The organism is Streptomyces sp. NPDC048496 (genome assembly GCF_043200055.1).
In the GTDB taxonomy this organism is placed as follows: domain Bacteria; phylum Actinomycetota; class Actinomycetes; order Streptomycetales; family Streptomycetaceae; genus Streptomyces.
On record NZ_JBICXB010000003.1, the window covers coordinates 1 to 56,548 of the forward strand.

Sequence of the window (56,548 nt, forward strand, 5' to 3'; positions counted from 1 at the left end):
GGAAGCCCACGTCATCGATGGCGTACGCCTCGGGTGAGATGTGCGCCGCAGCCCACCGGGCCAGCCGTTCCCGGACCTTGGAGTAGTCCCAGGTGGAGGAGGAGACGAACTGCTGGAGCTGCTGGTGGTCCACGCCCAGGCGCTCGGCCATCGGCTGCATCGACTTGCGCTTGCCGTCCAGCATCAGCCCGCGCAGGTACAGCTCGCCCTTGGCCCGCTGGTCCCGACGCGCCAACGAGCCCAGCATCTCCGCCGCGAACGCCTCCAGACGCGGCCGGACCTCTTCCATCTCCTCAGGTGTCACACCTGAAAGAAGATCACAACCCTACCCCTGGCTGAACATCCGGGGTACCTAACAAAGCCCTACTAGAGTGCTGCACGGAATCGGGGCACAGCCGGGCCGGTGCGGGCTCGCAGGTGGGCCCGTCTCCCGGCCGTCGCGCTTGTCAGGCCGGCTTCGCCAGCCAGTCGTCGATCCCGGAGAGCAGCCGCCCCCGTACGTCGGACGGCGCCGCCGACCCCCGTACCGACTGCCGCGCCAGCTCCGCCAGCTCCTCGTCCGTGAACGCGTGATGGCGGCGTGCGAGTTCGTACTGCGCGGCCAGTCGGGAGCCGAAGAGCAGCGGGTCGTCCGCGCCGAGCGCCATCGGCACCCCGGCCTCGAACAGAGTGCGCAAGGGTACGCCCGACGGCTTCTCGTAGACGCCCAGTGCCACGTTCGACGCGGGACACACCTCGCAGGTCACCCCGCGCTCCGCCAGTCTGCGCAGCAGCAGCGGGTCCTCGGCGGCCCGTACGCCGTGGCCGATCCGGGCCGCGTCGAGGTCGTCCACGCAGTCCCGCACGCTCGACGGGCCGGCCAGCTCCCCGCCGTGCGGGGCCGCCAGCAGGCCGCCCTCCCTGGCGATGGCGAAGGCCCGGTCGAAGTCGCGCGCCATCCCGCGCCGCTCGTCGTTGGAGAGCCCGAAGCCGACGACGCCCCGGTCCGCGTAGCGCACCGCGAGCCGTGCCAGCGTCCGCGCGTCCAGCGGGTGCTTCATCCGGTTCGCGGCGATCACCACCCGCATCCCGAGCCCGGTCTCGCGGGCGGCGGCGTCCACCGCGTCCAGAATGATCTCGATCGCCGGGATCAGCCCGCCGAGCAGCGGGGCGTACGAGGTGGGGTCGACCTGGATCTCCAGCCAGCCGGAGCCGTCTGCGACGTCCTCCTGGGCCGCCTCGCGCACCAGCCGCTGGATGTCCTCGGGCGCCCGCAGACAGGACCGGGCGATGTCGTAGAGCCGCTGGAAGCGGAACCAGCCGCGCTCGTCGGTGGCCCGCAGCTGGGGCGGTTCGCCGCCGGTCAGTGCCTCCGGCAGGCGTACGCCGTGCTTGTCGGCGAGTTCGAGCAGTGTCGTGGGCCGCATCGACCCGGTGAAATGCAGGTGCAGGTGAGCCTTGGGCAGCAGGTGAAGGTTGCGAACGGCGTCCATTCACCCTCCGTAACTGTTACGCTCCGACCTGTGCCGCTAGGGCGCCGGGCAGGGCTTGTCCGTCATGAGGCCGCACAGTAGGCCAAGTGAGAAGCCCCCTGCTGAAGGGGGAGGAGTCACTCCAAGATCCTGCCGTAAAAATCTCGGACCAGGCAGCCCGTTTCACCGAACGAGTGTTGCCTGAACGCACAAACGGGTCTCCGGATTTCACCGGAGACCCGTTCGCGTGTCCGAAGCCGATCAGGCCTTGGCCTCGCCCAGCAGCTTCTGGAGCCGCGACACGCCCTCGACGAGGTCCTCGTCGCCCAGCGCGTACGACAGCCGCAGGTAGCCCGGAGTGCCGAAGGCCTCGCCCGGAACGACCGCGACCTCGGCCTCGTCCAGGATCAGTGCCGCCAGCTCGACCGAGGTGGCCGGGCGCTTGCCGCGGATCTCCTTGCCGAGCAGCGCCTTCACCGACGGGTAGGCGTAGAACGCGCCCTCGGGCTCCGGGCACAGCACGCCGTCGATCTCGTTCAGCATCCGCACGATGGTCTGCCGACGGCGGTCGAAGGCGGTCCGCATCTCGGCGACCGCGTCCAGGTTCCCGGAGACGGCGGCCAGCGCGGCGACCTGAGCGACGTTGGAGACGTTGGACGTGGCGTGCGACTGCAGGTTGGTCGCGGCCTTGACGACGTCCTTCGGGGCGATGAGCCAGCCCACGCGCCAGCCGGTCATCGCGTACGTCTTGGCGACACCGTTGACCACGATGCACTTGTCGCGCAGGGCGGGCACGAGCGCCGGCAGCGAGGTGAACTTCGCGGTGCCGTAGACCAGGTGCTCGTAGATCTCGTCGGTCAGCACCCACAGGCCGTGCTCGACGGCCCACTCGCCGATCGCCTTGGCGTCCGCCTCGCTGTACACCGCACCGGTCGGGTTCGACGGGGAGACGAACAGGACGACCTTCGTACGCTCGGTGCGCGCCGCCTCCAGCTGCTCGACGGAGACCCGGTAGCCGGTGGTCTCGTCGGCCACGACCTCCACCGGGACACCGCCGGCGAGGCGGATCGACTCGGGGTAGGTGGTCCAGTACGGCGCCGGGACGATGACCTCGTCGCCCGGATCGAGGATCGCGGCGAACGCCTCGTAGATGGCCTGCTTGCCGCCGTTGGTCACCAGGATCTGGGAGGCGTCGACCTCGTAACCGGAGTCGCGCAGCGTCTTCTCCGCAAGGGCGGCCTTGAGCTCGGGGAGCCCGCCGGCGGGGGTGTAGCGGTGGTACTTCGGGTTGCGGCAGGCCTCGACCGCGGCGTCGACGATGTAGCCGGGGGTCGGGAAGTCGGGCTCGCCGGCACCGAAGCCGATCACCGGACGGCCGGCGGCCTTGAGGGCCTTGGCCTTGGCGTCGACGGCGAGGGTGGCGGATTCGGAGATGGCACCGATGCGGGCGGAGACCCGGCGCTCGGAGGGGGGAGTTGCAGCGCTCATGGGCCCCATCGTCCCAGACCCCGATCCCTGTCGGCGCACGGGTTTCAGGGACCGGACAGGACTCGGACAGCATGTGGACAACATGCGGCCACGAGCTGTCGGGAGCTGTCTGTTCGACGCCGGGCCGCTGAGCACGTACACTCACCTGTCGTTGGCCTTCACCAGCCACACCGTTGCTGCACCCGGGGTACCGGGAAAGATGCGGTAGGTTGGTGGAAACCACAAAGGGTCGTAGCTCAATTGGTAGAGCACTGGTCTCCAAAACCAGCGGTTGGGGGTTCAAGTCCCTCCGGCCCTGCTACACACTCCTTCGCCAGGATGTGTGCGCATGTACGTACTTCAATGCACCGCCGTGCGGCTCCACCGGGCGCGGCACGGCCATGACCCGGAATCAGGTGAGTAGCGTGACGGACGCCGTGGGCTCCATCGACATGCCTGATGCTGAGGATGAAGTACCCGAGTCGAAGAAGAAGACTCGGAAGGGCGGCAAGCGCGGCAAGAAGGGCCCCCTGGGCCGTCTCGCGCTGTTCTACCGCCAGATCGTCGCCGAGTTGCGCAAGGTTGTCTGGCCGACTCGCAACCAGCTCACGACGTACACGTCCGTGGTGATTGTCTTCGTCGTCGTCATGATCGGTCTTGTTACCGTGATTGACTTCGGATTCCAGCGGGTCATCAAGTACGTCTTCGGCTGATCCCGCGGAGGGCGCCCCAGGGCGCCCCTTTCGCATGTTCCACCCATTTGTATCCAGGAAGAAGCAGCCACCGTGTCTGACCCGAACCTGAACGACGCCGTCGACTCGACGGCGGGCGACGTCGAGTCCGCCGAGGACGAGTTCGAGATCGTCGAGGCGGCGGACGCTGTGGAGCCGGACCAGGCCGAAGCCGGCGACGCCGCCGCGGGCGAGCCCGCCGAGCAAGCCGCCCTGCACGTCGAGGACGACGAGGACGAGACCGGCTCCGACGACGAGACCGACTCCGAGGACGAGGACAGCGCGTCCGAGGGCGACGAGGAGGCCGAGGAAGAGGCCGAGCCGGCCGCTCCCGTCGACGCCGTCACCGCGCTCCGTGACGAGCTCCGCGGTCTCCCCGGCGAGTGGTACGTCATCCACACGTACGCCGGTTACGAGAAGCGCGTGAAGGCCAACCTGGAGCAGCGCGCCGTCTCGCTCAACGTCGAGGACTTCATCTACCAGGCCGAGGTGCCCGAGGAAGAGATCGTCCAGATCAAGAACGGCGAGCGGAAGAACGTCCGTCAGAACAAGCTCCCGGGTTACGTCCTGGTGCGCATGGACCTGACGAACGAGTCCTGGGGCGTCGTCCGCAACACGCCCGGCGTCACCGGCTTCGTGGGCAACGCCTACGACCCGTACCCGCTGACCCTGGACGAGATCGTCAAGATGCTCGCCCCGGAGGCCGAGGAGAAGGCCGCCCGCGAGGCCGCAGAGGCCGAGGGCAAGCCGGTTCCGTCCCGCAAGGTCGAGGTCCAGGTGCTGGACTTCGAGGTGGGCGACTCGGTCACCGTCACCGACGGCCCGTTCGCGACGCTGCAGGCGACCATCAACGAGATCAACGCCGATTCGAAGAAGGTCAAGGGTCTCGTCGAGATCTTCGGCCGCGAGACCCCGGTCGAGCTCAGCTTCGACCAGATCCAGAAGAACTAGTCCCCCTCCCGGCAGGCTTTGCCCCGTCGCGGCAGAGCTTGCCGGTCACGGCACCAGCGGTTTCCGCCGACTCCTGGACACATGCCTTCCGAGCAGGTCAGAGAGGCTTCGCAGCTTCTCTGACCTGCTCGGTTTTTGGTCGCGCAGCTATACCCGTTATCGTTGTGCGGTATGCCTGCATCCGGATGACCGGATGACGGCGAAAAACTCTCACTAGGACCCGGAGAGAGCAATGCCTCCCAAGAAGAAGAAGGTCACGGGGCTTATCAAGCTCCAGATCAACGCCGGTGCGGCCAACCCGGCCCCGCCGGTCGGCCCCGCGCTCGGCCAGCACGGCGTCAACATCATGGAGTTCTGCAAGGCCTACAACGCCGCGACCGAGTCGCAGCGTGGCATGGTCGTGCCGGTGGAGATCACGGTCTACGAGGACCGTTCCTTCACCTTCGTGACGAAGACCCCGCCGGCCGCCAAGCTCATCCTCAAGGCCGCGGGTGTGGACAAGGGCTCCGGCGAGCCGCACAAGACCAAGGTCGCGAAGCTCACGAGCGCCCAGGTCCGCGAGATCGCCACGGTCAAGCTGCCCGACCTGAACGCCAACGACCTGGACGCCGCGTCGAAGATCATCGCCGGCACCGCCCGTTCGATGGGCATCACGGTCGAGGGCTGATCAGCCCCCGTAGTCCTTCAGTGGCAGGGCCAAGCGCTGGCCCGTACCACGCCTCCACACCTGAAACCACAGGAGCAGAAGTGAAGCGCAGCAAGAACCTCCGCGCTGCGGACGCCAAGGTCGACCGGGAGCGGAACTACGCCCCCCTCGAGGCCGTCCGTCTCGCCAAGGAAACCGCCACCACCAAGTTCGACGGCACCGTCGAGGTCGCGTTCTGCCTGGGTGTAGACCCGCGCAAGGCCGACCAGATGGTCCGTGGCACCGTGAACCTCCCGCACGGCACCGGCAAGACCGCCCGGGTCCTGGTCTTCGCGACCGGTGACCGTGCTGCGGCCGCGGAAGCCGCGGGCGCCGACATCGTCGGCGCCGACGAGCTCATCGACGAGGTGGCGAAGGGCCGTCTGGACTTCGACGCCGTCGTCGCCACTCCGGACCTCATGGGCAAGGTCGGCCGCCTCGGCCGTGTGCTCGGTCCGCGTGGTCTGATGCCGAACCCGAAGACCGGTACGGTCACCCCCGATGTCGCGAAGGCTGTCAACGACATCAAGGGCGGCAAGATCGAGTTCCGCGTCGACAAGCACTCGAACCTGCACTTCATCATCGGCAAGGTCTCCTTCGATGACACGAAGCTGGTCGAGAACTACGCCGCGGCGCTGGAGGAGATCCTCCGTCTGAAGCCGTCCGCCGCCAAGGGCCGCTACATCAAGAAGGCCACCCTGGCCACCACGATGGGCCCCGGCATCCCGCTGGACGCCAACCGCACCCGTAACCTCCTCGTCGAGGAGGACCCGGCCGCCGTCTGAGCCTCCGCGCTCGTACGAAAGCCGTGTCACGTGTGACATTGACGGGCCCCGCAACCTTTCGAGGTGCGGGGCCCGTCCTCGTGTCCGCCAGGACGACGTACGGGGCGCCGCCACGCACTACTCCGGGACGGCCGACGTCGACGGGGCGACCGCGAAGAACTCCCGGCTCGACGCCGATACGGCACCCAAGTCACGGTCGAGGGGCCTCCTGCCGCCGACACGGTGGACTTCCAGAAGCTCGTGGAGCAGCAGCAGGGCAGCACTACGGGCGCGTCTTAAACCTCCCGCACCGCCCGAACCGGGACGGATTTGCTCGGCACGACCCCGGTCGCGTACTCTCCTCCAGAAGCCAAAGACCGCTGGTCGTTGCTGCGCTCTCGCAAGAGGGGGTAGTGACCGAAGGATCCGTTGAGTGCGGACGACCTGCGCAGGTGACTGTGGAAAGCTCCCGGACTCCGTCCGGTCGAGCTGCGCCCTGGCACCTGTGCCGGGGCGTTTCGTCTTTCCCGGCCCCTTCTGAGCGGTCCTCATCACCCGGAAGGAGGCCGACGCTCATGGCAAGGCCCGACAAGGCTGCCGCGGTAGCCGAGCTCGCGGACCAGTTCCGCAGCTCGAACGCCGCTGTGCTGACCGAGTACCGGGGTCTCACCGTGGCACAGCTCAAGCAGCTGCGCCGTTCGCTCGGTGAGAACGCCCAGTACGCCGTGGTGAAGAACACGCTGACCAAGATTGCGGCCAACGAGGCCGGGATCGACACGCTGGACGACCTGTTCGCAGGCCCGACGGCGGTTGCCTTCGTCACCGGTGACCCGGTGGAGTCGGCGAAGGGTCTTCGTGACTTCGCCAAGGACAACCCGAACCTCATCATCAAGGGCGGTGTCCTTGACGGTAAGGCGCTGTCCGCAGATGAGATCAAGAAGCTTGCGGACCTCGAGTCCCGCGAGGTTCTGCTCGCCAAGGTGGCCGGTGGGATCAAGGCGTCGATGGCCAAGGCCGCGGCGACTTTCCAGGCCCCTCTGTCGGAGTTCGTCCGCACCGCGGACGCCCTTCGCGCCAAGGTCGAGCAGGGCGGTGCCGGTACGCCGGCTCCCGCCGACGCCGAGGTGGCGGAGTAACACTCCGCCCCACGGCTCGCAGCGGGCCCGTACGCCCGCCTTCATATACACCCGGCACCTGCCGACTTAGTGGAAGGACGCCATCATGGCGAAGCTGTCCCAGGACGAGCTGCTCGAGCAGTTCGAGACCCTGACCCTCATCGAGCTCTCCGAGTTCGTCAAGGCGTTCGAGGAGAAGTTCGACGTCAAGGCTGCCGCTCCGGTCGCCATTGCCGCCGCCGGTGGCGCTGCCGCCGCCGCCGAGGCCGTCGAGGAGCAGGACGAGTTCGACGTCATCCTCACCGGCGCCGGCGAGAAGAAGATCCAGGTCATCAAGGTCGTGCGTGAGCTGACCTCCCTGGGTCTGAAGGAGGCCAAGGACCTCGTCGACGGCACCCCGAAGCCGGTCCTCGAGAAGGTCGCGAAGGAGGCCGCCGAGAAGGCTGCCGAGTCCCTCAAGGCCGCTGGCGCCTCGGTCGAGGTCAAGTGACCCTGCGAGTCTTCTGACTCGTCTGGACTGCTCGTGCCGCACGGCACGGACGTCACATCGCGAAGGGCGACCACCCGAACGGGTGGTCGCCCTTCGGCGTACCCGAGGCGGTTGCCTTGCTCTTCCGCGGTTGACGAGTATGGTGATCTTCGCCGTACGCCTCTCGGGGCCGTCGGCCGATGCCGAGGGGCGGCGGGTGACGGTCTCGGGGGGCTCTGTCCTGGCAGGGGGGCCTTGACGAACCGCACGCGGCGCGCAATTCTCAGGACGCGTCGTCACATCGATCCGAATCCGAGGCATGGATCGATGACGAAGAGGGCAGTAAAGAAGAGCGCATCCCGCGCGAGGGCGATTCATAGGTGTTGAGAACAGCTGTTGCGAGCTACGAGGGTCTCTGAGAACCCGGACTGGACATCAGTGTGCCGTTTGGCTACACTGACCCTTTGCGCTGCCTGTTAGCTGCCTCCTGCCCGTCACCAGGGGCATGCCCACGCTTGAGCACCGATGGCCGATCCTCCCTGACCTGGGATTTCTGTCTCCGTGTCCAACTTGGGACCGGTACGCGCGTAGTGAGTCCGAGCCCTCGGAAGGACCCCCTCTTGGCCGCCTCGCGCAACGCCTCGACCGCGAATACGAACAACGGTGCCAGCACCGCCCCGCTGCGCATCTCTTTTGCAAAGATCAAGGAGCCCCTCGAGGTTCCGAACCTCCTCGCGCTGCAGACCGAGAGCTTTGACTGGCTCCTCGGCAATGCCGCCTGGAAGGCTCGCGTCGAGGCTGCTCTGGACAGTGGACAAGACGTCCCCACCAAGTCCGGCCTGGAGGAAATCTTCGAGGAGATTTCACCGATCGAGGACTTCTCCGGGTCGATGTCGCTTACGTTCCGCGACCACCGCTTCGAGCCCCCGAAGAACTCGATCGACGAGTGCAAGGAGCGCGACTTCACGTTCGCCGCCCCGCTCTTCGTCACGGCCGAGTTCACCAACAACGAGACCGGCGAGATCAAGTCCCAGACGGTCTTCATGGGCGACTTCCCGCTCATGACCAACAAGGGCACCTTCGTCATCAACGGCACCGAGCGTGTCGTCGTGTCGCAGCTCGTCCGCTCGCCGGGTGTCTACTTCGACTCCTCCATCGACAAGACGTCCGACAAGGACATCTTCTCCGCCAAGATCATCCCGTCCCGGGGTGCCTGGCTCGAGATGGAGATCGACAAGCGCGACATGGTCGGTGTCCGCATCGACCGCAAGCGCAAGCAGTCCGTGACCGTTCTCCTGAAGGCCCTCGGTTGGACCACCGAGCAGATCCTCGAGGAGTTCGGCGAGTACGAGTCCATGCGCGCCACCCTGGAGAAGGACCACACCCAGGGCCAGGACGACGCGCTGCTCGACATCTACCGCAAGCTGCGCCCGGGCGAGCCGCCCACCCGCGAGGCTGCTCAGACGCTGCTCGAGAACCTCTACTTCAACCCGAAGCGCTACGACCTCGCGAAGGTCGGACGCTACAAGGTGAACAAGAAGCTCGGCGCCGATGAGCCGCTGGACGCCGGGGTGCTCACCACCGACGACGTCATCGCGACCATCAAGTACCTGGTCAAGCTGCACGCCGGGGAGACCGAGACGGTCGGCGAGTCCGGCCGGACGATCGTCGTCGAGACCGACGACATCGACCACTTCGGCAACCGTCGTCTGCGCAACGTCGGCGAGCTCATCCAGAACCAGGTCCGTACGGGTCTCGCCCGTATGGAGCGCGTCGTGCGTGAGCGTATGACCACCCAGGACGTCGAGGCGATCACGCCGCAGACCCTGATCAACATCCGGCCGGTCGTCGCCTCCATCAAGGAGTTCTTCGGCACCAGCCAGCTGTCTCAGTTCATGGACCAGAACAACCCGCTGTCGGGTCTCACCCACAAGCGCCGTCTGTCGGCACTTGGCCCGGGTGGTCTCTCCCGTGAGCGGGCCGGCTTCGAGGTCCGTGACGTGCACCCGTCCCACTACGGACGCATGTGCCCGATCGAGACCCCTGAAGGCCCGAACATCGGTCTGATCGGTTCGCTCGCCTCGTACGGACGTGTCAACGCGTTCGGCTTCATCGAGACGCCGTACCGCAAGGTCGTCGACGGTCAGGTCACCGACGAGGTCGACTACATCACCGCCGACGAGGAAGACCGCTTCGTGATCGCCCAGGCGAACGCGACGCTCTCCGAGGATCTGCGCTTCGTCGAGCCCCGCGTCCTGGTCCGCCGTCGTGGCGGAGAGGTCGACTACGTGCCCGGCACGGACGTCGACTACATGGACGTCTCGCCGCGCCAGATGGTGTCCGTCGCCACCGCGATGATCCCCTTCCTGGAGCACGACGACGCCAACCGTGCACTCATGGGCGCGAACATGATGCGGCAGGCGGTGCCGCTGATCAAGTCGGAGGCCCCGCTCGTCGGCACCGGCATGGAGTACCGCTGCGCCACCGATGCCGGTGACGTCCTGAAGGCCGAGAAGGACGGTGTCGTCCAGGAGGTCTCCGCGGACTACATCACCGTCACCAACGACGACGGCACGTACACCACGTACCGCATCGCCAAGTTCTCGCGCTCCAACCAGGGCACCTCGGTCAACCAGAAGGTCGTCGTCTCCGAGGGCGACCGGGTCATCGAGGGCCAGGTCCTCGCCGACGGGCCGGCCACCGAGAACGGTGAGATGGCGCTCGGCAAGAACCTGCTCGTGGCGTTCATGCCGTGGGAGGGTCACAACTACGAGGACGCGATCATCCTGTCGCAGCGCCTCGTGCAGGACGACGTCCTCTCCTCGATCCACATCGAGGAGCACGAGGTCGACGCCCGTGACACCAAGCTCGGCCCGGAGGAGATCACCCGGGACATCCCGAACGTCTCGGAAGAGGTCCTCGCCGACCTCGACGAGCGCGGCATCATCCGTATCGGTGCCGAGGTCGTCGCCGGTGACATCCTCGTCGGCAAGGTCACGCCCAAGGGTGAGACCGAGCTGACCCCCGAGGAGCGCCTGCTCCGCGCGATCTTCGGTGAGAAGGCGCGCGAGGTGCGCGACACCTCGCTGAAGGTGCCGCACGGTGAGATCGGCAAGGTCATCGGCGTCCGCGTCTTCGACCGCGAAGAGGGCGACGAGCTGCCGCCGGGCGTGAACCAGCTGGTCCGCGTCTACGTCGCGCAGAAGCGCAAGATCACCGATGGTGACAAGCTCGCCGGCCGTCACGGCAACAAGGGCGTCATCTCGAAGATCCTCCCGATCGAGGACATGCCGTTCCTGGAGGACGGCACCCCGGTCGACATCATCCTCAACCCGCTGGGTGTCCCGTCCCGAATGAACCCGGGACAGGTCCTGGAGATCCACCTCGGCTGGCTCGCCAGCCGCGGCTGGGACGTCTCCGGCCTCGGTGACGAGTGGGCCAAGCGCCTGCAGGCCATCGGCGCCGACCAGGTCGCCCCCGGCACCAACGTCGCCACGCCCGTCTTCGACGGTGCGCGCGAGGACGAGATCTCCGGTCTCTTCGAGGCCACGATCCCGAACCGCGACGGCGACCGCCTGGTCCAGCCCTCCGGCAAGGCCAAGCTGTTCGACGGCCGCTCCGGTGAGCCGTTCCCGGACCCGGTTTCGGTCGGGTACATGTACATCCTCAAGCTCCACCACCTCGTCGACGACAAGCTGCACGCTCGCTCGACGGGTCCGTACTCCATGATCACCCAGCAGCCGCTGGGTGGTAAGGCTCAGTTCGGTGGACAGCGCTTCGGTGAGATGGAGGTGTGGGCGCTGGAGGCATATGGCGCCGCTTACGCCCTCCAGGAGCTGCTGACGATCAAGTCCGACGACGTGACCGGCCGCGTGAAGGTCTACGAGGCCATCGTCAAGGGCGAGAACATCCCCGAGCCGGGCATTCCCGAGTCCTTCAAGGTGCTCATCAAGGAAATGCAGTCGCTCTGCCTCAACGTGGAGGTGCTCTCCTCGGACGGCATGTCCATCGAGATGCGCGACACGGATGAGGACGTCTTCCGCGCGGCGGAGGAGCTCGGTATCGACCTGTCCCGGCGCGAGCCGAGCAGCGTCGAAGAGGTCTGACGGGCTGGTCGGCCGCCCCGCTCAGGGGCGGCCGGCTCTCCCCGGACCCGTTCAGACCATTGATTGAGACTCGACCCCGAAAGAGGGATTGACGACAAGTGCTCGACGTCAACTTCTTCGACGAGCTGCGGATCGGCCTTGCCACCGCGGACGACATCCGGACCTGGTCGCACGGCGAAGTGAAGAAGCCGGAGACCATCAACTACCGCACGCTCAAGCCCGAAAAGGACGGACTCTTCTGCGAGAAGATCTTCGGTCCGACCCGGGACTGGGAGTGCTACTGCGGCAAGTACAAGCGTGTCCGCTTCAAGGGCATCATCTGTGAGCGTTGTGGCGTGGAGGTCACGCGCGCCAAGGTGCGTCGTGAGCGCATGGGCCACATCGAGCTTGCCGCTCCCGTCACTCACATCTGGTACTTCAAGGGCGTCCCGTCGCGCCTCGGCTACCTGCTCGATCTCGCGCCGAAGGACCTCGAAAAGGTCATCTACTTCGCCGCGTACATGATCACGTTCGTGGACGAGGAGCGCCGTACGCGTGACCTGCCCTCGCTGGAGGCGCACGTCTCCGTCGAGCGTCAGCAGGTCGAGAACCGTCGCGACTCCGACCTGGAGGCCCGCGCCAAGAAGCTCGAGACCGACCTGGCCGAGCTCGAGGCCGAGGGTGCCAAGGCCGACGTACGCCGCAAGGTGCGCGAAGGTGCAGAGCGTGAGATGAAGCAGCTGCGCGACCGTGCGCAGCGCGAGATCGACCGTCTCGACGAGGTGTGGAACCGCTTCAAGAACCTCAAGGTCCAGGACCTCGAGGGCGACGAGCTGCTCTACCGCGAGCTGCGTGACCGCTTCGGCACGTACTTCGACGGCTCCATGGGTGCCGCTGCCCTGCAGAAGCGCCTGGAGTCCTTCGACCTCGACGAGGAGGCCGAGCGCCTCCGCGAGATCATCCGTACCGGCAAGGGCCAGAAGAAGACCCGTGCGCTCAAGCGCCTCAAGGTCGTCTCCGCGTTCCTGCAGACCAGCAACAGCCCCAAGGGCATGGTGCTCGACTGCGTGCCGGTCATCCCGCCGGACCTGCGTCCGATGGTGCAGCTGGACGGTGGCCGCTTCGCGACCTCCGACCTGAACGACCTGTACCGCCGTGTGATCAACCGCAACAACCGCCTCAAGCGTCTCCTTGACCTCGGTGCCCCCGAGATCATCGTGAACAACGAGAAGCGGATGCTGCAGGAGGCCGTCGACGCGCTGTTCGACAACGGCCGCCGCGGTCGCCCGGTCACCGGCCCGGGCAACCGCCCGCTGAAGTCCCTGAGCGACATGCTCAAGGGCAAGCAGGGTCGTTTCCGTCAGAACCTTCTCGGTAAGCGTGTGGACTACTCCGCGCGTTCCGTGATCGTCGTCGGTCCGCAGCTGAAGCTGCACCAGTGCGGTCTGCCGAAGGCGATGGCGCTGGAGCTCTTCAAGCCGTTCGTGATGAAGCGCCTGGTCGACCTGAACCACGCGCAGAACATCAAGTCGGCCAAGCGCATGGTCGAGCGCGGCCGCACCGTGGTGTACGACGTCCTCGAAGAGGTCATCGCCGAGCACCCGGTGCTGCTGAACCGTGCACCGACCCTGCACCGCCTCGGCATCCAGGCCTTCGAGCCGCAGCTGGTCGAGGGCAAGGCCATCCAGATCCACCCGCTCGTCTGCACCGCGTTCAACGCGGACTTCGACGGTGACCAGATGGCCGTGCACCTGCCGCTCTCCGCGGAGGCGCAGGCCGAGGCCCGCATCCTGATGCTGTCCTCGAACAACATCCTGAAGCCGGCCGACGGTCGTCCCGTCACCATGCCGACCCAGGACATGGTGCTGGGCCTGTTCTTCCTCACCACGGACGAGGAGGAGCGCAAGGTCATCGGCCAGGGCCGTTCCTTCGGTTCCACGGCCGAGGCGATCATGGCCTTCGACGCCGGCGAGCTGTCGCTCCAGGCGCAGGTCGACATCCGCTTCCCGGTGGGCACCATCCCGCCGCGTGGCTGGGTGCCGCCGGTCGCCGAGGAGGGCGAGCAGGAGTACCAGCAGGGCGACACGTTCCGGCTGCGTACGTCCCTGGGCCGCGCGCTCTTCAACGAGCTGCTGCCCGAGGACTACCCGTTCGTCGACTACTCGGTGGGCAAGAAGCAGCTCTCCGAGATCGTCAACGACCTGGCCGAGCGCTACCCCAAGGTCATCGTGGCGGCGACGCTCGACAACCTGAAGGCGGCCGGTTTCCACTGGGCGACCCGCTCGGGTGTCACCGTGGCCATCTCCGACGTCGTCGTGCCCGAGGCCAAGAAGGCCATCGTCGCGGGTTACGAGGCTCAGGACGAGAAGGTCCAGAAGCAGTACGAGCGCGGTCTGATCACCAAGGACGAGCGCACGCAGGAGCTCATCGCGATCTGGACCAAGGCGACCAACGAGGTTGCCGAGGCGATGAACGCGAACTTCCCGCGGACGAACCCCATCTTCATGATGGTTGACTCGGGTGCCCGAGGAAACATGATGCAGATGCGTCAGATCGCCGGTATGCGTGGTCTGGTGTCCAACGCCAAGAACGAGACCATCCCGCGTCCGATCAAGGCGTCCTTCCGTGAGGGCCTCACCGTTCTGGAGTACTTCATCTCCACGCACGGTGCCCGTAAGGGTCTGGCGGACACCGCCCTGCGTACCGCCGACTCGGGTTACCTGACCCGTCGTCTGGTGGACGTCTCGCAGGACGTGATCATCCGCGAGGAGGACTGCGGCACCGACCGTGGCCTCAAGCTGAAGATCGCCGTCAAGGGTGCGGACGGTGTGCTCCGCAAGACGGAGGACGTCGAGACCTCGGTCTACGCCCGCATGCTCGCCGAGGACGTCGTCGTCGACGGCAAGGTCATCGCGCCTGCCAACGTCGACCTCGGTGACGTCCTGATCGACGCCCTGGTGGGCGCCGGCGTCGAGGAGGTCAAGACCCGTTCGGTCCTGACCTGTGAGTCCGCGGTCGGCACCTGTGCCTTCTGCTACGGACGCTCGCTCGCCACCGGCAAGCTGGTCGACATCGGCGAGGCGGTCGGCATCATCGCCGCCCAGTCCATCGGTGAGCCCGGTACCCAGCTGACGATGCGTACCTTCCACACCGGTGGTGTGGCCGGTGACGACATCACCCAGGGTCTGCCCCGTGTCGTCGAGCTCTTCGAAGCCCGTACGCCCAAGGGTGTCGCCCCGATCTCGGAGGCGGCCGGCCGCATCCGTATCGAGGAGACCGAGAAGACCAAGAAGATCGTCGTCACCCCGGACGACGGCAGCGAAGAGACGCCGTTCCCGATCTCGAAGCGTGCCCGTCTGCTCGTGGGCGAGGGCGACCACGTCGAGGTGGGCCAGAAGCTCACCGTGGGTGCCACCAACCCGCACGACGTGCTGCGCATCCTCGGTCAGCGCGCGGTCCAGGTCCACCTGGTCGGCGAAGTCCAGAAGGTGTACAACTCGCAGGGCGTGTCGATCCACGACAAGCACATCGAGATCATCATCCGGCAGATGCTGCGCCGCGTGACGATCATCGAGTCCGGTGACGCGGAGCTGCTGCCGGGCGAGCTGGTCGAGCGGTCGAAGTTCGAGACCGAGAACCGTCGTGTGGTCACCGAGGGCGGTCACCCCGCCTCCGGCCGTCCGCAGCTGATGGGTATCACCAAGGCCTCGCTCGCCACCGAGTCGTGGCTCTCGGCGGCGTCCTTCCAGGAGACGACCAGGGTTCTGACCGACGCGGCGATCAACGCCAAGTCGGACTCCCTGATCGGCCTCAAGGAGAACGTCATCATCGGTAAGCTCATCCCGGCCGGTACGGGCCTGGCCCGCTACCGCAACATCCGGGTCGAGCCGACCGAGGAGGCCAAGGCAGCGATGTACTCGGCCGTCGGCTACGACGACATCGACTACTCGCCGTTCGGCACGGGCTCCGGCCAGGCCGTTCCGCTGGAGGACTACGACTACGGTCCGTACAACCAGTAAGCGAGTCGTTCGAAGGTCTGAACGACTGAAGGGCGGTCACCCCGTTGCGTACGGGGTGACCGCCCTTCGGCGCGCGCGGGGTCGGCGTCCGGGCTGTGGAAAGGGCCGCAGGCGGTGCGGCCGGGTCGGGTAGCCGGGGTAGCCGGAGAGCAGCCGGGCCGGGGTGTCCGGGGCGGCGGATACGGCACCCCGCGCCGTCGGCCGGGCGGGCTGTGGCCCGGAATGCCGCGGCTCGCCGGACCGCGGCGGGGCAGTGTGTCCTGTCCCGCCGGCCCCGTGCACGGTCCCGCGCCCGGGCGTCCAGCGGCAGCTGTGGCGGCGCGGAGTCCTGTTGGACCACTCGGGAAGCCGCTGGTTCGGAACGTTGCTCAGCGCCCGCAGGGCGAGCTTCTTCGGCCCCTCCCGCTCGTGGCTCTCCGCCGCTGCCGAGCAACGGGCCGGCCGGGTCCGTCTGGGCCTGGATCATGCGAGGTTGGTTCTTGCGCATGCTGTCCAGGGCGAGGCGGGAGTTTATGGGTGGTCAGCGAGGGGGGAGTGCCCCTCGGCGCGCCCCGCCGGCCGGTGGGACGAGAGGCTGATGAAAGTGACCGGGGCATGTGCGGGGAACGACCGGTTTGCACCAGGTGGTGAACGGGACGCAACGCTCTGTCCTGCGTGTCCCGGCGGATAGCATTTGTTTTGACCGGAGTCCGTGAGGTAGGTACGCTCAGACCTTGTGCCTGGGGTGTGCCTGGGCTCGTGTGCGTGTCCTCAACCGCACGGCGAGTTCGTCAGTGGCCACCGCGATCTGTGCCCCTTCTGCCCTCGGGCGGGAGTCCACAGCATTCGACACACCCGACCGCGTGGGTCGGTGACGTTCCAGGTTAGTTTCACGAACGGCACACAGAAACCGGAGAAGTAGTGCCTACGATCCAGCAGCTGGTCCGGAAGGGCCGGCAGGACAAGGTCGAGAAGAACAAGACGCCCGCGCTTGAGGGTTCGCCCCAGCGCCGCGGCGTCTGCACGCGTGTGTTCACGACCACCCCGAAGAAGCCGAACTCGGCCCTCCGTAAGGTCGCGCGTGTGCGTCTGACCTCCGGCATCGAGGTCACGGCCTACATCCCGGGTGAGGGACACAACCTGCAGGAGCACTCCATTGTGCTCGTGCGTGGTGGCCGTGTGAAGGACCTGCCGGGTGTTCGCTACAAGATCATCCGCGGCTCCCTTGACACCCAGGGTGTCAAGAACCGCAAGCAGGCCCGCAGCCGCTACGGCGCCAAGAAGGAGAAGTAAGAATGCCTCGTAAGGGCCCCGCCCCGAAGCGCCCGGTCATCATCGACCCGGTCTACGGTTCTCCTCTTGTCACCTCGCTGATCAACAAGATCCTGCTCAACGGCAAGCGTTCCACTGCCGAGCGGATCGTGTACGGCGCCATGGAAGGCCTCCGCGAGAAGACCGGCAACGACCCGGTCATCACGCTGAAGCGCGCGCTTGAGAACGTCAAGCCCTCGCTCGAGGTCAAGTCCCGCCGTGTCGGTGGCGCCACCTACCAGGTGCCGATCGAGGTCAAGCCCGGTCGCGCCGCCACCCTCGCGCTGCGCTGGGTCGTGGGTTACTCCCGCGCCCGCCGCGAGAAGACGATGACCGAGCGCCTCATGAACGAGCTGCTCGACGCCTCCAACGGTCTTGGCGCTGCTGTCAAGAAGCGCGAGGACACCCACAAGATGGCCGAGTCCAACAAGGCCTTCGCGCACTACCGCTGGTAGTCGCTACCCACATCGAGACCGAGAGAAGATTGAGCCTTATGGCCACCACTTCGCTTGACCTGGCCAAGGTCCGCAACATTGGGATCATGGCCCACATCGACGCGGGCAAGACGACCACCACTGAGCGGATCCTCTTCTACACCGGTGTTTCTTACAAGATCGGTGAAGTCCACGACGGCGCAGCCACGATGGACTGGATGGAGCAGGAGCAGGAGCGCGGCATCACGATCACGTCCGCCGCGACGACCTGCCACTGGCCGCTCAATGATGTTGACCACACCATCAACATCATCGACACCCCGGGTCACGTCGACTTCACCGTCGAGGTGGAGCGTTCGCTCCGCGTCCTCGACGGCGCTGTCACCGTGTTCGACGGTGTGGCGGGCGTCGAGCCGCAGTCCGAGACCGTCTGGCGTCAGGCGGACCGCTACGGCGTGCCGCGTATCTGCTTCGTCAACAAGCTCGACCGTACGGGTGCCGAGTTCCACCGCTGCGTCGACATGATCGTCGACCGCCTCGGTGCGGTCCCGCTCGTCATGCAGCTCCCCATCGGCGCCGAGGCCGACTTCAAGGGCATCGTCGACCTCGTGTCGATGAAGGCCTTTGTGTGGCCGGAAGAGGCCGCCAAGGGCGAGATGTACGACACCGTCGACATCCCGGACACCCACATCGAGGCAGCTCAGGAGTGGCGCGGCAAGCTGCTCGAGGCCGTCTCCGAGAACGACGACCAGATGATGGAGCTGTACCTGGAGGGCGTCGAGCCCACCGAGGAGCAGCTGCACGAGGCGATCCGTCGGATCACCCTCGCATCGAAGGGCGGCGCGGGCTCCGTCACCGTCACCCCGGTGTTCTGTGGCACGGCGTTCAAGAACAAGGGCGTCCAGCCCCTGCTCGACGCGGTCGTCCGCTACCTGCCTTCCCCCCTGGACGTCGAGGCCATCGAGGGCCACGACGTCAAGGACCCCGAGGTTGTCGTCAAGCGCATGCCCTCGGACGACGAGCCGTTCTCCGGCCTGGCGTTCAAGATCGCGAGCGACCCGCACCTCGGCAAGCTCACCTTCGTCCGGATCTACTCCGGTCGCCTCGAGGCCGGCACCGCGGTGCTGAACTCGGTCAAGGGCAAGAAGGAGCGCATCGGCAAGATCTACCGTATGCACGCGAACAAGCGTGAGGAGATCGCGTCGGTGGGCGCCGGTGACATCATCGCCGTCATGGGCCTGAAGCAGACCACCACCGGTGAGACGCTGTGTGACGACAAGAACCCGGTGATCCTGGAGTCCATGGACTTCCCGGCGCCGGTCATTCAGGTCGCCATCGAGCCCAAGTCCAAGGGTGACCAGGAGAAGCTGGGTGTCGCCATCCAGCGCCTCTCCGAGGAGGACCCGTCCTTCCAGGTGCACTCCGACGAGGAGACCGGCCAGACCATCATCGGTGGTATGGGCGAGCTTCACCTCGAGGTGCTCGTCGACCGCATGAAGCGCGAGTTCCGCGTCGAGGCGAACGTCGGCAAGCCGCAGGTCGCGTACCGCGAGACGATCCGCAAGGCCGTCGAGCGCATCGACTACACGCACAAGAAGCAGACTGGTGGTACCGGCCAGTTCGCGAAGGTGCAGATCGCCCTTGAGCCCATCGAGGGTGGCGACGCGTCCTACGAGTTCGTCAACAAGGTCACCGGTGGCCGCATCCCCCGTGAGTACATCCCCTCGGTGGACGCGGGTGCTCAGGAAGCCATGCAGTTCGGCATCCTGGCCGGTTACGAGATGGTCGGCGTCCGCGTCACCCTTCTCGACGGTGGTTACCACGAGGTCGACTCCTCCGAGCTCGCCTTCAAGATCGCCGGTTCGCAGGCGTTCAAGGAGGGTGCCCGCAAGGCGTCCCCCGTGCTCCTCGAGCCGATGATGGCCGTCGAGGTCACCACGCCCGAGGACTACATGGGCGATGTGATCGGCGACCTCAACTCCCGCCGTGGCCAGATCCAGGCCATGGAGGAGCGCAGCGGCGCTCGCGTCGTGAAGGGCCTCGTGCCCCTCTCGGAGATGTTCGGCTATGTCGGAGACCTCCGCAGCAAGACCTCGGGTCGCGCAAGCTACTCGATGCAGTTCGACTCCTACGCCGAGGTTCCGCGGAACGTCGCCGAGGAGATCATCGCGAAGGCCAAGGGCGAGTAACTCTCCCGAGCTCACGCTTTAGGCTTGTCACCGGAGCCTGATGGGGGCATTCGTCGCAGAGCGCAAGCAATGCGGTGAATGCCCCTGGCCCCGGCATCCCAGCAAAGATCACCTGGCGCCGATGAAGCAAGGCGTACAGAACCACTCCACAGGAGGACCCAGTGGCGAAGGCGAAGTTCGAGCGGACTAAGCCGCACGTCAACATCGGCACCATCGGTCACATCGACCACGGTAAGACGACCCTCACGGCCGCCATTACCAAGGTGCTGCACGACGCGTACCCGGACCTGAACGAGGCCTCGGCCTTCGACCAGATCGACAAGGCTCCTGAGGAGCGCCAGCGCGGTATCACGATCTCGATCGCGCACGTCGAGTACCAGACGGAGTCGCGTCACTACGCGCACGTCGACTGCCCGGGTCACGCGGACTACATCAAGAACATGATCACGGGTGCCGCGCAGATGGACGGCGCCATCCTCGTGGTCGCCGCCACCGACGGCCCGATGCCGCAGACCAAGGAGCACGTGCTCCTGGCCCGCCAGGTCGGCGTTCCGTACATCGTCGTCGCCCTGAACAAGGCCGACATGGTGGACGACGAGGAGATCCTGGAGCTCGTCGAGCTCGAGGTCCGTGAGCTCCTCTCCGAGTACGAGTTCCCGGGCGACGACCTGCCGGTCGTCAAGGTCTCGGCGCTCAAGGCTCTTGAGGGCGACAAGGAGTGGGGCCAGACCGTCCTCGACCTGATGAAGGCCGTCGACGAGTCGATCCCGCAGCCCGAGCGCGACGTCGACAAGCCGTTCCTGATGCCGATCGAGGACGTCTTCACGATCACCGGTCGTGGCACCGTCGTCACCGGTCGTATCGAGCGTGGTGTCCTGAAGGTCAACGAGACCGTCGACATCGTCGGTATCAAGCAGGAGAAGACCACCACCACGGTCACCGGCATCGAGATGTTCCGCAAGCTGCTCGACGAGGGCCAGGCCGGTGAGAACGTCGGTCTGCTCCTCCGTGGCATCAAGCGCGAGGACGTCGAGCGCGGCCAGGTCATCATCAAGCCCGGTTCGGTCACGCCGCACACCGAGTTCGAGGCCCAGGCCTACATCCTGTCGAAGGACGAGGGTGGCCGCCACACCCCGTTCTTCAACAACTACCGCCCGCAGTTCTACTTCCGTACCACGGACGTGACGGGCGTTGTGACCCTTCCCGAGGGCACCGAGATGGTCATGCCGGGCGACAACACCGTCATGAACGTCGTGCTGATCCAGCCGGTCGCCATGGAAGAGGGCCTGAAGTTCGCCATCCGTGAGGGTGGCCGGACCGTGGGCGCCGGCCAGGTCACCAAGATCGTCAAGTAATTACCTGACTGTCTGACCTGGTAGCTCCGCACAGAGCACCAAGAAGGGCCCCGGCCCGCCGCGCAAGCGGTGGACCGGGGCCCTTCGGCGTGTGACGACGCCGCGTGGACCCCGAGTCAGCCCACGGCGTCCCGCTGCGGTGCGGGGCCTCGGGGCGTGTCCGGGCGCCGGGTCCGGCCCACGGTCCGGCTGCCGCTCGGCAGTGGCAGCCGGACCAGCAGACGGAAGTGTCCCGGGGACGGCCGCTCGGTGGTCACGGTTCCGCCGAGTTCGGCGGCGCGGGCGGCGAGGTTGGTGAGGCCGGTGCTCGGGGCGGCCGCACCGGGGGAGTCGGGGGCGTCGTTGTCCACGGAGAATTCGACGGACCGGTCGGTGGCTGCCTTGCGGATGATGCTCAGGGAGATCGAGCAGTGGGCGGCGCGGGAGTGGCGCAGGACATTGGCGACGGCCTCCCGCGCGACCACGGCGAGACAGTGGTCGACGGCCCGGGGCAGATCATCGGCGGTGAACGGCGCGATGTCGCTGCGCACGGTGATCCCGGCGGCGGCGAGGACCTGGGCCGCCTGGGCGAGCTCCGTGGCCAGCGACAGGGTGACGTTGTCGCGGGAGACGGCCCGGACCTCGGCGAGGGTGCGCCGGGCGATCCGGGCGATCTCGTCGAGGGCGACGGCGGGCTCCTCGTCCTCCACGCCCAGGGAGGCGCGCATCGCGATCAGGGTGAGCGCCGAACCGAGGACGTCGTGCAGGTCGCGCGCGACGCGGTCGCGTTCGGTCTGTACGGCGGTGTGGGCGGCGTGGTTCTGGGCGGCGTGCAGCCGGGCGACGAACAAGGAGAGATGGGCGATGCCGTAGACGCTGCCCGCGGTGATCAGGGTGGCGAGCAGAACGCCGAGTCCGCTGCGGTTGTCGAACTCAAGGCCGTTGACCAGGAGCGGACCGCTGGCACAGACCGCCGCGGTGACGATCAGGGAGGCGGGACGCGGAACGGTCAGCAGGACGGCTCCGGCCAGGAACCCCAGCAGGTTCAGCCAGGGCAGTTTGAGCAGCAGTACCGGTCCGTAGGTGAGGGCCGCCTGGATGATCAGGAGCAGCCAGCGGGAGCGGTAGCGCAGGCGGTACGGCGGGGGAGCGTACTGCCCGAGGAGTACGGCGGGCAGGAGGATCAGCAGGATCAGGGCGGTCACGGCCGACCGGCGGCTTAACGGGAGCGTGACCAGGTCCAGAGCGAGCAGCGCGACGGTCCCGCCGACCAGGAGAACAAGCGCGGTGCCAGTTGTGCGGGCGTGGCGAGGGGAAGGACGACGGAAACGGGACATCCACTTTCAGGACTTGGGAGGGGCGCGGAGGGCTGTATGCCGGGTCGGGCCGGGGTCGGTCGTGGTCTGTGGTGATCCGGATGTGAAGCCGTATTCGTGACGTGGTCACTTCACGACTCATGGCGCGGACATTTGACTCGTCGGCGATGTGATCGTCGAACGAGGGAGCCACCTCCTGTGAAAAGCGAGTGGAACACGAGAAGTGCCCCGAACGCGGGCAGAAAGAGACGGGTCCTGCCCCGGATCGCCCTGACGCTGGCCGGCCTGCTGGTCGCGGAGGGGGCGGTCACCGTGGCCACCACCGGCGAAGCCGTCAGCATGCCCGCCGGGAAGAAGGCGGCAGCGTTCCGCGCCGCCCCCGTCCCCGTCCCCGTGAAGAAGGTTACCGAGGCCGCCGACGTGAACGCGGCGCGGGTCGCGGCCCGGCTCTCGGGCAACCGCGTGGAGGTCCTGTCCGAGCGGACCGAGACCTCGACCACGTACGCGGAGCCGGACGGGAGCCTGTCGGCCGAGTTGTTCCAGGCACCGGTCCGCACCCGCGAGAGCGATGGCGCGTGGGCCGACATCGACACCGAGCTGGAGCGGGTCGGCCGGGACTACGAACCGCGTACGGCGCTCGCCGACATCACGGTGTCCGGCGGAGGCGGAGCCGAGCCCGGCCTGCTGGCCTCCGTCGAGCGTGGCGCGAAGTCGTTCGGCATGGGCTGGCAGGGGGCGCTGCCCAAGGCCGAGGTCGACGGTGACCTCGCCTCCTACGACCTGGGCGGCAGCCAGACCCTGACGGTGCGGGCGCTGGCCGACGGGTTCGAGCAGAACGTCGTCCTCGACATGGCACCGGCCCAGCCACCCGTCTACCGCATTCCGTTGCGGCTGAAGGGACTTGTGCTGTCCCGGGACCATGAGACCGGAAGGCTGCTGCTCAAGGACGTGGCGGGGAAGCTGACCGCCGAGGCACCGGCGCCGGTGATGTGGGACTCGTCCACCGATCCCGCGTCCGGCGAGTCCCGGCACCTCGCCCAGGTGGACACCAGCATCGAGACGGCGAAGGACGGCGCGCAGACGCTGGTGCTCAAGCCCGACCCGGAGTACTTCCGGACGTCCGGGCTCACCTACCCCGTAACCGTCGACCCGACCTCGACACTGGCGGCGTCCACCGACACCTGGGTGGCGACCAACTACCCCGACTCGCAGTCGTCGTCCAAGGAACTCAAGTCCGGTACGTACGACGCGGGCTCGACCAAGGCGCGGTCCTATCTGAAGTTCGACGTCGCCAAGTTCGGCGGGCAGAAGATCCTCTCGGCGAACCTGTCGCTGTACTCGTACTGGTCCGCGACCTGCGCCACCAGCGGCTCCGGTACGCAGATACGCCGGGTCACCTCGTCGTGGACGAACTCCGGACTGACCTGGGGAGCCCAGCCGTCCACCACCGACACCGGCGCGGTCACCAGTACCAAGGCGCTCGGATTCTCGTCGGCCTGCCCGGCGGGCACCGTCAACTTCAACGTCGCCGGCATCGTGCAGGCTTGGGCGGACGGGGCCGCCAACTACGGCGTGCAGGTGCGTGGCGTCACGGAGACGGATTCCACCACCTGGCGTCGGTACCGCTCGTCCAAGTACGCCGCCGGTGACAACGCGGTGGAACCGCATCTCACCGTGAAGTACAACTCGTACCCCGCGAAGCCCACATCAGTGGCCATCACTCCGTCGCAGGTGAACGCCTACAACGGCAAGCGGTACGTCACCTCCCTCACCCCGCAGCTCTCGGCCAAGGTGACCGACGCGGACGGCGACACGGTCAAGGCGCAGTTCGAGATCACCCCGGACCCCCAGTACACCGACGGGGCCGGATACGCGTACACCGCCACGAGTGCCGGGGTCGCCTCCGGCGGAACCGCGAAGATCACGGTCCCGGCGGCGAACGCCTTCCCGTCCGGCTCGCACCTGCGCTACCGGGTGCGGGGCTACGACGGCTCGCTGTACGGGGCGTGGACCGGCTACACCACCTTCGTGCTGAACACGGCGAAGCCTGCCGCGCCCGGCGTCAGTTGTGTCCCGTACACCAAGGACACCTGGACGGAGAAGAACGCCGACGGCGCCCAGTGCACCTTCTCCACCACCTCCACCGACGGCCAGGGGTATCTGTACGGACTGAACGACCCGGCCACCCCGAAGCGGATCGACGACACGGTCAAGGGCAGCGGCGGCATCCCGCTGACCGTCACCCTCAAGCCGGGCGACGGCTGGCACACCCTCTACGCGCGGACGATCGACTCGGGCGGCAATCTGTCCAACGCCACCACCGCGTACGAGTTCGGCGTCGGTGACGGCGCGGATCTGCTGACGCCCCGTGACGGCGACCGCCCGGCCCGGCGGCTGAGCCTCGGCGCGAAGGGCAAGCCCACCTACACCGGTGTCACCTACCAGTACCGGCGTGGGGAGACCGACGCCTGGGCCAACGCCCCGTTCGCCGCCGTCACCAAGGACGCCGACGGATCGAAGGTGACCGGCTGGCCTCTGGCCACCAGCGCCGGTGTGTCGCCGAAGTTGACGTGGAACATCACCGACAGCCTCGCCGAGGACGGCCCGGTCGACATCCGGGCGGCTTTCACGGACGGCTCGGTGACCCGCTACTCCCCGGTGGCGACCGTGACGGTCGACCGCAACGCGGGCACCGCGCCCAGCGAGTCGGCGGGTCCCGGCACGGTGAATCTGCTGACCGGCGACTTCACGCTCTCCGAGACCGACGCCTCGGCCTTCGACCTGTCGGTCACGCGCACCGCCTCCTCGCGCAAGCCCGATGCCGGGGCCGGGCAGAGCGGCCAGTTCCCGATCTACGGCAAGGAGTGGAGTGCGGGAACGGTCGCCGAGCTGACCGAGTCGGACTGGTCGTACCTCAAGCAGTCCACTGCGACCTCGGTCGCCCTGGTGGACGTCGACGGCGAGGAGACGGGCTTCACCAAGCTCAGCAACGGCGGCTGGAAGCCGGAGCCGGGCGCCGATGACTTCACCCTGACCGGTTCGCTGACCGGGTCCTTCACACTGAAGGACACCGAAGGCATGACCACGGTGTTCACCAAGCCGTCGGGCGCCACCACCTGGCAGGTCGCCTCCTCCGCCATGGACGGGCTCACCAACTCCACCACCACCGTGGTCTCCGAGACGCTGCCCGTGGGAACGGACAAACTGGTCCGCCCCGCCCGGATCATCGCGCCGACCACGGCCGCGTCCGCGAGCACCTGCACGGCGACGCCGTCCACCAAGGGCTGCCGCTCGCTGGAGTTCGTCTACGCGACGTCCACGACGGCCACGGGGAGCACGCTGGGCGACTTCAAGGACCAGCTCCGCGAGATCCGCCTCTGGGCCACGGCGCCGGGCGCGTCGGCGGCCACCGCGCAGGCCGTGCAGATGTTCGCCTACGACAGCGCGGGCCGGCTGCGGCAGGCCTGGCACCCGCAGATCTCGCCTGCCCTCAAGACGGAGTATGCGTACGACGGCGCGGGCCGGATCACCCAGGTGACGCCGCCGGGTGAGCTGCCCTGGACCATGACGTACGGCAAGGCGGGCAACGCGGCAACCGCCGGTGACGGGATGCTCCTGAACGTGTCGCGTACGGCCCTGAAGCAGGGCACGACCGCGACACCGGAGGGTACGGCGACCACGAGCATCGTGTACGACGTGCCGTTGACCGGCACCAAGGCGCCGTACGCGATGGGCTCGTCGGACACCGCGGCCTGGGGACAGAGCGCGGCGCCGACCGACGCGACCGCGGTCTTTCCTGCGGACGCCGTTCCCGCCTCCCACGCGGGTTCGGGGCTCGGCGCGGGCGACTACAAGCGCGCCACCGTCACCTACACCGACGCCTCCGGGCGTCAGGTCAACACCGCGCAGCCCGGCGGCCACATCTCCGCCACCGACTACGACCAGTACGGCAACACGGTGCGCGAGCTCACCGCCCGCAACCGGGAGACGGCCCTGGGCCGGACCGCGGCGGCGAAGGAGACCCTGGCCGACCTCGGCCTCGACGGACTGTCCTCGGCGGCGCGCGCCGAACTGCTCGGCACCCGCACCGTCTACGACGACAAGGGCATCAAGGAGCTGGAGGAGTTCGGCCCGGCCCGCCGCGTCGATCTGACGGCGCCCGTGACCTCGGGCTCGGCCACGCTCCTGCCGGCGGGCGAGTCGGTGGTGGCCCGCGCCTGGACGAAGAACACCTACGACGAGGGGCGTCCCGCGGACGGCACGGCGACGGTGGAGAACCAGGTCACCAAGGTCGTCACGGGTGCCCAGCTGCTGGACTTCCCGGCGATCCACGCCGAGCAGCGGGTGACGCAGACGACGTACGACTGGGTCAAGGGCCTGCCGACGAAGACGATCACCGACCCGTCCGGCCTCGCCCTGACCACCACCAAGGAGTACGACGCCCAGGGCCGTGTCACCAAGGAACTGCTGCCCGGCGCCACCGGCACGGATGCCGCCACTCGCGTCACGACGTACTGGTCGGCGACCGGTACGGGCACTTGCGCGGGGCGCCCGGAGTGGGCGGACCTGGTCTGCTCCACCGGACCCGCCGGGGCGGTCACGGGTGGTGGGAGCAACCCGAGTGGCCTGCCGGTGACCACCACCGAGTACGACTGGTACGGGGCGACGGCCAAGGCGGCGGAGACCGCCAACGGGGTCACCCGGACCACGACCACCACGTACGACGCCGCCGGCCGCACCATGAAGACGGCGACGACGGGCGGCCTCGGGGCGGCCGTGCCGGACGCCACGACCGAGTACGACCCGAACACCGGTCAGGCGGTCCGCGCGGTCTCCACGACCGGCGGCACGATCACCAAGGTGTTCGACAAACTGGGCCGTGAGGTGTCCTACACGGACGCGGACGGCGGGGTGACCACCACCGAGTACGACCTGCTCGGCCGCCGGACGAAGGTCACGGACTCCGTCCCGTCGACGGTGACGTACACGTACGACCACACCGCCGAGCCGCGCGGCCTGGCCACGAAGACGGTGGACTCGGTGGCGGGCGCCTTCACGACCGCGTACGACGCGGACGGCGGGGTGGCCACCGAGCGGCTGCCCGGCGGCTACACCCTCACCGTCGACCAGGACACCACCGGCACCGCGGTGGGCCGCACCTACACGCGGGACAGCGACGGTGTGCTGGTGACCTCGGACATGGTCTCCGAGTCCGTCCACGGACAGGTCACATCGCACACCGGCTGGTCGGCGCAGGCGTACGCGTACGACAAGGCGGGCCGGCTGACGTCGGTCGACGACACGGTGGGCGATGTGTGCACGCGCCGCGCCTACACCTTCGACAAGCGCACCAACCGGACCCGGCTGACGTCGTCCGCCGCGCCGGAGGGCGCCGACTGCACGAGCACGGGCACAGTCACGACGACGTCGCACGCCTATGACAGCGGCGACCGGCTCGTCGACGCGGGGTACGCGTACGACGCGTTCGGCCGTACCACGACTCTGCCGGGCTCGTCCTTCGCGTACTACGCCAACGACCTGGTCCAGAGCCAGAGCACGGACGACCAGCGCCAGACCTGGACGCTGGACGCGTCCCGCCGCTTCCGTGCCTGGACCGTCGAGACCAGCATCGACGACGAGTGGACTCGCGGTTCGTCCAAGCGCAACCACTACGACGGCGATGGGGACAGCCCGCGCTGGACGGAGGAGGACACGGCCGCGGGGGCGAGTGGCGCGGTGAGCCGCAATGTCGAGTCCGCGTCGGGCGACCTCGCCGCGACGACGGGTTCGGCGGGTGGCACCGTTCTGCAGCTCACCAACGTCCATGGCGACGTGATGCTCGCCCTCCCGCTCACGGAGGGGGACGACATCGTTGCGTTCGACAGTGACGAGTACGGCAATCCGCGGGCCGGTCAGCTGCCGGCGCGCTACGGCTGGCTCGGCGGCAAGCAGCGCTCGGCGGAGACGCTCACCGGGCTGACCCTGATGGGCGTGCGCCTCTACAACCCGGTCACCGGGCGGTTCTTGTCCATGGACCCGGTGTACGGGGGCAGCGCGAACTCCTACGACTATGTCCACGCCGACCCGCTCAACCGCTACGACCTCGACGGCAAGTGGTGGAGCTGGGCCAAGAAGAAGGCGGGAAAGGCGTGGAGAGGAACGCGCAGGCATTTCAGGAACAACTGGCGCACCTATGCCTCAGCCGGGATAGGAGTGGCCGGATTCGTTGGAGCGGGCTTCTGTGCGGCGAGCATCGTCTGTGGTGTCGCGGTAGGAGCGGCGGCCGGAATGGGAGCGTACGCGGCATCGAACGCCGGTACGCGGAACTGGCGCTGGGGGCAGTTTGCCGTGGCTGGCGGGGTCGGAGCCGTCGGTGGCGGTCTTGGCGTGAGGGTCAGCCAAGGGACATCGTTGGGCACCAGGGTTGCCATGTGGCGGCTGAGGGTGAAGTTGCGCGTCGCGAGGTGGCGGATGAACTGGAAGTGGCGAAAGTTCCGCTGATCTGACACCACCTGAGAGCCCCCGCAGCAGAAGAATCCGACAACAGACAAGGGAAGGACGGACAGACCGTGCGGAAACCTGAGCGAGGCGTGATGTTGATCTGGGGCGGCGTCGGCTGCGGACTCGCCGTGGCGGCCGTGGCCGTCGGCCTGGGTAGTGGATTGACCACCGCGCTGGTCGCGATTCTCTCCGTCATGGCCGGGATTCTCTGCCGGGGGCTCTTCGGAAGCCGGTATGGGAGCACGGAGGGGCAGGAGGCAGGTGAGAGGGCCGGACGGATCGGCGAACTCTACGAGATCACCCCGGAAAGCGGCTCGGACATCGCAGAGTTCTCCGCTGTCCGCCTCACTCCCTCCGGCATCCGCTACGTGCTCACGACCAAGAAGCCGCGCGGCGAGTTCGTGAAATCGATCGCGATGATCGAATCGAAGGACGACGGGCCGGTCGTGATGGAGATGTCGATACCCGTCGACACGGTCGCCGCGCTGCGACGAGTGGAGGACAAACCGGAAAGGGACCGGATTCTCGCGCGGTTCCTCGATTCACCAGTCCATTTCGCCGGCCGCACCCGCCGGGATCCCGGTCAGGGTGAGCGGAAGCGCGGGTGACGGGGCTCAGCGGACGTGACTGGCAGGCTGGCATGGCAGGAAAACGAGCGGAGGTAAGAGGGAGAGCGAAAATATGCGTTCACTGTCCTCACATCGGCTCGTCTGCCCGAAGGGCAGTTCTGGACGAACGACGGTCTGATGTCCGCCGAGGCGATTGACGGCCGGGGCGCGTGTCGCGTGTCTGAACGAGCGTCTCCTGGGCACGTTTGACGCCTGTCAGCCTCGGCTGTCCAGCCGAACACCCAGAACGGTGCAGCGGCGGGGCGGTGCTTCGAGTCCGGCGGCAGGTTCCTCCACTGTGCCGGGGCGGGCCGGGCCGGGCAGACCGTGGTGGGCGATGTCCGGAACCGGGACGCCGATCGCCGATGCCGGAATGACGGGAAGAGCTCATTGACGAACGATGGCCGTCGCTCGCTCCGCAGGAAGTACACAGGAAGGTCCAGTCACCGGTGACCGACGTCCAGCCTGTGAGAAGAAGGACCGATGCACCGATACAAGTTGACGTTTCTCCTGGTCTTCGTCCCCTCCATGCTGGGAAGCGGGACCAGCAGGTTCAAAGACTCCGGCTGGTCGCTGATATGGGGTGTGCTGGAAGTGGCCCTCGGTGTCGCGATCTCGGTGGGCGCGGTCGGAGAGATCCGGGCGGGAGCGCTCGCGAGCAGCGGGACGGGTGCCGTGCGCCGCGAGATTCCGGACCCGGACGTCATATCCATCCGTGTCGCTCCCCGATGCGCACCGCGTCGACGAGGGTGCGCGCGTGCAGTTTGCCCGTGGCGAGGGAGAGGTGGTTGCGGACGGTGCGTACGGAGAGGAACAGCTCGGCCGCTGTCTCGGCGGCGCCCATGCCTTGGGCGGCCAGGCGCAGGATGTCGGTCTCGCGTGGGGTGAGCGGGGATGCGCCGGCCGTGCTCTCCTCGGCGAGCAGGCCGGGGTCGTACACCGTGCCGCCTGCCGCCACCGTGTGGATCGCGACCAGCACCTGCCTGGCCGAGGCCGACTTCAGCAGGTAGCCGGCGGCGCCCGCTTCCCGGGCTGCCCGCAGATGTCCTGGCCGGTCGAGCACGGTCAGGATGAGGGTGCGGCATGACGGCAGTCGCTCGGTGAGCTGATGGGTCGTGCTGATGCCGTCCTGGCCCGGCATGGCCACATCTAATACCGCCACGTCGGGCCGGGCGGCCAGCGCGGCGGCGAGGACCTCGTCGCCGCGGGCGGTCTGGGCCACGACCTCGATGCCGGGCCGGCGCGCCAGCACGGAGACCAGTCCCTCCCGTACGACCGTCATGTCCTCGGCGATCAGCACCTTGAGCATGATCAAAGGATGTCAGCCGCTGCCTTCGGGCAGGTCCCCACCTGCGTCGTCAGGCCTGCTGGGACGCCAGAACCAGGGGCGGGCATCCGGCCCCAGCCCCACCACCGCCGGGCGCCTCCTGCCCCCCGCGTACAGCGCGGGACCGTCGAGCGCCACCGGTCCCCGGGTGCGTACGGACAGCCCCGCGCCGGTACGGAGCTGGATCCGGCCCTTCTCGGTGCGGCCCAGCAGCACCTGCCCGAACGGCGAACCGGCCACGGTCACCGGCCCGTACCCGTCGAAGTCGGTGCGTTCCTCCGCCGCCCCCGCGCGGACGACCGTCAGTGCGGCCCGCGCCGCCGCCCGGTACAGCAGCTCCACGGACCCGTCCGCGACGACCTGCGCGGCCGGCCCGTCGCCCGGCACCGGCGCCCCGTCGATCTGCGGATGGGCGGTCAGTCCGGCTCCGGGTGTCTCCTGAGTCCAGTGGTGCACCGCGTGATGCCCGGCGGCGAACACATGGACCAGGCCCTGTCCGTCCACCACGGCGCTCAGTCCGTCCTGGACCTGGCCGCCGCCGGTGTCCCGCCAGTCGCTCCACCGCCCGGACCGTTCCCGCACCCGCGTGCTCACGCCGTTGTCCGCGTTGCGTACGAAGAGATGGACCCGCCCGTCGGGTGCCGTCACCGCCACCGGGACGCCGATCCTGCGGCCGCGGTCCTGGTCCCGCTCCGGGTTGCCCAGCCCCCGCCAGGCGCGGAAGGCGCCTGCCGGAGAGCTCTCTTCGAGGAGCGCGATCTCCCGCTCGTCGGCCGCCCCGTGCCCGCCGAGCGCCGCGAAGCGCAGCCCGAACAGCAGCTGCCTGCCGTCCGCCGTCGTCGCTCCGCCGAGCACCGGCGCCAGCGGTCCGCCGCCGAGGTCGTCGGGATCGTCCCAGACCCCGCTGCCGGGTGCGCTCTCGCGCCACCGCACCGCCCGCAGTCCGAGGACTCCGTACGCGGTGAGCCGCCCGTCCGTTCCGGCGGCGAGGGTGGGGCGGGGGCCCGGGTAGCGGTAATGGGTGGAGCGGACCCAGCCCTTGCGGTTGGTCAGCGGCCTGTCGCCGCCCACGTTGTAGTCCCCGCAGCCCGCCACGTTCCCGCACCGCCAGTCGGCCTCGCCCCCGTACGGGACGAGGTGCGCCGCCTTCTCCTTCAGCACGCGGTACGGCAGGTTCTTCGGCCAGTGCCGGTTGTAGTAGCCGCGGTACGCCGTGGTGACGAACCGCGGCACGGGCCCACCGTCCCCGGTGGCGCGGGCTACCCACCGGATCAGCGCCGCCCAGGTGAACGAGGCGGTCGCGGTGTGGTCGGGGTGGTCGGAGTAGCCGGGCTGCTCGCTGTCCCGGCGGCGGGCGGCCTCGGTGCTGTGCTGGATGTCCGGGTCCGGATCCATGGTGTGGACGAGGGTCGGCCGGTAGTGGTCGAGGAGCCCGACGAGGACGTTGATCATCTTGTCGTACGTGTACGAGCCCACCCGCTTCAGCGGTGAGCCCTCGGCGACGACGGTGGGCAGGCCGAGCTCCCGGTCGTGCCAGAGGCTGGGCAGCCCCAGGCGGCCGCGGCCGGTGTGCATCGCCGTATTGAGGAAGATCAGCTCGACCCGGCGCCCGCCGTGCGTCAGGGTGTTGATCTCGGCCCGGAGTCCGTCCGCCGGCGCGATGACGGACTTCTGCCAGGCGGTGAACATCGGCAGCCCGAGCTGGATCGCGTACGACTGGCGCAGCCCCTGGTGCCGGGCGGAGGAGTACGCCGCCTTGTCGGCGGCGGGCCGCGGCGCGCCGGGAATCAGGTTGATGCCGACGGCCTCACCGGCGGTGAGGTACACACAGACCACCGGGGTCCCGGCGTCCAGAGCCTGCTGGGTGTCCGGGTTCATGAAGTACAGGTCGTCGTCCGGGTGGGCGAGGATCTGCATCAGCAGGGACTGCCGGGCGTCGCCGATCACCATCCCGGGCGTCGGATCGGGCATGGGGTCACTGCGCCGGGGGGCCGGTACGGAACAGGCTCCGACGCCCATCAGGGCGGCTGCTGCGGCGGCCGCCACGACGCTGCGCCGCCGCACCCCGGCACGGCCCGGTTCCAGGCCGAATCGATCCCTCACGCCCCGTGCTCCGTCCGCTCACTCCGTCGAAGCAGCCGGTCAGTGCCGCTTCCCGCGGCAGATTAGACGGGGATCGGAGCGGTCGCGATGTTTGTCGCGGCTACACGCCGGACCGGCGCACCATAAAGGCATCGATCGGGTCCTCGCCCGGTCCGGTCAGTGCAGGGTCGGCACGGCCCCGCCGTCGACGCGCGTGAGCGTGACCCCGGTGAGTCCCCGCAGTCGGCGCCCCGCGACGCCCTCGACCAGTGCGCGGTCCGGAGGGACCGGACCGAGACCGATCGCGTAGCGGACCGGGTCCGTGCCGAAGGGGCGGGGCCAGGCGTGGCACTCGGGGGCCATGTCCGACAGGTCGCCGAGCAGGGCGCGCATCCGGCCGCACACCCGGCTCTCGTCCGGTCCCGGGCGCACGGCCACGACCGCCCAGGCCGCGTGGCGGCGGTGCAGCGGCGGCGGCGACAGCAGCCCGGGGGAGCCCGTATCCAGCAGCTCCCAGGCACGGAACAGCTCCTGGGTGAGCAGGTCGCGCATGCCCGGCGTGACCTGGTCGGTGCAGGGGCGTACGGGCTCCGACGGAGTCGTGATCGTGACCGGCGGTTCCGGTGTCCGCGGTCCCGCCGTACCCACCGGCACGCGCCAGTCCCAGGCCGCCCAGGTCGCGAAGAAGTGCCGCAGCAGCGCGTCGGGCGACAGGTCATCCGCCCCGCGGACCGTACGGGCCGCCAGGACGGACCACGCCAGGCCGGGAAGTCCGCCGAACGGCGCCGAGTCCAGGCCACGTGCCTTCGCCCACGCCTTGACCTCCCGGGCCAGTCGCGCGAAAGCCTCCTGCCGGTCGCCCGCCAGGGCGAGCACCGCCTCCGCGTCGCTCACCGCGCTGAGCGCGACCGCCGCCGCCTCGCCCAGCTCCGCTCGGCGTCCCACCGCATCCGCCGGGTCCATCGGACCGGTGGGGACCACGACCAGGTCCACTCGCAGGCCGTCGACGTCCGTCCGCAGACCGGGGACCCGCGCTCCGGTCACCTCCCGGACGTCCGCCGCCTCCGGCAGCGCCGCCGCCAAGCGGGCTCGTACAACGGTCAGTTCGGCATCGCCCGGCAGCGCCGCCACCAGATCCAGATCCGCGCCGGGCAGGGCGCAGCCCATGCGCCGGGACCCGACGACATGGACGACCGCGCCTGCCAGTGCCTCGCGGACGCGGCGTACGACACCGGTGGCGTCCGCGACCGGGTGGGCGCCACCCGAGGCCGGGCCGGGGTTCCCGTGGCCGGGCGCGCGGGGCTCGTCCGCCGACTGTGCGTCCGGTACCCAGCGCACCTCGCCCGTTCCCAGCGCCACCGTCGCCCGTACCCGCATCGGCTCGTCGCCGCGGCGCGACAGCAGCGCCAGCTCCCCGACCCGGACCGGCATCGGCTCGAGCCGCCAGCCGCACTCGGCGGCCAGGGCGTGCGGGTCAGTGGTCCGGCCCAGGCTGAGGTGCGGGGTGAAGCCTCCGTGGTGGCCACGGCAGGTGGGGAACCGCCGCACCAGCTCCTCCCACAGGCCGGCCCACGGCTCCTCGCCCCCGGCCGCCGGGTCCAGCCACACTGTGGCCCCCTCGCGGTGCCCGAACCACTGCACACCCGCCAGCCGCGCATCGAAGGGCGCACACGCGGCGGCTGCGGCGGCGAGCAAAGGGGCCGCCTGCTCGAAGGTGTACTCGGGGACGAAGCCGAAGAGCAGATTGACGTGCGGCGGCCAGCGGCGGATCTGCGGGTCGTGGTCCCGCCGGATCGCCTGCAGCGGCGGCCAGAGCTCCTGCGGCGGGATCCATGCCAGTGCCGTACGGGCCGTGGGCGGTACGTCCAGGACCTCGGCGCTCTCCGTGACCACAGGGGCCAGTTCGGCCAGCACGCCGTAGTGGTCGGAGATGTACAGGCCCTCGGCCGTGGGGACGTCGCCGCGGAGTTCGGCGCGCCGCACCAGCAGCCCCTCGGCGCGCAGCAGCACCCGGTCCAGCCGGGACGCCCGCCCGCTCAGCGAGGAGACCGCGGCCAGCGGATTGACGCGCGGGTCGAACGTCGGCGTCGCGTCGTCCGGGCCGTGGGCCTCGCTCCACGCGTCGCGCATCCCGAGCACAGTGCCAGGCGCCTCGGTGCCGTCGTTGAAGTCGCCCATGAGGACGAGGTCGCCGTCGAGGGTTGCCAGACCTTCGGCGATCCGGGCCAGTTCGGCGTCCCGCCGCTGTGCGCCGTTCTCCGAGCGGTTGCTGCTCAGATGGGTCGCGGCGACGGTGACCGGCCCGGCGCCGGTCTCCACGACGAGGGCGACCACCGCCTTGTGCGGGCCGAGCGCGTGGTGTCCGGCCTCCCGCACGGGCAGCCTGCTCAGCAGCAGCACACCGCACTCGTCGACGTCCCGCGAGGCCGGCTCCGTCCCCAGGGTGTACGTCTCACGCACCCACGGCTCCTGGAGCAGCAGCGTGAGCAGCGAGGGCTCCACCTCCTGGAGCGCGACGACGTCGGCGTCGGCCTCGCGCAGCGCGGTCATCAGCAGCGGTCTGCGCACGGCGGTGCCGATGCGGTCGGCGTCGTAGCGGTCCCACAGGGTGTTCCAGGTCAGCACGCGCAGCCGTCCCGCGGGCCCGGCAGCCCGGGGCGTCCGCGCGGGGACCCAGTCGGCGCCGTCCCAGGCGTACGGCGTGCGGGCCGTGAAGAACGGCGCCCGCAGCCGGCGCGCCTCCCGCACCCGCCCGGCGTCCGTGTCGTCGATCCGGTCGACGCCCGTGGCCCGGTTCCATACGACCTCGCCGTCGGCCTCGAAGAACAGCACCCGGTGCCAGGGGATGTCGCCGCCCGGCACGAACTCGGGCAGCGGGATGCGCTCGGGCGGGGCGCCGCGCTGGTTGATCCCGACCACGAAACGGGCGGGGTCGAAGCGCGCGTCCCAGCGCACCCGGTGGTAGATCTCTTCGCTGGTGCGCACGGCTACGCCTCCTCCTCGATGGTCCCACTCGCCGTGGTCGGCGTAGGAGGGCGGGGGAGCGGCGTTCCAGCGGATATTCCTCCTGCGGTTCTCCCGGCGCCGCGTCGCAGGGCGTTGGGTGAGGCGCGGTTTGACACGCAACACCCGCGGGGTAACCTCTTCGGCCGGATTGGCCAGGCTCCCGTCGCGTATGGCACACTGACCAGGTTGCTCGGTTGAGTGTCAATGCTGCGCGCCTCCCGCCGGGAGGACCGGAAGCGAGTCCCACAGTACTCGTCGGCCCCATGTGGGCCGGACGTACGGGAATCTTTCGGGAAGCGTAAGTGGGGCGCCGACCAGGCACCCGGTGGGTGTTCCACCCCCGACGCTCTTGATTGAGCACAGCGCGGTCCACGGCCCGCACCCCCTTGGTTGGGAAATCCTTCGGGAGATCTGCGTAGAGGGGATGCGACACGCCCGACCGCGTGGGTCGGAGGAGGAGTTACGAGAACCCCCGGGTTCCAGAGCGTTACGAGAGACAGGACTACTAGTAGCCATGGCGGGACAGAAGATCCGCATCCGGCTCAAGGCCTACGACCACGAGGTCATCGACTCCTCGGCGAAGAAGATCGTCGAGACGGTGACCCGCACTGGTGCGTCGGTCGCGGGCCCGGTGCCGCTGCCCACTGAGAAGAACGTGTACTGCGTCATCAAGTCGCCGCACAAGTACAAGGACTCGCGCGAGCACTTCGAGATGCGCACGCACAAGCGCCTCATCGACATCCTCGACCCCACGCCGAAGACGGTTGACTCGCTGATGCGTCTCGACCTGCCGGCCGGCGTCGACATCGAGATCAAGCTCTGAGGTGACGCGCGAGATGGCTAAGAACATTAAGGGCGTCCTGGGCGAGAAGCTCGGCATGACCCAGGTCTGGGACGAGAACAACCGGGTTGTCCCGGTGACCGTCGTCAAGGCCGGGCCCTGCGTCGTCACCCAGGTCCGCACCAACGACAGCGACGGCTACGAGTCGGTCCAGATCGCCTTCGGCGAGATCGACCCGCGCAAGGTGAACAAGCCCCTCAAGGGCCACTTCGCCAAGGCCGACGTGACCCCGCGCCGCCACCTGGTGGAGCTCCGCACCCCTGACGCCAGCGAGTACACGCTGGGCCAGGAGGTCACTGCCGCAGTGTTCGAGTCCGGCGTCAAGGTTGACGTCACGGGCAAGAGCAAGGGCAAGGGCTTCGCCGGTGTGATGAAGCGTCACAACTTCAAGGGTGGCAAGGCGTCCCACGGTGCCCACCGTGTGCACCGTATGCCCGGCTCCATCGGTGGCTGCGCCACCCCCGGCCGTGTCTTCAAGGGCATGCGCATGGCGGGTCGCATGGGCAACGAGCGTGTCACCACCCAGAACCTGACCATCCACGCGGTTGACGCGGAGAAGGGTCTGCTCCTCATCAAGGGCGCAGTCCCCGGTCCGAACGGCGGCCTCGTCCTGGTCCGTACCGCGGCCAAGGGGGCTTGAGGTAATGAGCACCATTGACATCCTTTCGCCGGCAGGCGACAAGGCCGGTACCGTCGAGCTCCCCGCGGAGATCTTCGACGCGAAGACCAGCGTTCCGCTGATCCACCAGGTCGTTGTCGCTCAGCTGGCTGCTGCCCGTCAGGGCACGCACAAGACCAAGCGTCGCGGCGAAGTCCGTGGTGGTGGCCGCAAGCCGTACCGCCAGAAGGGCACCGGCCGCGCCCGCCAGGGTTCGACCCGCGCACCGCAGTTCGTCGGCGGTGGCGTCGTCCACGGCCCGCAGCCGCGTGACTACTCGCAGCGCACCCCGAAGAAGATGAAGGCCGCCGCCCTGCGCGGTGCCCTCTCCGACCGGGCACGCCACTCCCGTATCCACGTCGTCACCGGCGTGGTCGACGGTGCAGTTTCCACGAAGGCCGCGAAGACGCTGCTCGGCAAGATCTCGGAGCGCAAGAACCTGCTCCTGGTCGTCGACCGCGCCGACGAGGCCGCGTGGCTGTCCGCCCGCAACCTGCCCCAGGTGCACATCCTGGAGCCGGGCCAGCTCAACACGTACGACGTGATCGTCTCCGACGACGTGGTCTTCACCCAGGCCGCTTTCGAGTCCTTCGTGTCTGGCCCCAAGGCCGATGAGACCGAAGGGAGCGACGCCTGATGAGCGAGGCGACCGTAACCAGCAAGACCTTCACGGACCCGCGCGACGTTCTCGTCAAGCCGGTCGTTTCCGAGAAGAGCTACGCGCTGCTCGACGAGAACAAGTACACGTTCATCGTCGCGCCCGGCTCCAACAAGACCCAGATCAAGCAGGCCGTGGAAGCGGTCTTCTCGGTCAAGGTCACCGGGGTCAACACGATCAACCGGCAGGGTAAGCGCAAGCGCACCAAGACCGGTTTCGGCAAGCGCGCTGACACCAAGCGCGCCATCGTGACCCTCGCCGAGGGCGACCGTATCGACATCTTCGGCGGCCCGACCTCCTGACGGAGGTCGAGTCGTCCGGAATCGGACGAGGACTGAGAAATGGGTATCCGCAAGTACAAGCCGACGACCCCGGGCCGTCGTGGCTCCAGCGTCGCCGACTTTGTCGAGATCACGCGGTCCACGCCGGAGAAGTCGCTGGTCCGCCCCCTGCACAGCAAGGGCGGCCGTAACAACGCCGGTCGTGTGACCGTTCGCCACCAGGGCGGTGGCCACAAGCGCGCCTACCGAGTGATCGACTTCCGTCGTCACGACAAGGACGGCGTGCCGGCCAAGGTCGCGCACATCGAGTACGACCCCAACCGCACCGCGCGCATCGCGCTCCTGCACTACGCGGACGGCGAGAAGCGCTACATCATCGCCCCGCGTGGACTGACGCAGGGCGACCGGGTCGAGAACGGCCCGACGGCCGACATCAAGCCCGGTAACAACCTGGCGCTGCGCAACATCCCGGTCGGTACGACCATCCACGCCATCGAGCTGCGGCCCGGCGGCGGCGCGAAGTTCGCCCGTTCCGCGGGTGCCTCCGTGCAGCTGCTGGCGAAGGAGGGCACCATGGCCCACCTTCGTATGCCGTCGGGTGAGATCCGCCTGGTCGACGCCCGCTGCCGCGCCACGATCGGCGAGGTCGGCAACGCCGAGCAGTCGAACATCAACTGGGGCAAGGCCGGCCGTATGCGCTGGAAGGGCGTTCGCCCGACCGTCCGCGGTGTCGCGATGAACCCGGTTGACCACCCGCACGGTGGTGGTGAGGGCAAGACCTCCGGTGGTCGCCACCCGGTCTCGCCGTGGGGTCAGAAGGAGGGTCGTACTCGCTCGCCGAAGAAGGCATCGAGCAAGTACATCGTCCGCCGCCGCAAGACGAACAAGAAGCGCTAGGAGCGGGTTTAGATGCCGCGCAGTCTCAAGAAGGGGCCCTTCGTCGACGGCCACCTCATCAAGAAGGTGGACGTACAGAACGAGGCAGGCACCAAGAACGTCATCAAGACCTGGTCCCGTCGCTCGATGATCGTCCCGGCCATGCTGGGTCACACCATCGCGGTGCACAACGGCAAGATCCACGTCCCGGTGTTCGTCACCGAGTCGATGGTCGGCCACAAGCTCGGCGAGTTCTCGCCGACTCGCACCTTCCGCGGCCACGTCAAGGACGACCGGAAGTCGAAGCGCCGCTAACCGCGGGGTGGAACGACTATGACTTACACCGAAGGGACAACCATGGAAGCCAGGGCCCAGGCGCGGTACATCCGCGTCACGCCCATGAAGGCCCGCCGCGTGGTGGACCTCATCCGTGGCATGGATGCCACGGAGGCTCAGGCGGTCCTGCGTTTCGCCCCGCAGGCCGCGAGCGTGCCGGTTGGCAAGGTGCTGGACAGCGCCATTGCCAACGCTGCACACAACTACGACCACACCGACGCCTCTTCGCTGGTCATCAGCGAGGCGTACGTGGACGAGGGCCCGACCCTGAAGCGGTTCCGTCCGCGTGCTCAGGGCCGTGCCTACCGGATCCGTAAGCGGACCAGCCACATCACCGTGGTCGTCAGCAGCAAGGAAGGAACCCGGTAATGGGCCAGAAGGTAAACCCGCACGGGTTCCGGCTCGGCATCACCACGGACTTCAAGTCCCGTTGGTACGCCGACAAGCTGTACAAGGACTACGTCAAGGAAGACGTCGCCATTCGTCGCATGATGACGAAGGGCATGGAGCGGGCCGGCATCTCGAAGGTTGAGATCGAGCGCACCCGCGACCGCGTCCGCGTTGACATCCACACCGCCCGCCCGGGCATCGTCATCGGTCGCCGTGGCGCCGAGGCCGACCGCATCCGTGGCGAGCTGGAGAAGCTGACCGGCAAGCAGGTCCAGCTGAACATCCTCGAGGTCAAGAACCCCGAGGTGGACGCTCAGCTGGTGGCCCAGGCCGTCGCCGAGCAGCTCTCCTCCCGCGTCTCCTTCCGTCGTGCGATGCGCAAGAGCATGCAGAGCTCGATGAAGGCCGGCGCCAAGGGCATCAAGATCCAGTGCGGTGGCCGCCTCGGCGGCGCCGAGATGTCCCGCTCGGAGTTCTACCGCGAGGGCCGTGTGCCCCTGCACACGCTCCGCGCGAACGTCGACTACGGCTTCTTCGAGGCCAAGACGACCTTCGGCCGCATCGGTGTGAAGGTCTGGATCTACAAGGGCGACGTCAAGAACATCGCCGAGGTCCGCGCCGAGAACGCTGCTGCCCGCGCAGGCAACCGCCCGGCCCGTGGCGGCGCTGACCGCCCGGCCGGCCGCGGTGGCCGCGGTGGCGAGCGTGGCGGTCGCGGTCGCAAGCCGCAGCAGTCCGCGCCGGCAGCCGAGGCCCCCAAGGCCGACGCTCCCGCCGCCGCTGCTCCGGCTGAGAGCACCGGAACGGAGGCCTGACCGAAATGCTGATCCCCCGTAGGGTCAAGCACCGCAAGCAGCACCACCCGAAGCGCAGCGGTATGTCCAAGGGTGGCACGCAGGTTGCGTTCGGCGAGTACGGCATCCAGGCGCTGACCCCGGCGTACGTGACGAACCGCCAGATCGAGGCAGCTCGTATCGCGATGACCCGCCACATCAAGCGTGGCGGCAAGGTCTGGATCAACATCTACCCGGACCGTCCCCTGACGAAGAAGCCCGCCGAGACCCGCATGGGTTCCGGTAAGGGTTCTCCCGAGTGGTGGATCGCGAACGTCAAGCCCGGTCGGGTGATGTTCGAGCTGTCCTACCCGAACGAGAAGATTGCTCGTGAGGCGCTCACCCGCGCTGCTCACAAGCTTCCGATGAAGTGCCGGATCGTTCGGCGCGAGGCAGGTGAGTCGTGATGTCGGCCGGTACCAAGGCGTCCGAGCTGCGCGAGCTGGGCAACGAGGAGCTCCTCAACAAGCTCCGCGAGGCCAAGGAAGAGCTGTTCAATCTCCGCTTCCAGGCGGCGACCGGTCAGCTCGAAAACCACGGTCGGCTCAAGTCCGTCCGTAAGGACATCGCCCGGATCTACACCCTGATGCGCGAGCGCGAGCTGGGCATCGAGACGGTGGAGAGCGCCTGATGAGCGAGAAGACTGTGACTGAGACGAACACCGACCGCGGTTTCCGCAAGACCCGTGAGGGTCTCGTCGTCAGCGACAAGATGGACAAGACTGTCGTCGTCGCTGTCGAGGACCGCGTCAAGCACGCCCTGTACGGCAAGGTCATCCGCCGTACGAACAAGCTGAAGGCTCACGACGAGCAGAACGCTGCGGGCGTCGGCGACCGTGTCCTCCTCATGGAGACCCGGCCGCTGTCTGCGACGAAGCGCTGGCGCGTCGTCGAGATCCTCGAGAAGGCCAAGTAATTCCTGAGGGGCATTCCCCTCAGGCAAGTTCCGCCAGGCTCGGTGGGGTTCGACCCGTTCAGGGTTCGAACCCCACCGGGAACCGGCAGACGATCAGGAGATAGACGTGATCCAGCAGGAGTCGCGACTTCGCGTCGCCGACAACACGGGTGCGAAGGAAATCCTCACCATCCGTGTTCTCGGTGGTTCGGGTCGCCGCTACGCGGGCATCGGTGACGTCATTGTCGCCACCGTCAAGGACGCGATCCCCGGTGGCAACGTGAAGAAGGGTGACGTCGTCAAGGCCGTCATCGTTCGCACCGTCAAGGAGCGTCGTCGTCAGGATGGCTCGTACATCCGCTTCGACGAGAACGCCGCCGTCATTCTGAAGAACGACGGCGACCCCCGCGGCACCCGTATCTTCGGCCCGGTGGGCCGTGAGCTGCGCGAGAAGAAGTTCATGAAGATCATCTCGCTCGCGCCGGAGGTGCTGTAAGCATGAAGATCAAGAAGGGCGACCTGGTTCAGGTCATCACCGGTAAGGACAAGGGCAAGCAGGGCAAGGTCATCGTTGCCTACCCTGCTCAGGACCGCGTCCTCGTCGAGGGTGTCAACCGGGTCAAGAAGCACACCAAGGCCGGTCAGACGGCTCGCGGCTCGCAGACCGGTGGCATTGTGACCACCGAGGCCCCGATTCACGTCAGCAACGTTCAGCTGGTCGTGGAGAAGGACGGCAACAAGGTCGTCACCCGCGTCGGCTACCGCTTTGACGACGAGGGCAACAAGATCCGCGTTGCCAAGCGGACCGGTGAGGACATCTGATGACTGCCACCACTGCGCCGCGTCTCAAGACGCGCTACCGCGAGGAAATCGCCGGCAAGCTGCGTGAGGAGTTCTCGTACGAGAACGTCATGCAGATCCCCGGCCTGGTCAAGATCGTGGTCAACATGGGTGTGGGCGACGCTGCCCGCGACTCCAAGCTGATCGATGGCGCCGTGCGCGACCTCACCACGATCACGGGCCAGAAGCCGGCCGTCACCAAGGCCCGCAAGTCCATCGCGCAGTTCAAGCTGCGCGAGGGTCAGCCGATCGGCTGCCACGTCACCCTCCGCGGTGACCGGATGTGGGAGTTCCTGGACCGTACGCTGTCGCTCGCGCTGCCGCGTATCCGTGACTTCCGTGGCCTGTCGCCGAAGCAGTTCGACGGCCGTGGCAACTACACCTTCGGTCTCACGGAGCAGGTCATGTTCCACGAGATCGACCAGGACAAGATCGACCGGGTCCGGGGCATGGACATCACCGTGGTCACCACGGCGACCAATGACGACGAGGGTCGTGCCCTCCTTCGTCACCTCGGCTTCCCGTTCAAGGAGAACTGACCGTGGCGAAGAAGGCTCTGATCGCTAAGGCCGCCCGTAAGCCGAAGTTCGGCGTCCGCGGGTACACCCGCTGCCAGCGCTGCGGCCGGCCCCACTCCGTCTACCGCAAGTTCGGCCTGTGCCGCGTGTGCCTTCGTGAGATGGCTCACCGTGGCGAGCTGCCGGGCGTGACCAAGAGTTCCTGGTAAGTCTCCTTCGCCCTTTGGGCGTTGGGACTACCCGGAAGCTCTCGGTAAGCATCTGGTCGGCAGGAGTCCGGCCTCACATGCCGTAGGCTTGTGGGGTTGGGCGCCTGCCGCCCAAGACCGACTTACTACGCCGTAGGTCCCCGCACCGCACCCGTCCCGCCACTGAGTGGGGAGAGGGATGGCGCATACAGGAAACCCCGGCGAGAGAGGCCGAAGGCCAATTCATGACCATGACTGATCCCATCGCAGACATGCTCACGCGTCTGCGTAACGCGAACTCGGCGTACCACGACACCGTCGTGATGCCGCACAGCAAGATCAAGTCGCACATCGCGGAGATCCTCCAGCAGGAGGGCTTCATCACCGGCTGGAAGGTCGAGGACGCCGAGGTCGGCAAGAACCTCGTCCTCGAGCTGAAGTTCGGCCCGAACCGCGAGCGCTCGATCGCCGGCATCAAGCGAATCTCGAAGCCGGGTCTGCGTGTATACGCAAAGTCCACCAACCTGCCGAAGGTCCTCGGCGGCCTGGGCGTGGCGATCATCTCCACGTCCCACGGTCTCCTGACCGGCCAGCAGGCCAGCAAGAAGGGCGTAGGTGGGGAAGTCCTCGCCTACGTCTGGTAGTCGGGAACGGAGGAATAGCTCATGTCGCGAATCGGCAAGCTCCCCATCCAGGTTCCCGCCGGTGTGGACGTCACCATCGATGGCCGTACGGTCGCGGTGAAGGGCCCCAAGGGCACCCTCTCGCACACCGTTGCCGCGCCGATCGAGGTCACCAAGGGTGAGGATGGCGTCCTGAACGTCGTCCGCCCGAACGACGAGCGTCAGAACAAGGCCCTTCACGGCCTGTCCCGCACGCTGGTGGCGAACATGATCACCGGTGTGACCCAGGGATACATCAAGGCGCTCGAGATCAGTGGTGTCGGTTACCGCGTCCAGGCGAAGGGCTCCAACCTGGAGTTCGCCCTGGGCTACAGCCACCCGATCCTGATCGAGGCCCCGGAGGGCATCACCTTCAAGGTGGAGTCCCCCACGAAGTTCACCGTCGAGGGCATCGACAAGCAGAAGGTCGGCGAGACCGCGGCCAAGATCCGCAAGCTGCGGAAGCCTGACCCGTACAAGGCCAAGGGCGTCAAGTACGCCGGCGAGGTCATCCGCCGCAAGGTCGGAAAGGCTGGTAAGTAGCCATGGCATACGGCGTAAAGATCGCCAAGGGCGACGCCTACAAGCGTGCCGCCCTCAAGCGTCGCCACATCCGCGTCCGCAAGCACATCTCCGGTTCGCCGGAGCGTCCGCGCTTGGTCGTGACGCGGTCCAACCGCCACATGGTCGCTCAGGTCATCGACGACATCGCGGGCCACACGCTCGCGTCGGCGTCGACCCTGGACGTGTCCATCCGTGGTGGCGAGGGTGACAAGAGCGCCCAGGCCAAGCAGGTCGGCGCCCTGGTCGCTGAGCGTGCCAAGGCCGCAGGCGTCGAGGCCGTCGTGTTTGACCGCGGTGGTAACCAGTACGCCGGGCGGATTGCCGCTCTGGCTGACGCCGCCCGTGAAGCCGGGCTGAAGTTCTAAGCCCCGGTTCCTACGCACAGCGGACGTAACAGAGAGAGGTAAATCCAATGGCTGGACCCCAGCGCCGCGGAAGCGGTGCCGGTGGCGGCGAGCGGCGGGACCGGAAGGGCCGTGACGGCGGCGCAGCTGCCGCCGAGAAGACCGCGTACGTTGAGCGCGTTGTCGCGATCAACCGCGTCGCCAAGGTTGTGAAGGGTGGTCGTCGCTTCAGCTTCACCGCGCTGGTCGTGGTGGGCGATGGTGACGGCACCGTCGGTGTCGGTTACGGCAAGGCCAAGGAAGTTCCCGCGGCCATTGCCAAGGGCGTGGAAGAAGCCAAGAAGAACTTCTTCAAGGTTCCGCGTATCCAGGGCACCATTCCTCACCCGATCCAGGGCGAGAAGGCTGCGGGCGTCGTCCTGCTGAAGCCTGCTTCCCCCGGTACCGGTGTTATCGCCGGTGGCCCGGTGCGCGCCGTTCTGGAGTGCGCCGGCGTTCACGACATCCTGTCGAAGTCGCTCGGCTCCGACAACGCGATCAACATCGTGCACGCGACCGTGGCGGCCCTCAAGGGCCTGCAGCGTCCCGAGGAGATCGCGGCTCGCCGTGGTCTGCCGCTCGAGGACGTCGCCCCCGCGGCTCTGCTTCGTGCACGTGCGGGAGCGGGTGCGTAATGGCTCGCCTCAAGATCACGCAGACGAAGTCGTACATCGGCAGCAAGCAGAACCACCGCGACACCCTGCGTTCGCTCGGGCTCAAGCGCCTGAACGACGTGGTTGTCAAGGAGGACCGTCCCGAGTTCCGCGGCATGGCTCACACCGTCCGCCACCTCGTGACGGTTGAGGAGGTCGACTGACATGGCGGAGAACAACCCGCTGAAGGCCCACGACCTCCGGCCTGCCCCGGGCGCCAAGACCGCCAAGACCCGTGTGGGTCGTGGTGAGGCGTCCAAGGGTAAGACCGCTGGTCGTGGTACCAAGGGCACGAAGGCCCGCTACCAGGTTCCGGAGCGCTTCGAGGGTGGCCAGATGCCCCTCCACATGCGTCTCCCGAAGCTCAAGGGCTTCAAGAACCCGTTCCGCACCGAGTACCAGGTCGTGAACCTGGACAAGCTCGCGACGCTCTACCCCGAGGGTGGAGAGGTCACCGTGGCCGACCTGGTCGCCAAGGGTGCGGTGCGCAACAACCACCTCGTCAAGGTCCTCGGACAGGGCGAGATCTCCGTGGCGCTGCAGGTTTCGGTTGACGCCGTCTCCGGCTCCGCCAAGGAGAAGATTGCCGCCGCCGGCGGCACCGTCACTGAGCTCGTCTGAGACAACTCGGACAACTCGATGGCTTGAACATCCGACCGGGGATGCCTCTTATTTGGGGCATCCCCGGTTGGTCGTTCCTAGGTGGGCATGGTCGCCGGTAAGGTGGCGTGCACTGTTGCTGTGGTAACTCCTGGGCGCATGCCCGGGAATCTTTGACTCTTTCGTATTTGTCGATCCTCAAGACCGTCACCTCTCGCTCTGCGCGGGGGTCGCAGGAGGCACCGTGCTCACCGCGTTCGCCCGGGCGTTCAAGACGCCCGACCTGCGCAAGAAGCTGCTCTTCACGCTCGGCATCATCGTGCTCTACCGGCTCGGGGCGCACATCCCGGTACCGGGAGTGAGCTACGAGAACGTCCAGACCTGTGTTGACCAGGCAAGCAAGGGCAACAACAGCCTCTTCGGCCTGGTGAACATGTTCAGCGGTGGTGCACTGCTGCAGATCACGATCTTCGCGCTCGGCATCATGCCGTACATCACGGCCAGCATCATCCTTCAGCTGCTGACCGTGGTCATTCCCCGACTCGAGGCGCTCAAGAAGGAGGGGCAGTCCGGCCAGGCCAAGATCACGCAGTACACGCGTTATCTGACCGTCGCGCTCGCCATCCTCCAGGGCACCGGCCTGGTGGCCACCGCCACCAGCGGCGCGCTGTTCAGCGGCTGCCCGGTCGCCGACCAGATCGTTCCGAACCACTCGATCTTCACGACCATCGTCATGGTGATCACCATGACCGCGGGCACCGCTGCCGTCATGTGGCTCGGTGAGCTCATCACCGACCGCGGCATCGGCAACGGCATGTCGATCCTGATGTTCATCTCGATCGCTGCCAGCTTCCCCGGCTCCCTGTGGGCCATCAAGCAGAGCGGCAAGCTGGCGGACGGCTGGATCGAGTTCAGCACCGTCATCCTGGTCGGCTTCGTCATGGTGGCCCTCGTGGTCTTCGTCGAGCAGGCCCAGCGCCGTATCCCGGTGCAGTACGCGAAGCGCATGATCGGCCGCAGGTCGTACGGCGGTACGTCCACGTACATCCCGCTGAAGGTGAATCAGGCGGGTGTGATTCCCGTCATCTTCGCTTCTTCGCTGCTCTACATTCCGGCCCTGGTCGTCCAGTTCTCCAACTCCACTGCGGGCTGGGCCACATGGATCAAGGACAACTTCGTCAAGGGCGACCACCCGTACTACATCACGACGTACTTCCTGTTGATCGTCTTCTTCGCCTTCTTCTATGTGGCGATTTCGTTCAACCCCGAGGAAGTCGCCGACAACATGAAGAAGTATGGTGGGTTCATCCCGGGTATCCGGGCTGGTCGACCTACTGCCGAGTACCTGAGCTACGTGCTCAACAGGATCACTTGGCCGGGCTCGCTGTACCTGGGTCTGATCGCTCTCGTGCCGACGATGGCGTTGGCAGGCTTCGGCGGCGCTAACCAGAACTTCCCGTTCGGCGGGACGAGCATCCTCATCATCGTGGGTGTGGGTCTGGAGACCGTGAAGCAGATTGAGAGTCAGCTCCAACAGCGCAATTACGAAGGGTTCCTCCGCTGATGCGAATCGTCCTCGTCGGGCCGCCCGGTGCCGGCAAGGGAACGCAGGCTGCGTACCTTGCCAAGAACCTGTCGATTCCGCACATCTCCACGGGCGACCTCTTCCGCGCCAACATCAGCCAGGGCACTGACCTTGGCAAGCGGGCCCGCGCCTACATGGACGCGGGGCAGCTGGTGCCGGACGAGGTCACCATTGCGATGGCCAAGGACCGCATGTCCCAGCCGGACGCCGTGAACGGCTTCCTGCTCGACGGCTTCCCGCGCAACGTGGGCCAGGCCGAGGCGCTCGACGAGATGCTCAAGAGCGAGGGCGTGACGCTGGACGCGGTTCTCGACCTGGAGGTCCCCGAGGACGAGGTCGTCAAGCGCATCGCGGGCCGGCGTATCTGCCGCAACGACAGCGCGCACGTCTTCCACGTGACGTACAACCCGCCGAAGACCGAGGGCGTCTGCGACACCTGCGACGGCGAGCTGTACCAGCGCGACGACGACACCGAGGAAACGGTCCGGACCCGGCTCGAGGTCTATCACACGCAGACCGAGCCGATCATCGACTACTACCGGGCCCAGGGCCTGGTGGTCACGATCTCGGCGCTCGGCAAGGTCGAGGACGTGACCAAGCGGTCGATGGAAGCCCTCAAGAAGGTCCGCGAGGACTGAGAAACACCCGTATTACCTGTACAGACGGCCGCGGCGTCCTTGGGCGCCGCGGCCGACTGTTTGCGCCGTATCGTGGAGTACGCCGCACCCGTTCCCGTTCGATGCAGAGAGGCGCCGCGCAATGGTGCAGATCAAGACCCCCGAGCAGATCGCGAAGATGCGTGAGGCGGGGCTGGTGGTCGCTGCCATTCACGCGGCCACCCGCGAGGCGGCGGTGCCCGGCGCCACCACCCACGACCTGGACCAGGTTGCACGCAAGGTGATCGCCGACCACGGTGCGAAGTCGAACTTCCTCGGGTACGGCGGGTTCCCCGCGAGCATCTGCGCCTCGGTCAACGAGGTCGTCGTGCACGGCATCCCGGACGAGAAGACCGTCCTCAAGGACGGCGACATCATCTCCATCGACGCCGGCGCGATCGTGGACGGCTGGCACGGCGACGCGGCGTACACGGCGTTCGTCGGCACCGGTCACGCTCCGGAGCTCATCGAGCTGTCCCGGGTGACCGAGGAGTCCATGTGGGCCGGGATCGCGGCGATGAAGGTGAACAACCGCCTCGTCGACATCTCGAAGGCGATCGAGTCCTACATCCGTCGCCAGCCGCGTCCGGCCACCGGCAAGTACGGGATCATCGAGGACTACGGCGGCCACGGCATCGGCACCGAGATGCACATGGACCCGCACCTGCTGAACTACGTCGCGCGTAAGCGCGGCAAGGGCATCAAGCTGGTTCCCGGCGTCTGCCTGGCCATCGAGCCGATGGTCTCGCTCGGTACGCCGCAGACCGAGGTGCTCCAGGACAACTGGACGGTCATCACGACCGATGGCACCTGGTCCTCGCACTGGGAGCACTCGATCGCCCTGACCGAGCAGGGCCCCCTGGTCCTGACGGCCCCCGACTGCGGCCGCGCGAAGCTGGCGGAGTACGGGATCCAGGCCGCGCCGGACCCGCTGGGCTGAGGGGCCCCACCGGCGGAGAACGCGCCCCCGGGCAGGTCTAAGGATCTGCTCCGGTGGGCAAACTTGACGGATTCGTCTTTTGGGGTCCGCTGACGTAGACTGACTCGTCGGCTCTCGTGCATCCGTGTGTCCACATGCGGCGCAGAGAGTCGATCAAGGTAGCCGATTCGAAAGGCGAAGCGTGGCCAAGAAGCAAGGTGCCATCGAAATTGAGGGCACCGTGATCGAGTCCCTCCCGAACGCCATGTTCAAGGTGGAACTCCAGAACGGTCACAAGGTCCTCGCGCACATCTCCGGCAAGATGCGGATGCACTACATCCGAATCCTCCCGGACGACCGGGTCGTGGTGGAGCTCTCTCCGTATGACCTGACGCGTGGCCGGATCGTCTACCGATACAAGTAGATCTTGCCCACGCCCTGCTACGGCGGGGTGGTGGCACTGACCCGGAGAACCTGACATCCCATGAAGGTCAAGCCGAGCGTCAAGAAGATCTGCGACAAGTGCAAGGTGATCCGCCGTCACGGTCGGGTCATGGTCATCTGCGACAACCTGCGCCACAAGCAGCGCCAGGGCTGACGCACGACCCCCTGCATCTCGCAGCACTTCGCGCGACGCACGTAATACGTACATACGCAGTGCCCGTCCAAGCTTCGGCTGACGACACCTCCGGCGGGGGCCGGGGACCCGGGCGTACCACCGCTTCCCTCTGGGAAGCGGTCGGCGGCCGGGAGTGGTACTGCGGAAGACCCCCGAAATAACAACTGGAGCCATTGAATGGCACGCGTTTCAGGTGTTGACATCCCGCGCGAAAAGCGCGTGGAGGTTGCCCTCACCTACGTCTTCGGTATCGGGCGCACCCGGTCCAAGGAGATCCTCGCCACCACGGGTGTGAACCCGAACACGCGCGTTCGCGACCTGGCCGAAGAGGACCTGGTCAAGATCCGCGAGTACGTGGACGCCAACCTCCGCACCGAGGGTGACCTCCGTCGCGAGATTCAGGCCGACATCCGCCGCAAGGTCGAGATCGGCTGCTACCAGGGTCTGCGTCACCGCCGCGGCCTGCCGGTCCACGGCCAGCGCACCAGCACGAACGCTCGTACCCGCAAGGGTCCGCGTCGCGCGATCGCCGGTAAGAAGAAGCCGGGCAAGAAGTAGTCCTCAGCGGACGCACTGTGGCAGTCCGGATCCCCGGGCCGTTGCAGCATCCAGCGGTCTTCGCTGTAGGACCGATCACCTCCCCTCTCCATCTGGAGTAAAGACATGCCCCCCAAGGGACGTCAGGGCGCAGCCAAGAAGGTGCGTCGCAAGGAAAAGAAGAACGTTGCTCACGGCCACGCGCACATCAAGAGCACGTTCAACAACACGATCGTTTCGATCACGGACCCCTCGGGCAACGTGATCTCCTGGGCCTCCGCCGGCCACGTCGGCTTCAAGGGCTCGCGCAAGTCCACCCCCTTCGCCGCGCAGATGGCCGCCGAGTCGGCCGCCCGCCGCGCGCAGGAGCACGGCATGCGCAAGGTTGACGTTTTCGTCAAGGGTCCGGGCTCCGGCCGCGAGACCGCGATCCGCTCCCTCCAGGCCACCGGCCTCGAGGTCGGTTCGATCCAGGACGTCACCCCCACTCCGCACAACGGATGCCGGCCGCCCAAGCGCCGTCGCGTCTGACGCACTGAAGCAACGGAGACAACTGGAAAATGGCGCGATACACCGGGGCCGACTGCAAGCGCTGCCGTCGGGAGAAGCAGAAGCTGTTCCTTAAGGGCAGCAAGTGCGAGAGCGCGAAGTGCCCGATCGAGATCCGTCCTTACCCCCCGGGTGAGCACGGACGCGGGCGCACCAAGGACAGCGAGTACCTTCTTCAGCTTCGTGAGAAGCAGAAGTGCTCGCGGATCTACGGTGTCCTTGAGAAGCAGTTCGTGAACTACTACAAGGAAGCGAACCAGAAGACCGGCAAGACCGGTGAGAACCTTCTGCGCATCCTTGAGACCCGCCTCGACAACGTGGTCTACCGGGCCGGCTTCGCCAAGTCCCGCGACCACGCCCGTCAGCTGGTGCGTCACGGACACATCGCCGTGAACGGCACGAAGACCGACATTCCGTCGGCCCGCGTCGCCGTGAACGACGTCATCGAGGTCCGCCAGAAGTCCAAGGCCCTGACCCCCTTCCAGGTGGCCCAGGCCGAGGCCGGCGAGCGCACCGTCCCGGCATGGCTCGAAGCCGTGCCGTCGACGCTGCGGATCCTCGTGCACTCCCTGCCCGAGCGCCAGGTGATCGACACCCAGGTGCAGGAGCAGCTGATCGTCGAGCTCTACTCCAAGTAGGAGAGCTCACGGGTCCGGGCGGTACGGCTCTTTCGGGTCGTGCCGCCCGTACCCTTGTCAGTACCTGGGGGCGTCAAATAGTGGGCGCCCACGACTGAAGGACCACAGCATGCTTATCGCTCAGCGTCCGTCGCTGACCGAAGAGGTCGTCGACGAGTTCCGCTCCCGGTTCGTGATCGAGCCGCTGGAGCCGGGCTTCGGCTACACCCTCGGTAACTCTCTCCGCCGCACGCTCCTCTCCTCGATCCCCGGCGCTGCTGTCACCAGCATCCGGATCGACGGTGTCCTGCACGAGTTCACCACCGTGCCGGGCGTCAAGGAGGACGTCACCGACCTCATCCTCAACATCAAGCAGCTGGTCGTCTCCTCGGAGCACGACGAGCCGGTCGTGATGTACCTGCGCAAGCAGGGTCCCGGCCTGGTCACCGCTGCTGACATCGCCCCGCCGGCCGGTGTCGAGGTCCACAACCCGGACCTGGTCCTCGCCACCCTGAACGGCAAGGGCAAGCTGGAGATGGAGCTGACCGTCGAGCGCGGTCGCGGCTACGTCTCCGCCGTCCAGAACAAGCAGGCGGGCCAGGAGATCGGCCGTATCCCGGTCGACTCCATCTACTCGCCGGTGCTCAAGGTCACGTACAAGGTCGAGGCGACCCGTGTCGAGCAGCGCACCGACTTCGACAAGCTGATCGTCGACGTCGAGACCAAGCAGGCCATGCGTCCGCGTGACGCCATGGCGTCGGCCGGTAAGACCCTGGTCGAGCTGTTCGGTCTGGCCCGCGAGCTCAACATCGACGCCGAGGGCATCGACATGGGCCCGTCGCCGACGGACGCCGCGCTCGCTGCCGATCTGGCGCTGCCGATCGAGGAGCTGGAGCTCACGGTCCGCTCGTACAACTGCCTCAAGCGTGAGGGCATCCACTCCGTGGGTGAGCTCGTGGCGCGCTCGGAGGCCGACCTGCTCGACATCCGCAACTTCGGTGCGAAGTCGATCGACGAGGTCAAGGCGAAGCTGGCCGGTATGGGCCTGGCGCTCAAGGACAGCCCGCCCGGATTCGACCCGACCGCTGCCGCCGACGCCTTCGGCGCCGACGACGACGCGGACGCGGGCTTCGTCGAGACCGAGCAGTACTAGTACGCCTCCGGCCGGGGCGCCTGATTTTTTCGGGCGCCCCGGACCGGGGTGAGGGTTTTGTCCTCAATCTCCCCCATAGCCTCAAGGGCATGGGGGGACCCCCTCGACGGGCTTGATTTTCGGCCTGAGGTGAGGGCTTTGTCCTCAATCGCCGGACGGGCTTGATTTCGGCCGATGACTGATCTCATCGGCCGGGTTGGTGTCCGGATGGCCCATGATCTTCCGTGAGGCGGCCGCTTCACGGGAACTGACACCGGTACCTGATACGGCCGGTGCAGCACACAAGGAGAAACACCATGCCGCGTCCCGCAAAGGGTGCCCGTCTGGGCGGCAGCGCCGCGCACGAGCGTCTGCTTCTCGCGAACCTCGCGAAGTCGCTGTTCGAGCACGGCCGCATCACGACGACCGAGGCCAAGGCCCGCCGCCTGCGTCCGGTCGCCGAGCGTCTGATCACCAAGGCGAAGAAGGGCGACATCCACAACCGTCGCCTCGTTCTGCAGACGATCACGGACAAGAGCATCGTGCACACGCTCTTCACCGAGATCGCCCCGCGCTACGAGAACCGCCCCGGTGGTTACACGCGCATCACCAAGATCGGCAACCGTCGTGGCGACAACGCCCCGATGGCCGTCATCGAGCTGGTCGAGGCGCTGACCGTGGCGCAGCAGGCCACCGGTGAGGCCGAGGCCGCGACGAAGCGTGCGGTCAAGGAGGACTCCCTCAAGAAGGACGAGTCCGCCGAGGTCGTCGAGGACGCCAAGCCGGCCGAGGCCGACGCGGAGTCCAAGGACGCCTGAGCGTTCTGAGACCACTGGACGGGCCCGCATCACCCTTCGGGGCGGTGCGGGCCCGTTCCGTACGTTCAGGCTTGAGAGGATCGTTGGGTGAGTGACGAAGTAGAGCCCGGTTTCGTACGGGTGCGGCTGGACCTGGCGTACGACGGCAAGGACTTCTCCGGCTGGGCGAAGCAGACGGCGCGGCGCACGGTGCAGGGGGAGATCGAGGACGCGCTGCGTACCGTGACGCGGTCCGAGCGGACGTACGACCTGACGGTCGCCGGGCGCACCGATGCCGGGGTGCATGCCCGCGGTCAGGTCGCGCATGTCGATCTGCCGGACGGGGTGTGGGCCGAGCACGGCGCGCTGCTGCTGCGTCGGATGGCCGGCCGGATGGCCCCCGATGTACGGATCTGGCGGGTGGCCGAGGCTCCGGCGGGGTTCAACGCGCGTTTCTCGGCGCTGTGGCGGCGGTACGCGTACCGGATCTCGGACCGGCCCGGCGGTGCGGATCCCCTGACTCGCGGGCATGTGCTCTGGCACGACCGGCCGTTGGACGTGGACGCGATGAACGCGGCCGCGGCCAGGATGGTCGGGGAGCACGATTTCGCCGCGTACTGCAAGAAGCGCGAGGGTGCGACCACCATCCGTACGCTGCAGAAGCTGAGGTGGGTACGGGACGAGGCGTCCGGAGTCATCACGGGGACCGTGCAGGCCGATGCCTTCTGCCACAACATGGTGCGCGCGCTGGTCGGCGCCATGCTGTTCGTGGGGGACGGACGCCGCCCCGACCCGTGGCCGGCCCAGGTGCTGGCGGCGGGGGTGCGGAACCCGGGGGTGCACGTGGTGCGGCCGCACGGACTGACGCTGGAGGAAGTCGCCTACCCGGCCGACGAGTTGCTCGCCGCGCGCAACAAGGAGGCCCGCAACATGCGGACGCTGCCGGGGGGCGGCTGCTGCTGAGAGCCTGTGCCGTCCGCTACCGCCGGACCGCCTCGATGCGCGTCGCCGCCGTTCCTCGGCCCTGCCGGTGACGTTCCGGTGCGGCAACGCGTCCGAGCGAGGCCGGGGCGCGGCGGATGAGGGTGCGGGCGGTCCTGGTGAGGTGGGGCTGGTCGGCGAAGCCCGCGGCGGCTGCCACCGATTCCTGGGGCCGTGTCAGCTGGTGGGCGCGGTCGCCGCCGCCGAGGCCTGGACCTCGCCACGGTGGTGGATCTGACGGAACGTGAAGTTCGTCAGGTCGTTGCCGACCGCGAAGACGTTCTTGTCGGCCTTGGTGACGTTCGTGCCGTTCGTGAAGCCCCCGATGGTGAAGTAGGCGTAGCGGCCGTACGAGTTGGCGGTGCGGCGGCAGATGGAACCGCCGCGGCAGAACGTCGGCACGCCCGCGCCGCTCAGCGACGCCAGGCCGCCGGACGCCTGCTGCGCCGCCTTCTTGGCCTGCGCCTCCGTCTCGAAGACCGCGACGCCGACGGTGACGGCGACCCCCGCCCTGCTGTACGTGGCGCGGATGACCTGGTCGCAGCCGTTGTTCGTGAGGACCGAGCCGAGCGCGCCCTGGGTGGTCGCGGCGCAGTTCGTCGTGCGGTGCGTGGCGCCCTTGGCGTAGACGCGGTCGCCCATCGTCAGCTTTCTGCCGGGGTAGAAGGAGTCGATGGAGATCGGCGCCCTGTCCTTCTTCACATCGGATATGTAGTCCTTCGGGTCCGGCGGGGGCGGAGGCGCCACCGTGGAGAAGGACGGCTCGGGCTCCGCCGAGTCGGTCGGCAGATCGGCGGGGCCCGGCAACTGGCTCGCGTTCCTGCCCGAGCCGGTGGAGCCGCCGTTGTCGTTGGCCGAGATGACGGCTGTGGCGACGATCGCCGCTGTCGCGGCGGTGGCGAGGGCGCCGCCGCCGATCATCAGCCATTTCTTGCGACGGCTCCGCGCGGCGGATTCATCGGCCAGCGCTGCCCAGTCCGGAGTGTGATCGCCTCCGGGCCCCCAGGAGGGCCCCCCTTGCCCAAAGCTCATGCGGCGAATCCTAGAGGAGGCGTAAACCGGTTGGGCCAGGGCTTCGCGGGCCGTGACAATGCTGTGCATGGGACATCTTGAAGCAGGCCATCTCGAGTACTACCTACCGGACGGGCGGGTGCTGCTCGGCGATGCTTCGTTCCGGGTCGCGGACGGGGCCGTCGTCGCCCTCGTGGGGGCGAACGGCGCCGGGAAGACGACGCTGCTGCGGCTGCTGTCCGGGGAGATCCAGCCGCACGGCGGCACGGTGTCGGTGAGCGGCGGACTCGGCGTGATGCCGCAGTTCGTGGGCTCGGTGCGGGACGACCGTACGGTCCGGGACCTCCTCGTCTCCGTCGCCCAGCCGCGCATCCGGGAGGCGGCGCAGGCCGTCGACAAGGCCGAGGAGCTGATTCTCACCGTCGACGACGAGGCCGCGCAGATGACGTACGCGCAGGCCCTCAGCGACTGGGCGGAGGCCCGCGGGTACGAGGCCGAGACGGTCTGGGACATGTGCACCATGGCCGCGCTCGGGGTCCCGTACGAGAAGGCGCAGTGGCGTGAGGTCCGCACGCTCAGTGGTGGTGAGCAGAAGCGGCTCGTGCTCGAAGCGCTGCTGCGCGGGCCGGACGAGGTGCTGCTGCTCGACGAGCCGGACAACTATCTCGACGTGCCCGGCAAGCGGTGGCTGGAGGGGAAGCTCAAGGAGACCCGTAAGACGGTCCTCTTCGTCTCGCACGACCGGGAGCTGCTGTCCCGGGCCGCCGAGAAGATCGTGAGTGTGGAGCCCGGTCCGGCGGGCAGCGACGTGTGGGTGCACGGCGGCGGTTTCGACACGTACCACGAGGCCCGCAAGGACCGGTTCGCCCGGTTCGAGGAGCTGAAGCGACGCTGGGACGAGAAGCACGCCCAGCTGAAGAAGCTGGTGCTCAGCCTTCGGCAGGCGGCGTCCATCAGCCACGAGCTGGCCTCGCGCTACCAGGCGGCGCAGACCCGGCTGCGGAAGTTCGAGGAGGCCGGGCCCCCGCCGGAGCCGCCGCGCGAGCAGGACATCAAGATGCGGCTGCGCGGTGGCCGCACCGGGGTGCGGGCGGTGACCTGCAAGGGGCTGGAGCTGACCGGGCTGATGAAGCCGTTCGACCTGGA

56 protein-coding genes and 1 tRNA gene (1 of these 57 cut by a window edge) are annotated in these 56,548 nt (G+C 67.8%); 48 read left to right on the plus strand and 9 right to left on the minus strand.

What is annotated here, in order from left to right:
• From ACGFSA_RS04325 to ACGFSA_RS04335, 3 genes are all read right to left on the minus strand, one after another.
• The coding region (locus tag ACGFSA_RS04325; protein ID WP_393299491.1) for a transposase at window positions 1–304 on the minus strand (304 nt) is incomplete at its 3' end.
• Between the two features lie 142 nt (window positions 305–446).
• Window positions 447–1,472 carry an adenosine deaminase gene (locus ACGFSA_RS04330; RefSeq protein WP_393299494.1) on the minus strand — a complete coding sequence of 342 codons (1,026 nt, stop codon included), beginning with the start codon at window positions 1,470–1,472 and terminating at the stop codon, window positions 447–449.
• 240 nt (window positions 1,473–1,712) lie between these two features.
• A complete protein-coding gene (locus ACGFSA_RS04335; protein ID WP_393299497.1) occupies window positions 1,713–2,939 on the minus strand; it encodes a pyridoxal phosphate-dependent aminotransferase in 1,227 nt (408 codons plus the stop codon).
• Window positions 2,940–3,164: 225 nt separating this feature from the next.
• On the opposite strand from ACGFSA_RS04335, the gene ACGFSA_RS04340 reads away from it, so the two are divergent.
• The 13 genes from ACGFSA_RS04340 (at window position 3,165) to tuf (ending at window position 21,005) form a co-directional block, all read left to right on the plus strand.
• A tRNA-Trp gene (locus tag ACGFSA_RS04340) sits at window positions 3,165–3,237 on the plus strand.
• Window positions 3,238–3,343: 106 nt separating this feature from the next.
• Window positions 3,344–3,631 (plus strand): preprotein translocase subunit SecE, encoded by a 288-nt coding sequence (gene secE, locus ACGFSA_RS04345; RefSeq protein WP_073732696.1) that lies wholly within the window; start codon window positions 3,344–3,346, stop codon window positions 3,629–3,631.
• Window positions 3,632–3,703: 72 nt separating this feature from the next.
• Window positions 3,704–4,600 carry a transcription termination/antitermination protein NusG gene (gene nusG / locus ACGFSA_RS04350; protein WP_393299501.1) on the plus strand — a complete coding sequence of 299 codons (897 nt, stop codon included), beginning with the start codon at window positions 3,704–3,706 and terminating at the stop codon, window positions 4,598–4,600.
• A 232-nt stretch (window positions 4,601–4,832) separates the two neighbouring features.
• Window positions 4,833–5,267 (plus strand): 50S ribosomal protein L11, encoded by a 435-nt coding sequence (gene rplK / locus ACGFSA_RS04355; RefSeq protein ID WP_030914099.1) that lies wholly within the window; start codon window positions 4,833–4,835, stop codon window positions 5,265–5,267.
• A gap of 80 nt (window positions 5,268–5,347) precedes the next feature.
• Complete coding sequence (gene rplA, locus ACGFSA_RS04360; RefSeq protein WP_358856896.1) at window positions 5,348–6,070, plus strand: 50S ribosomal protein L1; 723 nt, start codon at window positions 5,348–5,350, stop codon at window positions 6,068–6,070.
• 554 nt (window positions 6,071–6,624) lie between these two features.
• On the plus strand, window positions 6,625–7,185 hold the full coding sequence (rplJ, locus tag ACGFSA_RS04365; protein WP_030914107.1) for a 50S ribosomal protein L10: 561 nt from the start codon (window positions 6,625–6,627) through the stop codon (window positions 7,183–7,185).
• An 85-nt stretch (window positions 7,186–7,270) separates the two neighbouring features.
• A complete protein-coding gene (gene rplL, locus ACGFSA_RS04370; protein WP_393299506.1) occupies window positions 7,271–7,654 on the plus strand; it encodes a 50S ribosomal protein L7/L12 in 384 nt (127 codons plus the stop codon).
• A gap of 599 nt (window positions 7,655–8,253) precedes the next feature.
• A complete protein-coding gene (gene rpoB, locus ACGFSA_RS04375; RefSeq protein ID WP_393299509.1) occupies window positions 8,254–11,739 on the plus strand; it encodes a DNA-directed RNA polymerase subunit beta in 3,486 nt (1,161 codons plus the stop codon).
• Between the two features lie 98 nt (window positions 11,740–11,837).
• On the plus strand, window positions 11,838–15,737 hold the full coding sequence (locus ACGFSA_RS04380; RefSeq protein ID WP_393299512.1) for a DNA-directed RNA polymerase subunit beta': 3,900 nt from the start codon (window positions 11,838–11,840) through the stop codon (window positions 15,735–15,737).
• A 900-nt stretch (window positions 15,738–16,637) separates the two neighbouring features.
• Complete coding sequence (rpsL, locus tag ACGFSA_RS04385) at window positions 16,638–17,009, plus strand: 30S ribosomal protein S12 (RefSeq protein WP_003948652.1); 372 nt, start codon at window positions 16,638–16,640, stop codon at window positions 17,007–17,009.
• A 2-nt stretch (window positions 17,010–17,011) separates the two neighbouring features.
• Window positions 17,012–17,482 carry a 30S ribosomal protein S7 gene (gene rpsG / locus ACGFSA_RS04390; RefSeq protein ID WP_030977935.1) on the plus strand — a complete coding sequence of 157 codons (471 nt, stop codon included), beginning with the start codon at window positions 17,012–17,014 and terminating at the stop codon, window positions 17,480–17,482.
• A 38-nt stretch (window positions 17,483–17,520) separates the two neighbouring features.
• The gene (gene fusA, locus ACGFSA_RS04395) at window positions 17,521–19,650 is read left to right on the plus strand and encodes an elongation factor G (protein ID WP_393299516.1); all 2,130 of its coding nucleotides are present in this window, start codon (window positions 17,521–17,523) and stop codon (window positions 19,648–19,650) included.
• Between the two features lie 161 nt (window positions 19,651–19,811).
• Window positions 19,812–21,005, plus strand: a complete 1,194-nt coding sequence (gene tuf / locus ACGFSA_RS04400; protein WP_266358734.1) for an elongation factor Tu — start codon at window positions 19,812–19,814, stop codon at window positions 21,003–21,005.
• Between the two features lie 116 nt (window positions 21,006–21,121).
• Here tuf and ACGFSA_RS04405 read toward each other — a convergent pair whose 3' ends face one another.
• Window positions 21,122–22,189 carry a sensor histidine kinase gene (locus tag ACGFSA_RS04405; protein ID WP_393299521.1) on the minus strand — a complete coding sequence of 356 codons (1,068 nt, stop codon included), beginning with the start codon at window positions 22,187–22,189 and terminating at the stop codon, window positions 21,122–21,124.
• A gap of 309 nt (window positions 22,190–22,498) precedes the next feature.
• Between ACGFSA_RS04405 and ACGFSA_RS04410 the strand changes: the two genes are divergently transcribed.
• Both ACGFSA_RS04410 and ACGFSA_RS04415 read left to right on the plus strand, forming a co-directional pair.
• Window positions 22,499–28,801 (plus strand): DNRLRE domain-containing protein, encoded by a 6,303-nt coding sequence (locus tag ACGFSA_RS04410; protein WP_393299524.1) that lies wholly within the window; start codon window positions 22,499–22,501, stop codon window positions 28,799–28,801.
• A 137-nt stretch (window positions 28,802–28,938) separates the two neighbouring features.
• Window positions 28,939–29,409 carry a hypothetical protein gene (locus ACGFSA_RS04415; RefSeq protein WP_393299527.1) on the plus strand — a complete coding sequence of 157 codons (471 nt, stop codon included), beginning with the start codon at window positions 28,939–28,941 and terminating at the stop codon, window positions 29,407–29,409.
• Between the two features lie 703 nt (window positions 29,410–30,112).
• Here the strand turns inward: ACGFSA_RS04415 and ACGFSA_RS04420 are convergent.
• The 3 genes from ACGFSA_RS04420 to ACGFSA_RS04430 all read right to left on the minus strand — a co-directional run bounded on the left by ACGFSA_RS04420 (window position 30,113) and on the right by ACGFSA_RS04430 (window position 35,803).
• A complete protein-coding gene (locus tag ACGFSA_RS04420; protein ID WP_393299530.1) occupies window positions 30,113–30,718 on the minus strand; it encodes a response regulator transcription factor in 606 nt (201 codons plus the stop codon).
• 12 nt (window positions 30,719–30,730) lie between these two features.
• A complete protein-coding gene (locus tag ACGFSA_RS04425; protein WP_393300264.1) occupies window positions 30,731–32,755 on the minus strand; it encodes a PIG-L family deacetylase in 2,025 nt (674 codons plus the stop codon).
• Between the two features lie 240 nt (window positions 32,756–32,995).
• Window positions 32,996–35,803 (minus strand): poly(A) polymerase, encoded by a 2,808-nt coding sequence (locus ACGFSA_RS04430; protein ID WP_393299533.1) that lies wholly within the window; start codon window positions 35,801–35,803, stop codon window positions 32,996–32,998.
• 535 nt (window positions 35,804–36,338) lie between these two features.
• Here ACGFSA_RS04430 and rpsJ point away from each other — a divergent pair.
• The 32 genes from rpsJ to truA all read left to right on the plus strand — a co-directional run bounded on the left by rpsJ (window position 36,339) and on the right by truA (window position 54,373).
• A complete protein-coding gene (gene rpsJ / locus ACGFSA_RS04435) occupies window positions 36,339–36,647 on the plus strand; it encodes a 30S ribosomal protein S10 (protein WP_003948644.1) in 309 nt (102 codons plus the stop codon).
• Window positions 36,648–36,660: 13 nt separating this feature from the next.
• Window positions 36,661–37,305 carry a 50S ribosomal protein L3 gene (gene rplC / locus ACGFSA_RS04440; RefSeq protein ID WP_030914132.1) on the plus strand — a complete coding sequence of 215 codons (645 nt, stop codon included), beginning with the start codon at window positions 36,661–36,663 and terminating at the stop codon, window positions 37,303–37,305.
• A 4-nt stretch (window positions 37,306–37,309) separates the two neighbouring features.
• Window positions 37,310–37,960, plus strand: coding sequence for a 50S ribosomal protein L4 (gene rplD / locus ACGFSA_RS04445; protein ID WP_358856903.1), 651 nt, complete (start codon window positions 37,310–37,312; stop codon window positions 37,958–37,960).
• Window positions 37,960–38,283 (plus strand): 50S ribosomal protein L23, encoded by a 324-nt coding sequence (gene rplW, locus ACGFSA_RS04450; protein WP_037688005.1) that lies wholly within the window; start codon window positions 37,960–37,962, stop codon window positions 38,281–38,283. The genes rplD and rplW overlap by 1 nt, the downstream gene beginning before the upstream one ends.
• 39 nt (window positions 38,284–38,322) lie before the next feature.
• On the plus strand, window positions 38,323–39,159 hold the full coding sequence (gene rplB, locus ACGFSA_RS04455) for a 50S ribosomal protein L2 (RefSeq protein WP_266982598.1): 837 nt from the start codon (window positions 38,323–38,325) through the stop codon (window positions 39,157–39,159).
• A 12-nt stretch (window positions 39,160–39,171) separates the two neighbouring features.
• Complete coding sequence (gene rpsS, locus ACGFSA_RS04460) at window positions 39,172–39,453, plus strand: 30S ribosomal protein S19 (RefSeq protein ID WP_003966956.1); 282 nt, start codon at window positions 39,172–39,174, stop codon at window positions 39,451–39,453.
• 42 nt (window positions 39,454–39,495) lie between these two features.
• Entirely contained in the window at window positions 39,496–39,843 is a 348-nt protein-coding gene (gene rplV, locus ACGFSA_RS04465) for a 50S ribosomal protein L22 (protein WP_004571827.1), read from the plus strand.
• Window positions 39,843–40,679 carry a 30S ribosomal protein S3 gene (gene rpsC, locus ACGFSA_RS04470; protein WP_037688007.1) on the plus strand — a complete coding sequence of 279 codons (837 nt, stop codon included), beginning with the start codon at window positions 39,843–39,845 and terminating at the stop codon, window positions 40,677–40,679. Before rplV ends, rpsC begins: the two co-directional genes overlap by 1 nt.
• A gap of 5 nt (window positions 40,680–40,684) precedes the next feature.
• Window positions 40,685–41,104 carry a 50S ribosomal protein L16 gene (gene rplP / locus ACGFSA_RS04475; protein WP_014047785.1) on the plus strand — a complete coding sequence of 140 codons (420 nt, stop codon included), beginning with the start codon at window positions 40,685–40,687 and terminating at the stop codon, window positions 41,102–41,104.
• The gene (rpmC, locus tag ACGFSA_RS04480; protein ID WP_015035581.1) at window positions 41,104–41,328 is read left to right on the plus strand and encodes a 50S ribosomal protein L29; all 225 of its coding nucleotides are present in this window, start codon (window positions 41,104–41,106) and stop codon (window positions 41,326–41,328) included. The genes rplP and rpmC overlap by 1 nt, the downstream gene beginning before the upstream one ends.
• Window positions 41,328–41,612, plus strand: a complete 285-nt coding sequence (gene rpsQ / locus ACGFSA_RS04485; protein WP_030977953.1) for a 30S ribosomal protein S17 — start codon at window positions 41,328–41,330, stop codon at window positions 41,610–41,612. Before rpmC ends, rpsQ begins: the two co-directional genes overlap by 1 nt.
• A gap of 106 nt (window positions 41,613–41,718) precedes the next feature.
• On the plus strand, window positions 41,719–42,087 hold the full coding sequence (gene rplN / locus ACGFSA_RS04490) for a 50S ribosomal protein L14 (protein ID WP_003966950.1): 369 nt from the start codon (window positions 41,719–41,721) through the stop codon (window positions 42,085–42,087).
• Between the two features lie 2 nt (window positions 42,088–42,089).
• The gene (rplX, locus tag ACGFSA_RS04495; RefSeq protein WP_003966949.1) at window positions 42,090–42,413 is read left to right on the plus strand and encodes a 50S ribosomal protein L24; all 324 of its coding nucleotides are present in this window, start codon (window positions 42,090–42,092) and stop codon (window positions 42,411–42,413) included.
• Window positions 42,413–42,970: a 50S ribosomal protein L5 gene (rplE, locus tag ACGFSA_RS04500; RefSeq protein WP_037688009.1), complete on the plus strand. Its 558-nt coding sequence runs from the start codon at window positions 42,413–42,415 to the stop codon at window positions 42,968–42,970. Before rplX ends, rplE begins: the two co-directional genes overlap by 1 nt.
• A 2-nt stretch (window positions 42,971–42,972) precedes the next feature.
• A complete protein-coding gene (locus ACGFSA_RS04505; RefSeq protein WP_003948630.1) occupies window positions 42,973–43,158 on the plus strand; it encodes a type Z 30S ribosomal protein S14 in 186 nt (61 codons plus the stop codon).
• A gap of 224 nt (window positions 43,159–43,382) precedes the next feature.
• A complete protein-coding gene (gene rpsH / locus ACGFSA_RS04510) occupies window positions 43,383–43,781 on the plus strand; it encodes a 30S ribosomal protein S8 (RefSeq protein ID WP_366073125.1) in 399 nt (132 codons plus the stop codon).
• Window positions 43,782–43,802: 21 nt separating this feature from the next.
• On the plus strand, window positions 43,803–44,342 hold the full coding sequence (gene rplF / locus ACGFSA_RS04515; protein ID WP_366133248.1) for a 50S ribosomal protein L6: 540 nt from the start codon (window positions 43,803–43,805) through the stop codon (window positions 44,340–44,342).
• 2 nt (window positions 44,343–44,344) lie between these two features.
• Complete coding sequence (gene rplR / locus ACGFSA_RS04520; protein ID WP_030914149.1) at window positions 44,345–44,728, plus strand: 50S ribosomal protein L18; 384 nt, start codon at window positions 44,345–44,347, stop codon at window positions 44,726–44,728.
• Window positions 44,729–44,775: 47 nt separating this feature from the next.
• Window positions 44,776–45,381, plus strand: coding sequence for a 30S ribosomal protein S5 (rpsE, locus tag ACGFSA_RS04525; protein WP_030914151.1), 606 nt, complete (start codon window positions 44,776–44,778; stop codon window positions 45,379–45,381).
• Complete coding sequence (rpmD, locus tag ACGFSA_RS04530) at window positions 45,381–45,563, plus strand: 50S ribosomal protein L30 (RefSeq protein WP_030914154.1); 183 nt, start codon at window positions 45,381–45,383, stop codon at window positions 45,561–45,563. The genes rpsE and rpmD overlap by 1 nt, the downstream gene beginning before the upstream one ends.
• Window position 45,564: 1 nt before the next feature.
• A complete protein-coding gene (rplO, locus tag ACGFSA_RS04535; RefSeq protein ID WP_037688017.1) occupies window positions 45,565–46,020 on the plus strand; it encodes a 50S ribosomal protein L15 in 456 nt (151 codons plus the stop codon).
• A 223-nt stretch (window positions 46,021–46,243) separates the two neighbouring features.
• Window positions 46,244–47,563 (plus strand): preprotein translocase subunit SecY, encoded by a 1,320-nt coding sequence (secY, locus tag ACGFSA_RS04540; protein WP_393299546.1) that lies wholly within the window; start codon window positions 46,244–46,246, stop codon window positions 47,561–47,563.
• Window positions 47,563–48,222 (plus strand): adenylate kinase, encoded by a 660-nt coding sequence (locus ACGFSA_RS04545; protein ID WP_393299549.1) that lies wholly within the window; start codon window positions 47,563–47,565, stop codon window positions 48,220–48,222. Before secY ends, ACGFSA_RS04545 begins: the two co-directional genes overlap by 1 nt.
• A 121-nt stretch (window positions 48,223–48,343) precedes the next feature.
• Entirely contained in the window at window positions 48,344–49,180 is an 837-nt protein-coding gene (map, locus tag ACGFSA_RS04550; protein ID WP_393299552.1) for a type I methionyl aminopeptidase, read from the plus strand.
• A 181-nt stretch (window positions 49,181–49,361) separates the two neighbouring features.
• On the plus strand, window positions 49,362–49,583 hold the full coding sequence (gene infA / locus ACGFSA_RS04555; RefSeq protein ID WP_003956442.1) for a translation initiation factor IF-1: 222 nt from the start codon (window positions 49,362–49,364) through the stop codon (window positions 49,581–49,583).
• A 60-nt stretch (window positions 49,584–49,643) separates the two neighbouring features.
• Window positions 49,644–49,757, plus strand: a complete 114-nt coding sequence (gene rpmJ / locus ACGFSA_RS04560; protein ID WP_003956441.1) for a 50S ribosomal protein L36 — start codon at window positions 49,644–49,646, stop codon at window positions 49,755–49,757.
• A 198-nt stretch (window positions 49,758–49,955) separates the two neighbouring features.
• Entirely contained in the window at window positions 49,956–50,336 is a 381-nt protein-coding gene (gene rpsM / locus ACGFSA_RS04565; RefSeq protein ID WP_018519286.1) for a 30S ribosomal protein S13, read from the plus strand.
• A 105-nt stretch (window positions 50,337–50,441) separates the two neighbouring features.
• Entirely contained in the window at window positions 50,442–50,846 is a 405-nt protein-coding gene (gene rpsK / locus ACGFSA_RS04570; protein ID WP_003956432.1) for a 30S ribosomal protein S11, read from the plus strand.
• A gap of 29 nt (window positions 50,847–50,875) precedes the next feature.
• Complete coding sequence (rpsD, locus tag ACGFSA_RS04575; protein ID WP_358856908.1) at window positions 50,876–51,502, plus strand: 30S ribosomal protein S4; 627 nt, start codon at window positions 50,876–50,878, stop codon at window positions 51,500–51,502.
• Between the two features lie 109 nt (window positions 51,503–51,611).
• The gene (locus tag ACGFSA_RS04580; RefSeq protein ID WP_024755423.1) at window positions 51,612–52,634 is read left to right on the plus strand and encodes a DNA-directed RNA polymerase subunit alpha; all 1,023 of its coding nucleotides are present in this window, start codon (window positions 51,612–51,614) and stop codon (window positions 52,632–52,634) included.
• 296 nt (window positions 52,635–52,930) lie between these two features.
• Complete coding sequence (gene rplQ / locus ACGFSA_RS04585; protein WP_266982582.1) at window positions 52,931–53,431, plus strand: 50S ribosomal protein L17; 501 nt, start codon at window positions 52,931–52,933, stop codon at window positions 53,429–53,431.
• Between the two features lie 87 nt (window positions 53,432–53,518).
• Window positions 53,519–54,373, plus strand: coding sequence for a tRNA pseudouridine(38-40) synthase TruA (truA, locus tag ACGFSA_RS04590; RefSeq protein WP_393299559.1), 855 nt, complete (start codon window positions 53,519–53,521; stop codon window positions 54,371–54,373).
• Between the two features lie 16 nt (window positions 54,374–54,389).
• On the opposite strand, the gene ACGFSA_RS04595 is transcribed toward truA, so the two are convergent.
• The gene (locus tag ACGFSA_RS04595; protein WP_393299562.1) at window positions 54,390–54,551 is read right to left on the minus strand and encodes a hypothetical protein; all 162 of its coding nucleotides are present in this window, start codon (window positions 54,549–54,551) and stop codon (window positions 54,390–54,392) included.
• A 17-nt stretch (window positions 54,552–54,568) separates the two neighbouring features.
• Window positions 54,569–55,423, minus strand: coding sequence for a hypothetical protein (locus ACGFSA_RS04600; RefSeq protein ID WP_393299565.1), 855 nt, complete (start codon window positions 55,421–55,423; stop codon window positions 54,569–54,571).
• Between the two features lie 58 nt (window positions 55,424–55,481).
• Between ACGFSA_RS04600 and ACGFSA_RS04605 the strand changes: the two genes are divergently transcribed.
• On the plus strand, window positions 55,482–56,548 hold the 5' portion of the coding sequence (locus tag ACGFSA_RS04605) for an ABC-F family ATP-binding cassette domain-containing protein (protein WP_393300267.1). 562 nt of this gene lie beyond the right edge of the window; only the first 1,067 of its 1,629 coding nucleotides appear in the window; the start codon lies at window positions 55,482–55,484; its stop codon lies off the right edge, out of view.

Excerpts from the sequence above, each read along its gene's own strand:
- rplO (WP_037688017.1), top strand. The coding sequence starts at position 45,565 with ATGGCGGAGAACAACCCGCTGAAGGCCCACGACCTCCGGCCTGCCCCG.
- ACGFSA_RS04545 (WP_393299549.1), top strand. The coding sequence starts at position 47,563 with ATGCGAATCGTCCTCGTCGGGCCGCCCGGTGCCGGCAAGGGAACGCAG.
- rplE (WP_037688009.1), top strand. The coding sequence starts at position 42,413 with ATGACTGCCACCACTGCGCCGCGTCTCAAGACGCGCTACCGCGAGGAA.
- rpsH (WP_366073125.1), top strand. The coding sequence starts at position 43,383 with ATGACCATGACTGATCCCATCGCAGACATGCTCACGCGTCTGCGTAAC.
- rpmJ (WP_003956441.1), top strand. The coding sequence starts at position 49,644 with ATGAAGGTCAAGCCGAGCGTCAAGAAGATCTGCGACAAGTGCAAGGTG.
- ACGFSA_RS04335 (WP_393299497.1), bottom strand. The coding sequence starts at position 2,939 with ATGAGCGCTGCAACTCCCCCCTCCGAGCGCCGGGTCTCCGCCCGCATC.
- rpsJ (WP_003948644.1), top strand. The coding sequence starts at position 36,339 with ATGGCGGGACAGAAGATCCGCATCCGGCTCAAGGCCTACGACCACGAG.
- rplK (WP_030914099.1), top strand. The coding sequence starts at position 4,833 with ATGCCTCCCAAGAAGAAGAAGGTCACGGGGCTTATCAAGCTCCAGATC.
- rplW (WP_037688005.1), top strand. The coding sequence starts at position 37,960 with ATGAGCGAGGCGACCGTAACCAGCAAGACCTTCACGGACCCGCGCGAC.
- rplC (WP_030914132.1), top strand. The coding sequence starts at position 36,661 with ATGGCTAAGAACATTAAGGGCGTCCTGGGCGAGAAGCTCGGCATGACC.
- rplJ (WP_030914107.1), top strand. The coding sequence starts at position 6,625 with ATGGCAAGGCCCGACAAGGCTGCCGCGGTAGCCGAGCTCGCGGACCAG.
- ACGFSA_RS04420 (WP_393299530.1), bottom strand. The coding sequence starts at position 30,718 with ATGCTCAAGGTGCTGATCGCCGAGGACATGACGGTCGTACGGGAGGGA.
- ACGFSA_RS04425 (WP_393300264.1), bottom strand. The coding sequence starts at position 32,755 with ATGGGCGTCGGAGCCTGTTCCGTACCGGCCCCCCGGCGCAGTGACCCC.
- rpsS (WP_003966956.1), top strand. The coding sequence starts at position 39,172 with ATGCCGCGCAGTCTCAAGAAGGGGCCCTTCGTCGACGGCCACCTCATC.
- rpmD (WP_030914154.1), top strand. The coding sequence starts at position 45,381 with ATGGCTCGCCTCAAGATCACGCAGACGAAGTCGTACATCGGCAGCAAG.
- ACGFSA_RS04330 (WP_393299494.1), bottom strand. The coding sequence starts at position 1,472 with ATGGACGCCGTTCGCAACCTTCACCTGCTGCCCAAGGCTCACCTGCAC.
- rpsC (WP_037688007.1), top strand. The coding sequence starts at position 39,843 with ATGGGCCAGAAGGTAAACCCGCACGGGTTCCGGCTCGGCATCACCACG.
- rplP (WP_014047785.1), top strand. The coding sequence starts at position 40,685 with ATGCTGATCCCCCGTAGGGTCAAGCACCGCAAGCAGCACCACCCGAAG.
- rplL (WP_393299506.1), top strand. The coding sequence starts at position 7,271 with ATGGCGAAGCTGTCCCAGGACGAGCTGCTCGAGCAGTTCGAGACCCTG.
- rplD (WP_358856903.1), top strand. The coding sequence starts at position 37,310 with ATGAGCACCATTGACATCCTTTCGCCGGCAGGCGACAAGGCCGGTACC.
- rpsE (WP_030914151.1), top strand. The coding sequence starts at position 44,776 with ATGGCTGGACCCCAGCGCCGCGGAAGCGGTGCCGGTGGCGGCGAGCGG.
- map (WP_393299552.1), top strand. The coding sequence starts at position 48,344 with ATGGTGCAGATCAAGACCCCCGAGCAGATCGCGAAGATGCGTGAGGCG.
- rplR (WP_030914149.1), top strand. The coding sequence starts at position 44,345 with ATGGCATACGGCGTAAAGATCGCCAAGGGCGACGCCTACAAGCGTGCC.
- ACGFSA_RS04580 (WP_024755423.1), top strand. The coding sequence starts at position 51,612 with ATGCTTATCGCTCAGCGTCCGTCGCTGACCGAAGAGGTCGTCGACGAG.
- rpsK (WP_003956432.1), top strand. The coding sequence starts at position 50,442 with ATGCCCCCCAAGGGACGTCAGGGCGCAGCCAAGAAGGTGCGTCGCAAG.
- ACGFSA_RS04600 (WP_393299565.1), bottom strand. The coding sequence starts at position 55,423 with ATGAGCTTTGGGCAAGGGGGGCCCTCCTGGGGGCCCGGAGGCGATCAC.
- rplF (WP_366133248.1), top strand. The coding sequence starts at position 43,803 with ATGTCGCGAATCGGCAAGCTCCCCATCCAGGTTCCCGCCGGTGTGGAC.
- fusA (WP_393299516.1), top strand. The coding sequence starts at position 17,521 with ATGGCCACCACTTCGCTTGACCTGGCCAAGGTCCGCAACATTGGGATC.
- rplV (WP_004571827.1), top strand. The coding sequence starts at position 39,496 with ATGGAAGCCAGGGCCCAGGCGCGGTACATCCGCGTCACGCCCATGAAG.
- rpsQ (WP_030977953.1), top strand. The coding sequence starts at position 41,328 with ATGAGCGAGAAGACTGTGACTGAGACGAACACCGACCGCGGTTTCCGC.
- rpsD (WP_358856908.1), top strand. The coding sequence starts at position 50,876 with ATGGCGCGATACACCGGGGCCGACTGCAAGCGCTGCCGTCGGGAGAAG.
- rpsM (WP_018519286.1), top strand. The coding sequence starts at position 49,956 with ATGGCACGCGTTTCAGGTGTTGACATCCCGCGCGAAAAGCGCGTGGAG.
- rpmC (WP_015035581.1), top strand. The coding sequence starts at position 41,104 with ATGTCGGCCGGTACCAAGGCGTCCGAGCTGCGCGAGCTGGGCAACGAG.
- rplQ (WP_266982582.1), top strand. The coding sequence starts at position 52,931 with ATGCCGCGTCCCGCAAAGGGTGCCCGTCTGGGCGGCAGCGCCGCGCAC.
- rplB (WP_266982598.1), top strand. The coding sequence starts at position 38,323 with ATGGGTATCCGCAAGTACAAGCCGACGACCCCGGGCCGTCGTGGCTCC.
- rplX (WP_003966949.1), top strand. The coding sequence starts at position 42,090 with ATGAAGATCAAGAAGGGCGACCTGGTTCAGGTCATCACCGGTAAGGAC.
- rpsG (WP_030977935.1), top strand. The coding sequence starts at position 17,012 with ATGCCTCGTAAGGGCCCCGCCCCGAAGCGCCCGGTCATCATCGACCCG.